This window comes from Streptomyces sp. bgisy027 (assembly GCF_057710365.1).
In genome coordinates, this window is sequence record NZ_JBYIVZ010000074.1 from 1 (window position 1) to 46,970 (window position 46,970).

The window sequence follows — 46,970 nt, forward strand, 5'->3', positions numbered from 1 at the left end:
TAGGCCGTCGCGGCCTTCAACGGGCGTGCCGGGTCCGTCATCAGCTCGGTGTCCATCGGCGTGCCCGACTCGATCAGTCGCCGCCCCTGCGCGAGATCCCTCGGCCGGCCCACCGCCAACAGGGCGACGAGGCGGTCGCCGCGCAGCCAGCAGACCGACCACGCCGGGCCCGACGGGTCGCCGCGCCACAGGGTCGTGTCGGCGGCGGCGTGATGACCGGCGTACTGCACGAAACGGCCGAACTGCTCGGACCAGAAGTACGGCACCGGGTCGTAGACCGCCGGGCTCTGGCCGAGGATGTCGGCGGCGACCGTGCGCGGGCCCTGGAGGGCGTTGTCCCAGTGGTGGACCAGCAACCGCTCGCCGTAGCGCCCGGAGGGGAAGGACGCGCAGTCGCCGACCGCGTAGACGTCCGGCACCGAGGTGCGCAGCCGCTCGTCGGCGACGACCTCGCCGTGCGCACCGAGCTCGATGCCCGAGCCGGCCAGCCAGGCCGTGGCGGGCCGGGCCCCGATGCCGACCACGACCGCGCCCGCGGGCACCCGCGAGCCGTCGTCGAGGATCACCGCGCCGGGCTCGACGGCCGCCACGCGCGTGTGCGTGCGCAGGACCGCCCCGCTCTCCGCGTACCAGGCGGTCATCGGCGCGGCCACCTCCGCGGGCAGTGCCCCCGCCAGCGGCCGGTCGGCGGCCTCCACGACCGTCACCGCGCACCCCGCCTCGCGCGCGGCCGTCGCGAACTCCGCGCCGATCCAGCCCGCGCCGACCACCACGATGTCGTGCTGCCGGGCGAGCACCGGGCGCAGCCGCTCGGCGTCGTCCAGGGTGCGCAGCAGATGCACGCCGGGCACGCCCTCCACGCCCGGCAGCCGGATCGGTTCGGCGCCGGTGGCCAGCACGAGGACGTCGTACGGGACGGGCCCGGCCTCGGTGTCCAGTTCGCGGTCGGCGACGCGGACGCCCAGCACCTCGCGCCCCAGGCGCAGGTCGATGCCGAGCGACTCGAAGTCGACGTCGAAGGCGGATCCCTCGGCCTTGCCGAGCAGCACCGCCTTGGACAGGGGCGGCCGGTCGTACGGCTGGTGGGGCTCGGCGCCGATCAGCGTGACGGTTCCGGTGAAGCCCTGTTCGCGCAGGGCCACCGCCGTCTGCACACCGGCCATGCCGGCGCCGGCGACGACCACTGACCGCTGCGACTGCGTCGTCTGCTCGCTCACCTGATCACCATAGACAACTGACAATTCGTCAGTCAGGAGTCGTGCTCAGTGACCTGCTCCACAACGCTGGTGCCGCTGCCGGTCTGCGACTCCCACTCCCAGGTCTCCTCCAGCCGCACCCGCCCGTCGGCGAGCTCGACCACGGTCGACACGCAGTGCCCCGAGGACGTCGCCCCGTCCCGCTTCAGCTGCACGTACCGGAAGTCCAGCCGGTCGCCGTCCCGGGTGCCCACGAGATGCCCGCGCACGACGTCCCCGCCGGCGTACTCGGCCCAGATCTCGCCGTCCTTCTCGTGGTACGCGAACCGGGTGCGGGTACCCACCTGACCTGGTGCCTGGTCGGCGACGGGCGCCAGGACGAGACCGTCGAGCGAGCGGGCCATGGGCACGGGCTCCCTTACTGAGACAGACACGGGCGGGCTAGGGTGGCCAACGTAGAGCACTCGCGGGAGCCCGGACGCACCGGGCTGAGAGGGAGGCTGGCGGCCTCCGACCGTACGAACCTGATCCGGGTCATGCCGGCGAAGGGAGGGGCTGGACGCCCATGTCGCGTACGCGAACGTCAGACGTCCTCGTCATCGGGGGCGGAATCATCGGCCTGGTCACGGCGTGGCGGGCCGCGCAGCGCGGGTTCGCCACGGCGGTGGTGGACCCGGAGCCGGGCGGCGGGGCCGCCCAGGTGGCCGCGGGAATGCTGGCCGCCGTCACGGAACTGCACTACGGCGAGCAGACCCTGCTCGGCCTGAACCTCGCCTCGGCCCGCCGCTACCCGGACTTCGCGGCCGAGCTCACCGACGTCACCGGCCACGACCTCGGCTACCGCCGGTGCGGCACCCTCGCCGTCGCGCTGGACGCCGACGACCGCGCCCATCTGCGCGAACTGCACGCCCTGCAGCGCCAGTCCGGGCTGGACTCCGAGTGGTTGTCCGGGCGCGAGTGCCGGCGCCTGGAGCCGATGCTCGCGCCGGGCGTGCGCGGCGGACTGCGGGTGGACGGCGACCACCAGATCGACCCGCGGCGGCTGACCGGGGCGCTGCTCGCCGCGTGCGAGCGGGCCGGTGTGGTCCTCCACCGCGCCTGGGCCGAGCGCGTCGACGTCGTACGGGACCGGGCCACCGGAGTCACCACGACGGACGGCACCGCTCTGACCGCGGACCAGGTGGTCCTCGCCGCCGGCAGCCTCAGCGGGCGGCTCGCGGGCGTCCCCGACGCCGCGGTGCCGCCCGTGCGGCCGGTGAAGGGGCAGGTGCTGCGGCTGACCGTGCCGCAGCGGTACGCGCCGTTCCTGAGCCGGACCGTGCGGGCCGTGGTGCGCGGCAGCCAGGTCTACCTGGTGCCGCGCGAGAACGGCGAGCTGGTCGTGGGCGCGACGAGCGAGGAGCTGGGCTGGGACACGACGGTGACCGCGGGCGGCGTCTATGAGCTGCTGCGCGACGCCCACGAGTTGGTGCCGGGCATCACCGAACTGCCGCTCACCGAGACGCGGGCGGGTCTGCGCCCCGGCTCCCCCGACAACGCGCCGCTGCTCGGCCCGACCGAACTGGCCGGGCTGTCGCTGGCCACCGGGCACTACCGCAACGGCGTGCTGCTCACGCCCGTCACCGGGGACGCCCTGGCGCACGTCCTGGCCACCGGTGAACTGCCGGAGGAGGCACGCGCGTTCACGCCGAGGCGCTTCAGTCCCGCCGCACTCACGGAGCAGCCCGCATGAGCGTCCAGGTCACCATCTCGGTCAACGGCGAGCGCCGGCACATCGAGCCGGGCACGGCTCTCGACACGCTCGTCTCGTCCGTCACCACGGCGCCCTCCGGAGTGGCCGCCGCCCTCAACGAAACCGTCGTCCCGCGCGCGCAGTGGCCGTCGACGCCCCTCTCCGAGGGCGACCGCGTCGAGGTCCTCACCGCCGTCCAAGGAGGCTGAACCATGGCCGACGATCCCTTTGTCATCGGCGGTACGTCCTTCGCGTCCCGCCTGATCATGGGCACCGGCGGCGCGCCCAGCCCGGACGTCCTGGAGCGGGCTCTCGTGGCGTCCGGGACGGAGCTGACGACCGTCGCGATGCGGCGGGTCGACGCCTCGGTGCACGGCTCGGTGCTGTCCGTGCTGGAGAGGCTCGGGATCCGGGTGCTGCCGAACACCGCGGGGTGCTTCACCGCCGGAGAGGCCGTGCTGACGGCCCGCCTCGCGCGCGAGGCGCTCGGCACGGATCTGATCAAGCTGGAGGTCATCGCCGACGAGCGGACGCTGCTGCCGGATCCGATCGAGCTGCTGGACGCGGCGGAGACGCTGGTGGACGACGGTTTCACGGTGCTGCCGTACACGAACGACGACCCGGTGCTGGCGCGCAGGCTCCAGGACGCCGGCTGCGCCGCGATCATGCCGCTCGGCTCCCCGATCGGGTCGGGGCTCGGCATCCGCAACCCGCACAACTTCCAGCTGATCGTGGAGCACGCGCAGGTGCCGGTGATCCTGGACGCGGGCGCCGGTACGGCGTCGGACGCGGCGCTCGCGATGGAGCTGGGGTGCGCGGGCGTGATGCTCGCCTCGGCCGTGACGCGGGCGCAGGAGCCGGTGCTGATGGCCGACGCGATGCGGCACGCGGTGGAGGCGGGGCGGCTGGCGTACCGGGCGGGCCGGATCCCGCGCCGTCACTTCGCCGAGGCGTCCTCTCCGCTGGCGGGGATGGCACGGCTGGATCCGGAACGCCCCGCGTTCTGAACGCGTGTTCGACGAAGTCATCCGGCCAGTGAGGCATCCGTCACAGGTCGGCTCCAGTCCCGCTCCGATCACGTCCGAACGGGCGGGACTGTCAGCGTCGGCTCGTACACTCGCCTGCGTGGATACGACCCTTCAGGACCCCTTGGTCGGGCAGGTGCTCGACGGCCGGTATCGCGTGGACGCGCGGATCGCGGTCGGCGGGATGGCCACGGTCTACCGGGCCCTGGACACCCGTCTGGACCGCGTGCTCGCGCTCAAGGTGATGCACCCCGCGCTGGCGGTCGACGGGGTGTTCGTCGAGCGGTTCATCCGGGAGGCGAAGTCCGTCGCCCGGCTCGCGCACCCCAATGTCGTGCAGGTCTTCGACCAGGGCACCGACGGGTCGTACGTCTATCTCGCCATGGAGTACGTCGCGGGCTGCACCCTGCGCGACGTCCTGCGTGACCGCGGGGCGCTCCAGCCCCGGGCCGCCCTCGACATCCTGGAGCCGGTGCTCGCCGCGCTCGGCGCCGCGCACCGCGCCGGGTTCGTGCACCGGGACATGAAGCCCGAGAACGTCCTGATAGGGGACGACGGACGGGTCAAGGTCGCCGACTTCGGCCTCGTGCGGTCCGTGGACACCGTGACCAGCACCACCGGCGCCGTGCTCGGCACCGTCTCCTATCTCGCGCCCGAGCAGATAGAGCAGCCCGGCACCGCGGACGCCCGGGTCGACGTGTACGCCTGCGGTGTCGTCCTGTACGAGATGCTCACCGGCGAGAAGCCGCACGACGGGGACTCCCCCGCCGTGGTGCTCTACAAGCACCTGCACGAGGACGTCCCGCCGCCGTCGGCGGTCGTCCCGGGGCTGGCGTACGAGCTCGACGAGCTGGTCGCGTCGGCCACCGCGCGCTCCCCGCGGATCCGGCCGTACGACGCCGTGGCCCTGCTCGCGCAGGCCCGCGAGACGCGTGCCCGGCTCAGCGCGGACCAGCTGGACGCGATGCCGCCGCAGGCACTCTCGGCGGAGCACAGCAACTCCGACGACCGTACGAGCGTCATCCCGCGCGGACTCGACATCCAGCGCCCGCTGCCGGTGAACGGGGACGAGCCCCGGGCCGACTTCAACCGGACCAGCCGGCTGGAGAGCCCGCCGCCTCCGCCGCCCGCGCACCGATCGCGCACCTCGCGCCGGCCGCGCGGCCCGATGATGATCGTCGCCGCGGTGCTGCTGGTCCTCGGCCTCGGCGTCGGCGTCTGGTACATCAACTCCGGCCAGTTCACCCAGGTCCCGCCGCTGCTGTCCAAGACCGAGGCACAGGCCCGGGACCGGCTGGAGGAGGCCGGGCTCGACGTCGGCAAGGTGGAGCGCGCCTACAGCGACACCGTCAAGCGCGGCACCGTCATCAGCACGGACCCGGACACCGGCACCCGCATACGGCACAACGACTCCGTGAAGCTGGTCATCTCGGCGGGCCCGGAGACGGTGAAGGTGCCCGACATCGAGGGCTATCCGCTGGCCAAGGCGAGGACCGAGCTCAAGGAGAGCGGCCTCCAACCGGGCATGGTGAAGCGGGAGTTCAGCGACGACGTCACCAGGGGCTCCGTGCTCTCCTCGGACCCCGGGACCGGCACCGAGGTCCGCTCCGGCTCGGCGATCACGCTGATCGTCAGCAAGGGCAGCCCGGTGGACGTCCCGGACGTCACGGGCGAGGACCCGGCCGACGCCAGGGCCGAGCTGGAGGAGGCCGGCCTGAAGGTGAAGATCGCCTCCGCGCGGGTCAACTCCGAGTTCGACGCGGGCCAGGTCGCACAGCAGTCACCCGCGGAGGGCAAGCAGGCCGCCGAGGGCGACACCGTGACGCTGACGCTGTCCAAGGGCCCCGAGATGATCGAGGTCCCGGACGTGGTCGGCGACAGCGTCGACGACGCCAAGGCGGCGCTTGAGGGGGCCGGCTTCGAGGTCGACGAGGACCGCGGTCTGCTCGGCCTGTTCGGCGACACGGTCAAGAAGCAGTCGGTCCAGGGCGGCGAGACGGCACCCAAGGGGTCGACGATCACGATCACCATCAGGTGACGGACGCTGCGCTGGGCCTGCGCCGAGCGCCGATGGACGTGCCACCTCATGCCGTCGGGCGACTGCGGTCCGGTGGGAGTTGCTCGCGCAGTTCCCCGCGCCCCTGGGTGGGTGCAGTCACCCGACCGCGGAAAGCGCCCCACCCCCATGCGACCCTTGACCGGTGATAACTCAGCGCAACCCCGTCGGCGGGCACGTCCCCGTGGCCGGTGGCCTCGCCTCCGTCGGGCTCGGCTACGCCCGCGACCTCAGGGCCGAGACCGTCCAGGTCTTCGTCGCCAACCCGCGCGGCTGGGCCACCCCCGCCGGGAACCCGCGGCAGGACGAGGAGTTCCGTGCGGTGTGCGAGGCCGAGTCGATCCCGGCGTATGTGCACGCGCCGTACCTGATCAACTTCGGCTCGCACACCGAGGCGACCGTCGAGAAGTCGGTGGAGTCGCTGCGGCACTCGCTGCGGCGCGGTCGGGAGATCGGCGCGCTGGGCGTGGTCGTGCACACGGGCAGCGCGACCGGCGGCCGGGAGCGCCCGGTGGCCCTGAGGCAGGTACGCGAGCACATGCTGCCGCTGCTGGACGAGCTGACCCACGACGACGACCCGTTCCTGCTGCTGGAGTCGACGGCGGGCCAGGGCTTCTCGCTCTGCTCCCGGACCTGGGACTTCGGGCCGTACTTCGAGGCGCTGGACGCCCATCCGAAGCTGGGCGTGTGCCTGGACACCTGCCACATCTTCGCCGCCGGCCACGACCTGACCGGCCCGTCCGGCATGCACCAGACCCTGGACCTCCTGGTGGACACCGTCGGCGAGGGCCGGCTGAAGCTGATCCACGCCAATGACTCCAAGGACGTCGTCGGCGCCCACAAGGACCGGCACGCGAACATCGGCGCAGGTCACATCGGTGAGGACCCGTTCCGGGCGCTGATGACGCACCCGGCCACCGAGGGCGTACCGCTGATCATCGAGACGCCCGGCGGGAAGGAAGGGCACGCGGCGGACGTGGAGCGGCTGAAAAAACTTCGCGATTCGTAGCCCGTCACGGAATACCCCAGGGGGGTATATGGTTCCTGCTCGGTGCAGGAACCGTGACCTGACATTGGGGCAGTGATGCGGCACGAAGCACACAGGGCACACGATCACCATCAGCAGGCGGTCGCCGCCGGCAGCTGGGCGATGGCCGCCCAGGCGACCCTGCACTGCCTCACCGGCTGCGCCATCGGCGAGGTGCTGGGCATGGTGATCGGCACCGCGTTCGGCTGGGGCAACGTGCCGACGCTGATCCTGGCGATCGTCCTGGCCTTCTTCTTCGGCTACGCGCTCACCCTGCGCGGTGTGCTCAGGGCGGGCCTGAGCCCGGGGGCGGCGCTCAAGGTCGCGCTGGCGGCGGACACCCTGTCCATCGCCGTGATGGAGCTGGTCGACAACGGCGTGATCGTGCTGTGGCCGGGCGCCATGGACGCCGGGCTCGCCGACCCGCTGTTCTGGTCGGTGCTGGCGATCGCGCTGGCCGTCGCCTTCGCCCTGACCACGCCGGCCAACAAGTGGATGATCGGCCGCGGCAAGGGCCACGCGGTGGTCCACCAGTTCCACTGAACCCCGGCGCGGGGACCAGGAGTCAGAGCTCGGGGCCGTCCCCGGGCTCTTCCTGGTACGAGTAGCGCTGCTCCCGCCAGGGGTCGCCGATGTTGTGATAGCCGCGTTCCTCCCAGAAGCCGCGGCGATCGGCGGTCATGTACTCCACGCCCCGGACCCACTTGGGTCCCTTCCAGGCGTACAGATGGGGGACGACCAGACGGAGCGGGAAACCGTGCTCCGCCGTGAGCAGTTCGCCGTCCTTGTGGGTGGCGAAGATGGTGCGCTCGGAGGCGAAGTCGGCGAGGCGGAGGTTGGAGCTGAAGCCGTACTCGGCCCACACCATCACATGAGTGACCGCGGGCGCGGGCGGGGCGAGCTCCAGGATCGTCCGTGCCGGGATGCCGCCCCACTCCGCACCGAGCATGCTGAACTTCGTGACGCAGTGCAGATCGGCCACGACGGTGGTGTACGGCAGGCCCGCGAACTCCTCATGGGTCCAGCAGCGCTTCTCGCCGTCGGCGGTGGCCCCGAACACCCTGAACTCCCAGCGTTCGGGCCGGAACTTCGGGACCGGACCGTAGTGCGTGACCGGCCAGCCGCGCTGCATCCGCTGCCCCGGCGGAAGCTCGGAGTGTGCTGCTGCTCCAGTTTCGCGCTCCACCGGCTGACCCATGACTCCATCCTGACAGACCCGAAGGGGTGCACCTGACCCCACCCTCCGTAAATCAGTTCAAACCGGACTAAGCATGCACTTACTTACTAAGTGAAGACTTACTGGACGATCTTTCCCGCCGGTGCAATCATGCGGCGCAACCTGCCAGTTCCCCCGCTTGGAAGGAGCCTCTGCGATGCAGGGCGACCCCGAGGTCCTCGAATTCCTGAACGAGCAGCTGACCGGCGAGCTCACCGCGATCAACCAGTACTGGCTGCACTACCGGATCCAGGACAACAAAGGCTGGACCAAGCTCGCCAAGTACACGCGTGAAGAGTCCATCGATGAGATGAAGCACGCGGACAAGCTCACCGAGCGCATCCTCATGCTGGACGGCCTGCCCAACTACCAGCGGCTGTTCCACGTCCGGGTCGGCCAGACGGTGACCGAGATGTTCCAGGCCGACCGGCAGGTCGAGGTGGAGGCGATCGACCGCCTCAAGCGCGGCATCGAGGTGATGCGCAGCAAGGGCGACATCACGTCGGCGAACATCTTCGAGTCGATCCTCGAGGACGAGGAGCACCACATCGACTATCTGGACACCCAGCTCGAACTGATCGAGAAGCTCGGAGAGGCGCTCTACCTCGCGCAGCAGATCGAGCAGCCCGGCTAGGCCGCGTCCGCCAGGTCGGTGAGAATCGGCTGACCCTGGTCGGCCAGCTCACGACGAGGGCACGCGCCCCGTCCCAGGATCGCCTGAATGCGGCGTACACAGGACCCGCAGTCCGTGCCGGCCTTGCAGGCCGAGGCTATCTGGCGGGGAGTGCAGGCGCCGTCCTCCGCGTGCTTCTTGACCTGCTGCTCGGTGACACCGAAGCAACTGCAGACGTACACGCGGTTCACCTCCCGGCGGGATCGATGTGCCATCCCCTTGATCGGTGAGGCTAACCTAACCTTACCCGGCTCACGGGAACCGCAAAAGTGCTGCGGGGCGCGGATCGAATGTGATCCGCGCCCCACTCATGTCCCCGTAACAGGCGACCCCGTCACTGGTCCCGGTACATCTCCGCGACGAGGAAGGCCAGGTCAAGCGACTGGCTGCGGTTCAGCCGGGGGTCGCAGGCCGTCTCGTAGCGCTGGTGCAGGTCGTCGACGAAGATCTCGTCGCCGCCGCCCACGCACTCCGTGACGTCGTCGCCGGTGAGCTCCACGTGGATGCCGCCGGGGTGGGTGCCGAGGCCCTTGTGGACCTCGAAGAAGCCCTTGACCTCGTCGAGCACGTCGTCGAAGCGGCGGGTCTTGTGACCGGAGGCCGCCTCGAAGGTGTTGCCGTGCATCGGGTCGGTCACCCAGGCCACCGTGGCGCCGGACGCCGTGACCTTCTCGACCAGCTCGGGGAGCTTGTCGCGGACCTTGTCCGCGCCCATGCGGACGATGAAGGTCAGCCGGCCCGGCTCACGCTCGGGGTCCAGCCGGTCGATGTACTGCAGCGCGTCCTCGGCCGTCGTCGTCGGGCCGAGCTTGACGCCGATCGGGTTGCGGATCTTCGAGGCGAACTCGATGTGCGCGTGGTCCAGCTGCCGGGTGCGCTCACCGATCCACACCATGTGGCCGGAGACGTCGTACAGCTGCCCCGTGCGGGAGTCGACCCTGGTCAGCGCGGACTCGTAGTCGAGCAGCAGCGCCTCGTGCGAGGCGTAGAACTCGACCGTCCGGAACTCCTCCGGGTCGGCCCCGCAGGCGTGCATGAAGTTCAGCGCCTGGTCGATCTCGCGGGCCAGCTGCTCGTAGCGCTGGCCGGACGGGGACGACCTCACGAAGTCCTGGTTCCAGGCGTGCACCTGGCGCAGGTCGGCGTAGCCGCCGGTGGTGAAGGCGCGCACCAGGTTGAGCGTGGAGGCGGAGGCGTTGTACATCCGCTTCAGGCGCTCGGGGTCCGGGACGCGGGCGGCCTCGTTGAAGTCGAAGCCGTTGACCGAGTCGCCGCGGTAGGTGGGCAGCGTGACGCCGTCGCGGGTCTCGGTGCCCTTGGAGCGCGGCTTGGAGTACTGGCCGGCGATGCGGCCGACCTTCACGACCGGCACCGAGGCGGCGTACGTCAGCACGGCGCCCATCTGGAGGAGGGTCTTGAGCTTGTTGCGGATGTGGTCGGCGGACACCGCGTCGAAGGCCTCGGCGCAGTCGCCGCCCTGGAGGAGGAACGCCTCTCCCTTGGCGACGGCCGCCATCCGGGCGCGCAGCTGGTCGCACTCGCCCGCGAAGACGAGCGGCGGATACGACTCGAGGTCCGCGATCACTGCGCGCAGAGCCTCGGTGTCGGGGTACTCGGGCTGCTGCGCCGCGGGCAGGTCTCGCCAGGTGTTGCCAGCGCTAGCGCTGGTCTTAGCGTTCACGGTCACGCCTCAACATTACGGGGTCGTGTCGGGGGTCCAGCCCCATGCCCAGCAATTGAGACACCGCGTACACGACTCGGACATGAGGTACTGTGCCTGGCATGTTCGCGCACTCGACCCAGAACTGGTGGTGGACCGCTCATCCGGCGGCCCACTGACTGCGCGTACGAAAGACTTCGCGAAGGCCGCCCGAGGGGCGGCCTTCGGTGTTTCCCGGGCCGCTCCTCTCCGCCGAACCCACTGATCCACGGAGAAGGAGCCCGGACCCATGAATCTGCTCGGCTTGCTGGACGATCCCCGCCCGTTCGCCCTGCTGCGCCGCCGCGCGCCCGGCCGCGCCGTCGAGGAGGGCGAGACGGTCGAGGTCCTGATCGGTCCGGTGTCCACCTGCGACCGCCTCGCCGACCTCCCCGACGAGGGCCTGGCGCTGGTCCCCTTCCGGCAGATCCGCGAGCGCGGTTTCGACGTCCGCGACGACGGCACGCCCCTTGCGGTGCTCACCCCCGAGGAGTCGTACGGCATTCCGCTCGCCGAGGCGCTGGAGCAGCTCCCGTCGCACGACGTGCGCGTCGAGGGCGGCGGCTTCGACGTGGCCGACGAGGAGTACTCGAAGATCGTCGGGCGGGTGCTGCGGGACGAGATCGGGCGGGGCGAGGGCGCCAACTTCGTGATCCGGCGGACGTACGAGGGTGAGATCCCGGGGTTCGGACGCGCCGACGCGCTCGCGCTGTTCCGGCGGCTGCTGGAGGGCGAGCGGGGGGCGTACTGGACGTTCGTCGTGCACACCGGGGAGCGGACACTGGTGGGCGCCAGCCCTGAGGTGCACGTGCGGATGTCCGGCGGCACGGTCGTCATGAACCCGATCAGCGGGACGTACCGCTACCCCGCCGAGGGCCCGACGCCGGAGCACCTGCTCGACTTCCTCGCCGACGGCAAGGAGATCGAGGAGCTGTCGATGGTCGTCGACGAGGAGCTCAAGATGATGTGCACGGTCGGCGACATGGGCGGGGTCGTCGTCGGGCCCCGGCTGAAGGAGATGGCGCATCTCGCGCACACCGAGTACGAGCTGCGCGGGAAGTCCTCGCTGGATGTGCGCGAGGTCCTGAAGGAGACCATGTTCGCGGCCACCGTGACCGGATCGCCCGTGCAGAACGCGTGCCGGGTCATCGAGCGGCACGAGGTCGGCGGGCGCGGGTACTACGCGGGGGCGCTGGCCCTGATCGGCCGGGACTCCGGCGGCGCCCAGACCCTCGACTCCCCCATCCTCATCCGCACCGCCGACATCGACGCCGACGGCGGGCTGCGGGTGCCGGTCGGCGCGACCCTCGTGCGCGGCTCGGATCCGGCGAGCGAGGTCGCCGAGACGCACGCGAAGGCGGCGGGTGTGCTGGCGGCCCTGGGCGTACGGCCGGGTCGGCCGCGGGAGGAGCACACGCGCGTGTGTCTCGCCGACGATCCACGCGTGCGTGCCGCGCTCGACGGGCGCCGGGCCTCGCTCGCGCCCTTCTGGCTGCGGATGCAGGATCGGTCCGAGGAGCTGTCCGGGCATGCCCTGGTCGTCGACGGCGAGGACACCTTCACGGCGATGCTCGGCCATGTGCTGCGCTCCAGCGGCCTGGAGGTGACCGTGCGGCGCTACGACGAGCCGGGGCTGCGGGAGGCCGCGCTCGCGCACGAGGGGCCGGTCGTGCTGGGCCCCGGGCCCGGTGACCCCTCCGACCTGGACGACGCGAAGATGCGCTTCCTGCGGGAGCTCGCGGCCGAGGTCATCGGCGCGAACCGGCACGGCGTGGTCGGCGTCTGCCTCGGCCATGAGCTGATCGCCGCCGAGCTGGGGCTGGACATCGTGCGCAAGGAAGTGCCGTACCAGGGCGCGCAGACGACGATCGACCTGTTCGGGCGGCCGGAGACGGTCGGCTTCTACAACAGCTTCGTGGCGCACTGCGACGACGAGGTGCACGCGGAGCTCGCCGAGCACGGCATCGAGGTCAGCCGGGCCGGCAACGGCGAGGTGCACGCCGTGCGCGGGCCCGGCTTCGCCGGGGTGCAGTTCCACCCGGAGTCGGTCCTGACGCTGAACGGCGCCGCCGTCGTCCGTGATCTGGTGGGTCAGCTGCGGGGCACGAGCACGTTCTCCGAGCGGCGGGCGGCCTTGTAGTCGAGGACGTTCCGCAGGGTGGTCTCGACGATCTGGCTGACGGCGTCCTCGGTGTAGTACGCCTGGTGCGAGGTGACCAGGACGTTCGGGAAGGTGACGAGCCGGGCCAGGGTGTCGTCCTCGATGGCCTGGAGCGACTTGTCGAGGAAGAAGAGCCCGGCCTCCGCCTCGTAGACGTCGAGGCCGACACCGGTGAAGCGGCCCTCGCGCAGTTCGGCGACGAGGGCCGCGGTGTCGATGAGGCCGCCGCGGCTGGAGTTGATCAGGATCGCGTCGTCCTTCATCGCCTTCAGGGCATCGGCGTCGATCAGCCGACTGGTCTCCGGCATCAGCGGCACATGCAGGCTGACCAGGTCGGACTCGGCGAGAAGGCGTTCCTTGGCGACGTAGCGCATGCCGAGCTGCATACAGGCGGGGTTCTCGGCGACGTCCCAGCCGAGCAGGTTCATGCCGAAGCCGTGGGCGATGCGGGCGAAGGCCTCGCCGATCTTTCCGGTGCCGAGGACGCCGGCGGTGCGGCCGTGCATGTCGCGGCCCATCAGGCCGTCGAGGCGGAAGTCGAAGTCACGCGTGCGCGTGGAGGCGCGCACGATACGGCGGTTGACCGCCATGGCGAGGGTCCAGGCGAACTCGGCCACGGAGTAGGGCGAGTAGGAGGAGACCCGCGAGACGGTCATGGCGAGGCGCTCGGCGACCTTGAGGTCGATGTTGTTGAAGCCGGTGGAGCGCTGGGCCACCATCCGGGTGCCGCCGGCCGCGAGGGTCTGCAGGACGTGGTTGCCGAGGTCGCAGTTGACGCTGGTGCAGACGACCTCGTAGCCGGCCGCGATGGGCGCGGTGTCCTCGTTGAGGAAGACGTCCAGGCAGCGGACCTCGTGGTGACCCCGGAAGGCCTGCTCGATCAGGGGTTTCTCGTCAGCCTGCACACCGAAGGCGAGAATCTCCAAGGCTGCTCCCGTCGCACTGGGCCGTGGGCCATGGGCCGAATATACGGCCCATGGCCCAGCGCCGCCGGGCGGAAGCGGTCGGCTCGGCGGATCAGCCGAAGAAGACCCCGACCTCTTCGTACAGCTTCGGATCCACCGTCTTGAGCTTGGCGGTGGCGTGCGCGATCGGGACGCGGACGATGTCCGTGCCGCGCAGGGCGACCATCTTGCCGAAGTCGCCGTCGCGGACGGCCTCGATGGCGTGCAGTCCGAAGCGGGTGGCCAGCCAGCGGTCGAAGGCGCTCGGGGTGCCGCCGCGCTGGATGTGCCCGAGGACCGTCGTACGGGCCTCCTTGCCCGTCCGCCTCTCGATCTCCTTGGCCAGCCACTCGCCGACCCCGGACAGCCGGACGTGTCCGAAGGAGTCCAGCGACTCGTCCTTGAGCACCATGTCGCCGTCCTTGGGCATGGCGCCCTCGGCGACGACCACGATCGGGGCGTACGACGCCTTGAAGCGCGAGGTGATCCACGCGCAGACCTTGTCGACGTCGAAGCGCTGTTCCGGGATGAGGATGACGTTGGCGCCGCCGGCCAGGCCGGAGTGGATGGCGATCCAGCCGGCGTGACGTCCCATCACCTCGCAGACGAGGACGCGCATATGGGACTCGGCGGTGGTGTGCAGCCGGTCGATGGCCTCCGTCGCGATGCCGACGGCGGTGTCGAAGCCGAAGGTGTAGTCGGTGGCGGACAGGTCGTTGTCGATGGTCTTCGGCACGCCGACGCAGGGCACGCCGTAGTCGTCGCAGAGGCGGGTGGCGACGCCGAGGGTGTCCTCGCCGCCGATGGCGATGAGCGCCTCGACCTCCTGCTTGGCGAGGTTCTCCTTGATACGGCGGATGCCGTCCTCCTGCTTGAGGGGGTTGGTGCGCGAGGAGCCGAGGATGGTGCCGCCGCGGGGCAGGATGCCGCGCACGGCGGGGATGTCGAGACGGACGGTGTCGTTCTCGAGCGGACCTCGCCAGCCGTCCCGGAAGCCGACGAAGTCGTAGCCGTACTCCTGCACGCCCTTGCGGACGACGGCCCGGATGACGGCGTTGAGACCGGGGCAGTCGCCGCCTCCGGTCAGTACTCCGACCCGCATGGAAATGTCCCTTCGCCGCGGTTGCCTGGTGAGGCCACGCTAATGGTGAGCCAGGTCACAACGGGATGGGTCGGAACGGCAATTCCGGTGAATGGCCGGGTGGCCGGTTTACACGCCGTCAAGCCGGCGCCGCCGGATCACTCGTCGTCGAGGCCGCGCTCGATCGCGTACCGCACCAGCTCCACCCGGTTGTGCAACTGGAGTTTGCCGAGGGTGTTCTGGACGTGGTTCTGCACCGTGCGATGGGAGATGACCAGGCGTTCGGCGATCTGCTTGTAGCTCAGGCCCTTGGCGACGAGCCGCAGCACCTCGGTCTCGCGGTCGGTGAGCTGCGGGGCACCGGGCTGGTCGGCGTCCTGGGCGGCGGGCGCCGGTTCGGAGGCGAGCCGGCGGTACTCGCCGAGCACCAGACCGGCCAGGCCCGGCGTGAACACCGGGTCCCCCACCGCCGTACGGCGCACCGCGTCGAGGAGTTCCTCGGTCGAGGCCGACTTCAGCAGATAGCCGGTGGCGCCGGACTTCACCGCCTCCAGCACGTCGGCGTGCTCGCCGCTCGCGGACAGGACGAGGACGCGCAGGGCGGGGTTGTGGCCGACGAGTTCCTTGCAGACCTGGACGCCGGGCTTGGCGGGCAGGTTCAGGTCGAGGACCAGGACGTCGGGAGCGGCGGCCTTGGCGCGGCGCACCGCCTGGTCGCCGTCGCCCGCCGTGGCGACCACGTCGAAGCCGGACTCGCTCAGGTCGCGGGCGACCGCGTCGCGCCACATGGGGTGGTCGTCGACCACCATGACCCTGATCGGGCCGCGCTGCTCGCTCGTGGTGTCCGTCATCGCTGCTCCGCCTTCCCCCGTGAAGCGCTGGTGGCCTTGGGTACCTTCAGTTCCACCTCGGTGCCCTGGCCCGGCACCGAGATCAGTTCGGCGCTGCCGCCGAGCTCGCGCAGACGCCCCCGGATCGACAGGGCGACGCCGAGCCGCCCCTCGCCCTCGGCCTGCGCGAGCCGACCCTCCGGGATGCCGGGTCCGTCGTCCCGCACGGTGACGATCACCTCGCCGGGCTCGTCCTCGACGAGGATCCACGCGCGTGCCTGCTCGCCGGCGTGCCTGCGGACGTTGTCCAGGGCGGCTCCGACGGCCGCGGCCAGTTCCCGCGCGGCGGCCGGCGCCAGCGTCACCGGCGCCCCCGGCTCGGCGAGGCTGACCCTCGCGCCGGCGTACGGGGCGAGCAGCACACGCAGGTCGACGGGGCCGTCGGAGTCGTCGGGCTCGTCCACGGCCCGTACGAGGGCGCCGTCGGCGGCGTCCTCCGACACCCGCGACACGGGTACCAGGCCGCCGGAGACCAGGGTGCGCAGCGCCACCTCCTGCTCGCCGGCCAGCCGGCCCAGCTCGGCCGCCTCGCCGCCGATGACGGCGCCGCGCCGCTGCACCATGGCGAGCACCTGGAGCACGCCGTCGTGGATGTCCCGGGCGAGTCGCTCCCGCTCCCGGGTCGCCGCCTCGATCTCCAGGGCGCGGGCCAGGGTGCGCTCGGAGGCGCGGGCGACCTCGACGACGTAGCCGATGGCGATGGAGGCGATCCAGACGAGCAGCACCATGTGGACGGTGTCGCGGGTCGGTACGCCGGAGCGGTGGATCAGGTTGGCGGCGGCCACCAGCGTGGAGGCGAACGCGGCCCAGCGCCAGCCGCCCTTGATGGCGAACGCCAGCACGGCGCCCGCCGTCCATATCGACGGCAGGGTCGGGGCGCCGGCCTCGATCCGCTCGGGCGACTCGGCGATCCGCGTGAGGAGGATGCCGGTCAGGGCCATGGTGAGGTCCGCGGCGAGGAAGCGCTTGGTGCAGCTCGCGGCGTTCGCGACCCTCGGCAGGGTGGCCAGCGTCCACACGGCCAGGACGGCGAAGTAGGCGATGGCCACCCAGGGGCGGGCGACCTCGTCGTAGGCGCTGACGAACAGTCCGACGGCGTAGACCATCGTCAGTACCCGGTATCCGGTGAGCGCGCGCCACAGCGGCTGCTCGACGGACATCCGCATGACCCGCTCGCGCCTGGCCATGCCCCCACCCCCTTGTCGTCGGAACGCCCCGGCCAAGACTGCCCTGTCCCGGCCCGGACCGCTCCGCCTCGTCCGCCCGCTTCTCCTGCCGACCCGCTACTTCTCCTGCTGGGCCTTCTTCGCCTGTTCCTTCTCGGCCTTCGCCGCGTCCGCGATCTGCCGCTTGGCGGCGGTCGCGTACATGTCGACGTACTCCTGGCCGGAGAGCTTCATGATCTCGTACATGACCTCGTCGGTCACCGCGCGGAGCACGAAGCGGTCGTGCTCCATGCCCTGGTACCGGCTGAAGTCGAGGGGCTCGCCGATCCGGATGCCGGGCCGCATGAGCTTGGGCACGACCTTGCCCGGCGGCTGGATCTTCTCCGTGTCGATCATGGCGACCGGGATGACCGGCGCGCCGGTGGCGAGCGCCACGCGCGCGAGGCCGCCGGGCTTGCCCCGGTAGAGCCGGCCGTCGGGCGAGCGCGTGCCCTCGGGGTAGATGCCGAACAGCTCGCCGCGCTCCAGGACCTCTATGCCGCTCTTGACGGCGGCCTCACCCGCGCCGCGCGCCCCGGAGCGGTCCACGGGCAGCTGGCCGACGCCCTTGAAGAAGGCGGCCGTCAATCGGCCCTTGACGCCGGGGGTGGTGAAGTATTCGGCCTTCGCGATGAAGGTCACCTTGCGGTCCAGGACCGCGGGCAGGAAGAACGAGTCGGAGAACGACAGGTGATTGCTCGCCAGGATCGCGGCGCCCTCGGCGGGAATGTTCTCCAGCCCTTCCACCCATGGCCGGAAGGCGACCTTCAACGGTCCCCCGATGGCCACCTTCATCGTGCCGTACAACAACCGAGTGCCTCCTGTGTCTGTCGATCAGACCTTAACCCGGAGCGCCGTCAATGAGCCCGACGGCCCTGGTCGGTGTCAGTGCGGTCGCGTACGGTGAAGCACACCTGGCTCTATCGGCACGCGGCTGCGCCGCGTGGGTTGATGTCATCGCTGTCGTCCATGTCGTCCTTCTCACGAACAGGAGACCGTAAGGTGCCGGTCCTTCCTGGAGCCGAGCCGTACCGCCGAGACGGCGGGGAGGTCGGGGTCCTCCTCTGCCACGGCTTCACCGGTTCCCCGCAGTCGCTGCGCCCCTGGGCGGAGTACCTCGCCGAGCGCGGGCTCACCGTCTCGCTGCCGCTGCTGCCGGGGCACGGCACCCGCTGGGAGGACATGCGGCTCACCGGCTGGCAGGACTGGTACGCCGAGGTGGACCGCGAGCTGCGCGTCCTGCGCGACCGCTGCGCGCGGGTCTTCGTGGCCGGTCTGTCCATGGGCGGCGCCCTGGCCCTGCGGCTCGCCGCGAAGCACGGGGAGGACGTGGCCGGGGTCGTGGTCGTCAACCCGGCGAACAAGGTGCACGGCCTGTTCGCGTACACCCTTCCGGTCTCCCGGCATCTCGTCCGCACGGTGCCGGGGATCGCCAGTGACATCGCCAAGGAGGGCTCCGCCGAGCTCGGGTACGACCGGGTGCCGCTGCACTCGGCGCACTCCCTGCGGAACTTCTTCCGGCTGGTCGACGGCGAGTTGCCCCAGGTCACCCAGCCGCTGCTGGTGCTGCGCAGCAGGCAGGACCACACCGTGCCCGCCGTGGACACGGCCCGGATCCTGAGCCGGGTGTCCTCCACGGACGTAACGGAGATCGTGCTGGAACAGAGCTATCACGTGGCGACGTTGGACCATGATGCGGACCGGATCTTCGAGGAGAGCCTCGGATTCATCGACCGGCTCGCGACCGGCGTCGGCAAGGAAGGGACGACCACACGTGGCTGAGCACGACTCCGATCGCGAGAGGCGTGAGGACAGCGATCCCGAGGAGCAGCACGTTCCGTTCGACGAGGACGCCGCCTGGGCCGCGATCGTCGCCGGGTTCGGCGAGGAGCCGAAGGACCCGCCGGGCTCGAAGCCCTTCAAGTCGGTCGAGGACCTGGCACTGCTGGAGACCGAGGCGAACGGCGAGACGAGCGGTGCCCCGGCCCCGGAGCCCAAGGGCGAAGAGGGCGACAAGGGCGAGGCCGTCCGGCCGGCCGACGAGCCCGGCCAGGAGAAGCCGGCCGGGCCGCTGGGCAGCTCGGTGTCCTTCGCGCCCGGCGTCGGACCGCGCGACTACAGCGTGGCCGAGCCGTCCGAGGACGACTTCGAGCCCGACGACGAGGGCCACTTCGTGCCGCCGGAGCCGCCGCCGCTGCCCGCCGCCGACGCGACGGCGAAGTTCGCCTGGCTCGCGGTGGTCGGCGGGCCGGTCCTGCTGCTGCTCGCCGTGCTGTTCGGGTGGGAGATGACGTGGTGGCTGGCCACCCTCGGCATCGGCGGGTTCCTGGGCGGGTTCGCCACCCTGGTGATGCGGATGAAGACCGATGACGAGGGCGACGACGACCCCGGCCGGGGTGCCGTCGTCTGACCTACTGCGCTGCGGGGACTCTGAGGGCGGCCAGGACCGGAAGGTGGTCCGTGGCCGCCCTCAGGTCTGTCGGCGTCACCCCCGGCCGGCCGGCCGGGACGCCGCAGCCGAGCACCTCGACACCCTTGGTGGCGAAGATCGCGTCGATGCGCTGGTGCGGGTCGGCCGGAGTCGAGGAGTACTCACCGCCCCAGGGCGCGGTGGCCCAGCAGTCCTGCAGGCTCTCGGCGAGCAGGCGGAAGGTGCGGCCGGTGGGGCGGTCGTTGAGGTCGCCGCCGGCGATGGCGTGCTCCGTGCCCAGGCCGGCGAGGCGGTCCAGGAGCATGCCGCCCTGCTGGAGGCGCTCGTCCTTCCGCAGCGAGAGATGGCAGCTGAGCACGCCGAGGCGAGCGCCGCCGAAGCGGACCACGGCCGTGGCGAAGCCGCGCCGGTGGAGTCCGGGGGTGAGCGGGAGGAGCACGTCCTGCGTCCGCTCCACGGTCGCCCTCAGGTTGCACAGGATCGCCGGGCCCGCGGCGGTGGCGCCGCCCGTGAGGACGACGAGGTCCGAGGCGCGGGCCAGGCGGGCGAGCTTCTTTCGCCAGCGGAAGAAGCGGGGGGCTTCCTGGATCAGGACCAGGTCGGGGGCGCAGGCACGGATGACGCGGGCGAGGGCGTCGGTGTCGTCACGCAGGGAGCGGATGTTGTAGCTGAGGACGCGGATGACTGCGGAGCCGTCGGGTTCGGTTCGGGATTCGGGCAGCAGCGCCATGTGGATCAATGTACGCCCCCCGACTCGGGGCGCGAGGCTTGTGCGCGACTGCCGGTTCGTCGTGGCCGGTCGCGCCACGTGACGGAGTCACACATCGATACAGCCCCGCGCCCCTGGGTCGGCACGGTGGGCGCACCTCGAAAGGCGACCGCTACATGATCGGGTCCGGCTCCCGGGCCAGGTCGGCCGCGCCCACCAGGCCCGCGTCGTTGCCGAGTTGGGCGGCGATGACGTCGGCGACCGGGCGCCAGTTGCCGCCCACCAGCCAGCGCTTGTAGGACTTGCGGATGGGGTCCAGGACCAGTTCGCCCTCGTCCGAGAGGCCGCCGCCGACGATGAAGGCGGACGGGTCGAACAGGGAGGCCAGGTCGGCGAGGCCGGCGCCGGCCCAGCGGGCGAGCTCACGGTAGGAGTCGACGGCGACCGGGTCGCCCTGGCGGGCGGCCATGGAGATGTGCTTGCCCTCGATGCCGTCGGGGCTGCCGTCGCCCAGGGCGAGCAGGATCTCGGCGTTCTCCGGGGTGGCGTTGGCGCGCTGCTTGGCGTACCTGACCAGGGCGCGGCCGGAGGCGTACTGCTCCCAGCAGCCCTGCGAGCCGCAGCCGCACAGCAGCCCGTCCGGGACCATCCGGATGTGGCCGAACTCGGCGGCGACGCCGTAGTGCCCGCGGCGCAGCTTGTTGCCGATGATGATGCCGCCGCCGAGACCGGTGCCCAGCGTGATGCAGATGACGTTGCGGTGGCCCTTGCCGGCGCCGAACTTGTACTCGCCCCATGCGGCCGCGTTGGCGTCGTTCTCCACGACGACCGGGAGGCCGACGCGGGCCTCGACCTTCTCCTTCAGCGGCTCGTTGCGCCAGTCGATGTTCGGCGCGAAGTAGACCTCGGAGCGCTGGCGGTTGACGTAACCGGCCGCACCGATGCCCACACCCACGATCTCGTGCCCGGCCCGTGCTCCCTCGACGGCGGAGGCAATGGCGTCCACGATCCCGTCGGGCGTGCCCGGGGTCGGCACCTTGTGGGTCGAGAGGATGTTGCCTTCCTCGTCGACCACACCGGCCGCGATCTTGGTACCGCCGATGTCGACGCCGATGGTGAGTCCCATGAATCCCTCAGTTTCGGTCGAGCCCCGCTACGGCCAACCGTACCCGAGGCCCTCCCCTCGGGTGCCCGGCGTCCGTCCGGCGGACCGGGCGCAATGAGGGAGTCGTGCGCCGTCAGTCCAGATCGATGCGCTGGCCGGGGCCGGTGCCCTCGCCGGGGTCGCGCTTGTCGTCGTCGAGTTCGTCCAGTTCCTGGGTGTCCTTCGGACGGCTCGTCCAGCGCTGTTCCTGGTTCTGGACGGCGGAGCGGTAGGCGGCGAGCAGTTCGTTGCCGGCCGCTGCCAGGTGGTCGAAGACGTCCGGGTTGCGGTCGATGACGGGCTCGACGGCGGCCTTGGCCTGCTCCACGACCTGCTTGACCACCTGCTGGGCGGCGGGTCCGGCGACCGCGCCGAGCAGCGGCGACTGGATGGTCGAGAGCTTGTCCGCGACGGCGTCGACGAGCTTGCGCAGTTCCTCGGCGGCGGAGCCGGGCGGCACTCCGTGCTCGGCGCGGCGGCGGGCCTTCTCCGCCTCGAGGTCCTCGGCACATGCCGTCGCCCAGGCGTCGGCGTCGGTGGCCCGTGCCTCGTCGACGGCCTCGGGCTCGGTGGCGTCGGACGGGGGGAGCTCTTCGCTCATGACGGACTCCTGACTACGGTTCGTCCCTACGACGTTACCCGAACGGGCGTACCTGGTTCACCGGGACCGCGGCCAGAGGTCCGGATCCGGCGCGAACCGGATCCGCAGCTCGCCGTCGCGCAGCGCGGCCCCGTCCACGGCGCACCGGCGCAGGGCGGACGGCAGCGGCACGATGCGCCGGAACTGCCCGGCGGTGACGACGAGTTCGTCGCCGCGCCGGATGAGGTCGAGCTCGTCGCGGGCGGCGCCCGGCAGCGGGATGTGCCAGACCAGGACGCCGTCCTCGGCGAGCCGGTCGGTGACGGGCCACCCGACGGTGGAGGACGTGCCGTTGACGGCGGGCGTCGTGAGCGCGGCGAGGTCGTCGGCGCCGCGGGGGTCGTGTCCGAGGTGGGCGACGCGGTGGACGTCGTACGCCTCCTCCCAGTCCTCCAAAGTCTTGCGCTGCTGGGCGACGGGGCCGGCCAGCCAGCTGCCGGCCGCGGCCTCCGCCTCCGGCAGGACCCGGTTGGCGATCAGCAGTTCGGGGCGCAGGCCGCGCAGGGCGAGGGCGAGGCCGGCTGCGCGCACGGCGTCGCCGCCGCCGGGGCCGGGTTCGGCGACCAGCCGTACGACGGTGTCGCGGTCGGCGAGGACGGCCTCCACGGCGGCGAGCTCGACGTCCCAGCGGGCGGTGGTCTCGTACAGCCACTCCGCGGGCATCGGCACGCCGGCCAGCCGGCCGAGGACGGGCCGCAGCGCCCGGGCCGCCTGCCGCTCCGGCGGGAGGAGGCGGCGCAGGTAGCGGCGCAGTTCCTCGGGGAGGGAGAGCAGGGCGAGGGCGTGCGGGGTCGCGGGCAGGTCGACGACGAGCAGGTCGTGGGCCTCGGTGAGGGCGGCGTCCCGCAGCGCCCGCAGCAGCGCGAGTTCCTCCGCGCCGGGGAGGGGGGTGACCTCCTCCGGGTCGAGCCGGGAGGCGCCGAGGAGGTCGAGAGCGGTGGTGGCGCGTTCCTGGAAGGCGGCGAGGTCGTCCCGGAATCCGGTGGCGGCGTCGGGGCGCCAGGCGGTGAGCGTCTCGGCGACCCGGGTCGGGGTCGCGCCCGTGGCCACGCCGAGAGCCGCACCCAGGGTGTCGGTGCGGTCCGCGCTGAGGACGAGGGTGCGGGTGCCCTCACCGGCGGCGGCGAGCGCGGTGGCGGCGGCGACTGTCGTACGACCGCTGCCGCCCGGGCCTGTGATCAGGATGGTGCGCATGGGGGTGAACCGTAACGGACGCCGGGTTCAGCCCTGTTGCGCGGTGCCCGGCGTTGCGGCCGGAGCGGGGGCGGGTCACGCAGCCCGGCGCCGGCGGGGTGCTGCCTGCGCCCACCCGGAACAGGGCTGCGACGCCCTCAGGGGCGCGGGGCTCTGCGCGACCGGCCACGACAAAGCCGCACCCGGCAAGCTGCCGCCACCCCCACGGCCAGTGGCCGCTACCTGCCCGACTCGACCCGCTTCTTCAGCCCCGCCAGCGCACGGTCGATGATGACCTTCTCGGCCTTGCGCTTGATCATCCCCAGCATCGGGATCTTGACGTCGACCGTCAGCTGGTAGGTGACCTCGGTGGAGCCGGCGCCGGCCGGCTTGAGGATGTACGAGCCGTCGAGGGAGCGCAGCATCTGGGACTTCACCAGCGTCCAGGACACCTCGTTCTCGCCGGTCCAGGTGTACCCGAGGACCTGGTCGTCCTTGATCGCGCCGGCGTCCATGACGAGGCGGACCTGCTCGGCCCGGCCCTCGGCGTCGGCCTTGAGGACCTCCGCCTCCTTCACCTCGCCGGTCCAGTCCGGGTAGCGGGCGAAGTCGGCGATCACCCCCATCACGTCGGCCGGTGCCGCCTCGATCGTGATGCTCGAGCTGGTGTGTTCCGCCATCGCCGTGGCTCCTCCAGATGCGGGCCGGTAGGGAAGTCGTGGTGCGCACGCGTGCGCAGCGTGAAGGCTACCGCGCGCCTCACCGGCCGACTCCACCCCCACCTGCGCGATTGTCGCGAAAGCGCCCACCGCACCCGAATTCGCTCACCATTCCAGTGCCCATGGCGTGCCGGACGCCGCGAAGTGCCCCACGTTCACGCACTCCGTGGCCCCGATCCGCATCCGCGGCACCAGCGGCTGGTGGACGTGTCCGAAGAGGGAGTAGCGCGGGCGGGTGCGGCGGATCGCCGCCAGCAGCGCCTTGCTCCCGCGCTCGAACCGGCGGGCCACCGTGTCGTACACGAGTTCCGGGACCTCCGGCGGAATGTGCGTGCACAGCACGTCCACCTCGCCGACGGCCTCGATCTTGGCCGCGTACTCCTCGTCGCTGATCTCGTACGGCGTGCGCATCGGGGTGCGCAGTCCGCCGCCCACGAAGCCGAAGGTCCAGCCGCCGATCTCGACGCGCTGCCCGTCCAGCACCGTCGTGCCGGGCCCGGCGTACTCCGGCCACAGGGGCGGCATGTCGACATTGCCGTAGGTGGCGTACGTCGGTGTGGGGAACGCCGCGAACAGCTCGGCGTACTGCTTGCGCACCGCCTTCTCGATCGCCGCGCGCCGGTCGGCGCCGATCCCGGCCCACAGCCGCGCCCCGAACTCCCGCGCCTCCTCGAAGCGCCGGGCGGTACGCAGTTCCACGATGCGGTCGGCGTTCTCCACCCCGAACAGGTCGGGGAAGATGCCTCGCGAGTGGTCCGCGTAGTCCAGGAACAGCACCAGGTCACCCAGGCAGATCAGGGCGTCCGCGCCCGTGCCGGCCCGGGCCAGGTCACGGGCGTTGCCGTGCACATCGCTGACCACATGAACGCGGGTCCTGCGGTTTCGGGGCGGTGTCGGTGCCATGGCGATCAAGGGTAGGCGTGTGCGGCATACGTGAACAGTGGCAGCCGAACCGGCGGTTACTGGCCAGTCGTCAGAGCGCTCGACTACTGTGCGCGCAGAAACACCAATCCGTGTGACGCAGCGAACATCTCGCCGGGACCCCCTGTCGAAGAAGCCATACCGGCGGGTAACGTCCGGTCGGTCCAGTCGTGCTCTGGATTTCAACTTGTGAATCCCTGAGCACTTGCCCGAGCCGTGGACCGGACCGTCGCATCACACAACGTCGTGGCGCCGGCGCCCTATGAGGAGCAGCAGTCTTGCGCGAGTTCAGCCTTCCGGCTTTGTACGAGGTCCCTGCGGACGGGAACCTGACCGACATCGTCCGCAGAAACGCCGCGCAGCACCCGGACGTGGCCGTCATCGCCCGCAAGGTGGCAGGTGCCTGGCAGGACGTCTCGGCCACCACGTTCCTCGCGGAGGTGCGCGCGGCCGCGAAGGGGCTCATCGCCGCCGGCGTCCAGCCGGGCGACCGGGTGGGCCTGATGTCCCGCACCCGCTACGAGTGGACGCTGCTCGACTTCGCGATCTGGTCGGCCGGCGCGGTCACCGTGCCGGTGTACGAGACCAGCTCACCGGAGCAGGTGCAGTGGATCCTCGGCGACTCGGGCGCGACCGCCATGATCACGGAGCTGGACGGTCACACCGCCGCCGTCGAGTCGGTGCGCGACCGGCTGCCCGCGCTGAAGCACGTGTGGCAGATCGAGGGCGGCGGCGTCGAGGAGCTGGGCCGGCTCGGCCAGGACATCAGCGACGCGACGGTCGAGGAGCGCAGCTCGCTGGCGAAGGCCGACGACCCGGCGACGATCGTGTACACCTCCGGCACCACCGGCCGCCCCAAGGGCTGCGTGCTGACCCACCGCAGCTTCTTCGCGGAGTGCGGCAACATCGTCGAGCGGCTGCGCCCGCTGTTCCGCACCGGCGAGTGCTCGGTCCTGCTGTTCCTGCCGCTGGCGCACGTCTTCGGGCGCCTGGTGCAGGTCGCGCCGATGATGGCACCGATCAAGCTGGGCACCGTCCCGGACATCAAGAACCTCACCGACGAGCTGGCCTCGTTCCGACCGACGCTGATCCTGGGCGTCCCGCGCGTCTTCGAGAAGGTCTACAACTCGGCGCGCGCCAAGGCCCAGGCCGACGGCAAGGGCAAGATCTTCGACAAGGCCGCGGACACGGCGATCGCCTACAGCCAGGCACTGGACACGCCGTCCGGCCCGCCCGTCGGCCTGAAGATCAAGCACAAGGTCTTCGACAAGCTGGTCTACGGCAAGCTGCGCGCGGTCCTCGGCGGCCGGGGCGAGTACGCCATCTCCGGCGGCGCCCCGCTGGGCGAGCGGCTCGGCCACTTCTTCCGCGGCATCGGCTTCACGGTCCTGGAGGGCTACGGCCTCACCGAGTCGTGCGCTGCGACCGCGTTCAACCCCTGGGACCGGCAGAAGATCGGCACGGTCGGCCAGCCGCTGCCGGGTTCCGTGGTGCGCATCGCGGACGACGGGGAGGTGCTGCTGCACGGCGAGCACCTGTTCAAGGAGTACTGGAACAACCCGGGCGCGACCGAGGAGGCGCTGGCCGACGGCTGGTTCCACACCGGTGACATCGGCACCCTGGACGAGGACGGCTACCTCCGCATCACCGGCCGCAAGAAGGAGATCATCGTCACCGCGGGCGGCAAGAACGTCGCCCCGGCCGTGATCGAGGACCGCATCCGGGCGCACGCCCTGGTCGCGGAGTGCATGGTGGTCGGCGACGGCCGGCCGTTCGTGGGCGCGCTCGTCACCATCGACGAGGAGTTCCTGGAGCGCTGGTGCGCCGACCACGGCAAGCCCGCCGGCTCCACCGCGGCGTCCCTGCGCGAGGACGCCGACCTGCTGGCCGCGATCCAGTCGGCGATCGACGACGGCAACGCCGCGGTGTCGAAGGCGGAGTCGGTGCGCAAGTTCCGCATCCTGCCCGCCCAGTTCACGGAGGACTCGGGCCATCTGACGCCGTCGCTGAAGCTGAAGCGCAACGTCGTGGCGAAGGACTACTCGGACGAGATCGAGGCGATCTACCAGAAGTAGTCCCCCCGGCACACGAGTTCACGGCGCGGATCCTTCACGAGGGCCCGCGCCTTCGTGCGTGCGCCCTCCGGTCAGCTGCCGGGAACGCCCGTCACAGCAGCGCTTCGAGTTTCTCCGCCAGCAGGTCCCAGCGCCACTTCTCCTCGACCCACTCCCGGCCCCGCTCCCCCATTCTGCGGCGCAGTTCGGCGTCGCCGAGAAGGGCGAGGACGCGCTCGGCGGTGTCCGCGGCGGAAGCGCCCCGCACGACCCAGCCCGTCTCCCCGTCGAGCACGGCGTCGGGCGCCCCGCCCGAGTCACCCGCCACGACCGGGAGTCCCGTGGCCGAGGCCTCCAGGTAGACGATCCCGAGGCCCTCGACGTCCAGGCCGCCCCGCCGGGTCCGGCACGGCATCGCGAAGACGTCACCGGCGCCGTAGTGCGCGGGCAGCTCCGCCCAGGGCACCGGGCCGGTGAAGTGGACCGAGCCGGCCACGCCCGTGTCGTGGGCCAGCCTGCGCAGGTCCTTCTCGTACGGCCCGCCGCCGACGATCAGCAGCACGGCCTCCGGCTCGGCGGCCAGGATCCGCGGCAGGGCCCGGATCAGGGTGTCCTGCCCCTTGCGCCGCACCAGCCGGGACACGCACACCACGACCGGCCGGTCCGTCAGCCCGAGCCGCGCGCGCACCTCGTCGCCGCCCGACCCGGGATGGAAGGTCTTCTCGTCGACCCCCGGCGGCAGCTGGACCATCCGGGAGGCCGCCCCGGGTGTCAGGGCGGTCGCGATCCGCGAGCGCGTGTACTCGCCGAGGTAGGTGATCGTGTCGGTCGCCTCCCCGATCCGCCCGAGCAGCTGCCGGGCCGCGGGCAGCTGGGCCCATCCGGCCTCATGGCCGTGGGTCGTGGCCACCAGCCGCCGGGCGCCCGCCCTCCGCAGCGCCGGCGCCATCAGGCCGAGCGGTGCCGCGGCCCCGAACCACACCGACGTGCACCCGTGCTCGCGCAGCAGCCCGACCGCCCGCCGGGTCGCCCCCGGCGTCGGCAGCAGCATCGTCGTACGGTCCCGTACGACCGTGAAGGGCTGCTCGGCGTCGAAGGCGGCCGTGGCCTCGGCACCCTCGTGGCCCCGCTTCCAGGTCGAGGCGTAGACGACGAGGCGCTCCGGGTCGAGCCGCAGCGCCATGTTGTGCAGGAACGCCTGGATACCGCCGGGGCGGGGCGGGAAGTCGTTCGTCACGATCAGGGTCTTGTGCATCGCCGCCGACCTTACCGAAGGGCCCGTTCACAGCCGGGCCCGGCCACGTCGGTGGCCCGCGCACAGCCGGAGGGGACATCATGTTCCATTCAAGGCGGGCACCGAACGGCAGGGGATTTCGTGGAGACGACGGGCACGCGGCGGTCCCTTGCGTGGCTTCTGGGCGTCTGGGGCCTGACCAGGGTCGTCCTGCTGCTCTTCGTGTTCAAGGTGTACGTCTTCCCCGGCCCCGACGTCACCAGCGACGTCTCGGTCATCTACCAGGGCTGGTACGACGTGCTGCGCACCGGCACCTTCCCGCTGGACGACGTCACCTGGCAGTACCCGCCCGCCGGCGCCCTCGCCGTACTCTCCCCCGCGCTGGTCTTCTGGCTGGACTACCCGTCGGCGTTCTTCGTCCTGGCGTTCACCGCCGACCTGGCGGTCCTGCTGCTCCTGCTGAACGCGGGCCTGCGCCCGGGCCTGACCCCGCGCGGCGCCGCGGTGTGGGTGGCGGGCGTACCGCTGCTCGGACCGACCGTGTACGCGCGCTACGACGTGATGGTCACCGCCGTCGCCGTGGCCGCGCTGCTCGCGGGCGCCCGCCGTCCGCGGCTGATGGGGGCCCTGACGGCCTTCGGGGCGATGCTGAAGGTGTGGCCGGTGCTGCTGCTCCTCGCGGCCCGCAGCCGCGCCGCCTGGGCCTGGGCCGCGGTGACCGCCGGTGCGCTGGCGGCGGTGTTCGCGCTCGCCATGCCGGGCGCCTTCGCCTTCCTGACCTTCCAGCGCGACCGCGGCACCGAGGTGGAGTCGCTGGGCGCGCTGGTCTTCCATGTGGCCCGGCAGTACGGCTGGAGCGGCGAGGTGCTGCTGAACTACGGCTCGGTGGAGTTCCTCGGCCCGTACGTCGACGTCGTCAGCACGGCCGCCCTGGGCTTGAGCGGCCTGGCCTTCGGCTGGCTGCTGCTGTGGCGGCTGCGGGCGCGGCGGTTCGAGGCGCACACGCTCGCCGAGGCGGCCTTCGTGGCGGTGCTGATGTTCACGACGACGAGCCGGGTGATCAGCCCGCAGTACATGGTGTGGCTGGTCGGCCTGGCGGCCGTGTGCCTGTGCTTCCGGGAGAGCCGGATGCGGCTCCCGGTCGCCCTGGTCCTCGCGGCGTGCCTGGCCACGGTCCTGGAGTTCCCGCTCTGGTTCTCGCACGTCGTCGCCAGCGACGGCCTCGGCGTCACGCTGCTGTTCCTGCGCAACGGCCTGCTGGTCCTCGCCACCGTCCTCGCGGCCCGCGTGCTCTGGCGCTCGACGGTGACCCGCCCCGCCGCCGTCGCCGTACCCGCGCAGCCCACCCGGCCGAGGGAAACGTCCCTGCCCTCCTGAGCCCCGGCCCGCCGCCTCAGCCCAGCTGTGCCCGCAGATACTCGCCCCACTGGGCCGTGAAGTCCTCCAGCGAGGTCCCGAGCACGTCCTTCATCGCGCCCTCGACCGCCCCGGCCCGCCGCTCGTGGCCGCCCACGGCACGGTAGAACTCGGCGAGTCTGACCTCGCCCCAGCGGTCGGCGATCATGCGGCAGGCCATCCAGCCGCCCTCGTACGCCTGGGCCAGCTCGGTCGCGTCACCGGCGAAGCCGAAGTCCGCGTCCAGCGGGAGGCTTCCGGGCACCCGGCCCTCGGCCACCGCGCGCCGCAGCTCGGGGGCCGCCTGGGCAGGGGAGCGGCCGCTGCCGAGGTAGCCGACCCAGTCGGCGTAGCCCTCGGAGAGCCACAGCGGGGTGGCGGGAGTGGTGTGGGTGCGGGTGGCCACGTGTGTCGTCTCGTGGGTGAGGACGACCTGCTTGCCGGTGTCGCCGAGAACGCCGTACGCGTCGGGGTTGAGGATGATCCGGTCGGCGGGGGCGCCGGCCGGGGCGCCGGTCTCACCGGTGGTGACCGCGGCGATCCCGCGGTAGGAGGACGCGGGCGCGCCGAGCAGCCCCGCCATGTCGGAGAGCGACCCCGGTACGAGGACGACGACGTGCCGGGCCCACTCCGTGCCCCACGCCTGGGCGACCGCCGGCACCGCGTGGTCGGCCAGCGACGCGTAGGACCGCAGCCGGGCGGCGGACTGCCCGACGCCCAGGACGAGGCTGTCCTGCCCGTGTACGGCTCCGACCTCGCCCTGGTCCCACAGCTGCTCGGCGGAGCCCTTGGCGGGCTTGTCCGACTCGACGTACCAGCGCCCCCCGGCGTCCAGGTCCAGGCGCAGGGTGCGGCCGGCCCGGACGGGAGCGCGGTCGTAGCCGCGGACGCGGTAGCGGAGCTCGGCGTCGGCGACGGCGGTGTCGCCGGTGCGGCGCAGCCCGGTCAGGCGGTAGGACCAGTCGGCGAGGGGCATCGCCCGCAGATTGCCGAACCAGCCGCGGGCACCCGTGCGCAGATAGGCGGCCTCGTCACGGTCGAGGACGGCGGTGGCCCGCCGGTCCAGGAGGCTCTGCACCTCGGCGCGGGCGCTGTCGGTGGCGGGCCCTCCGCCGCAGCCCACCAGCCCGATCAGCAGCAGGCAGACGGCGACGACGACTCGTGCTCCCGACGCCCGCCTTCGACCAGCCACTTCCCGATCGTACGGCGGCGGGGGCGCCGACGTCAGACCCTGGTGACCGTCGCCCCGGGGATCATGCCCACCGGGTCGTAGCGCACGGGCGCGCCCGGGTAGGGCGCGTGGATCACCTGGCCGTTGCCCATGTACATCCCGACATGGCTGGCGTCGGAGCGGTAGGTGACGACGTCGCCGGGCCGGGCCTCGGAGAGCGGGACCTGCCGGCCGGCGTACCGCTGGCCCTGCGAGGTGCGCGGCAGGGAGACGCCGGCCTGGGCGTAGGACCACTGGATCAGGCCCGAGCAGTCGAAGCCGGAGGGTCCGTTGGCGCCCCAGATGTACGGCCTGCCCAGCGCCGACCGGGCGGCGGCGACGGCGTCCGCGGCACGGCCCGAGGCCGGGCCGGAACTGCCGAAGTCGGGCAGGTCCGTCCGGCCGCTGCGCGAGGCCCGGTCGTAGGCGGCGCGATCGCTCGCCGTCAGGGAGTTGAGGAGCGTGCGGGCCTCGGCGAGCTTGCGCTCGACGGTCCGCTTGTGACCGGCGACGGCCTTGCGGCTCTTCTCCAGCTCGACGAGCTTCCCGGTGGCCTCGGCGCGCTCCTGGGCGAGTTCGCGCATGGCGTCCTGGAGCTCTTTCAGTTCACCGGCCTGGTGGGCGCTGATGCGGGCGAGCGCGGCGGCCTTGTCGAGGTAGTCCTCGGGGTCGTCGGAGAGCAGCAGGGCGAGGGAGGGGTCGAGGCCGCCGGAGCGGTACTGGGCGCCGGCCAGCGAACCGAGCACGTCCCGCTTGGAGTTGATGTGCTCCTGCTGCCGGGCGATCCGGTCCTGGGCCCGGCCCACCTGCTCACGGAGCGCGTCGGCACGCTCGTCGGCCTTGTTGTAGGCCTCGGTGGCCTTCTCGGCCTCCTCGTAGAGGCGGTCCACCTTGGCCCGGGTGTCGTCCTGTGGCGCGGCCGTGGCCGGAGTGACCCCGAGGGCCGCGGCGGCGGCCGACATGACGCAGAGCGCTGCGTTGGCGCCCCGGTCGAACCCGGGCGATGCAAGGCGACGATGGGACCCCATGGGAAGCCGCTCTCCTCTCATGTGCCGGACGCCACCGGTCTCCCCCGGCGCCGGGGGAAACGCGGCGGACATTGACGCCCTCTCCGGCCCGAAGGCAGGAGATTCTGGTCCGCACCGACTCGCTGATGCCACCTCGGGTTCCTGTTTCACAGGCCGCCGCCATCCCATGAGGGCTGGTCCTACGTGGCCTCCGCAGGCGTGACTTTCCGCCCGTCCGGCGGTAGGTCCGCCAACTTCCGTCGACGAACGCGGTGATGCTAGCCATGCGAGCGGATCGCGACCAACGACCCGTTGCGGGCACACAAAGTGACGCCCCGCCTCTGACGCAGGTCATCGGCGGGGCGTGGGGTCAGGCGGGGGTGCCGCAATTCGCTCGTTCGGGCGGCACCCTGTGTTGATCTTGCGGGCGTCGAGCCGGGATCAGATCCGGACGCCGAACTGGAACGGCATGTTGTTGATCGACTCGTAGCGCACGACCGTGCCGGTGCGCGGGGCGTGCAGGATCTGGCCGTTGCCCGCGTAGAAGCCGACGTGGTGCCGGTCGCCGTAGAAGATGACCAGGTCGCCGACCTTGAGGTCGGACTGGCTGTAGATCTGCGTGCCGGCGGTCGCCTGGGCCTGCGAGGTGCGCGGGATGGAGACGCCGGCCTGGGCGAAGGCCCAGGAGGTCAGGCCCGAGCAGTCGAAGGAGGACGGGCCGGAGGCGCCGTAGACGTAGGGCGAGCCGATGACGCTCTGGGCGGCCTGGAAGGCGGCCATCGCGCGGCCGGAGGCGGCGCCGGTGTTGCCGAGGTTCACCCGCTCGGCGGACGAGCGGCTGGCGCGCTCCTCCTCGGCGGCCATGGCGGCCTTCTCCGCGGCCGTCAGGGTGTTGAGAAGCTTCTGGGCCTCGGCGAGCTTGGCCTGAACCTGCCTCTTCTTCTTGCCCAGTTCGGTGCGGGTGGAGGAGAGGTCCTTGAGCTTCTCGGCGGCCTCGGCGCGCTGCTGGGCGAGCTCGCGCTGCTTCTCCTGGACCTTCTTCAGCGACTCGACCTGCTGAGCGCTGAGCTGGTCCATCGTGGACGCCTTGTCCAGGTAGTCGTCCGGGTCGGACGACAGGAACAGCTGGACGGAGGAGTCGATGCTGCCGGTGCGGTACTGGGCGGCGGCGGCCAGGCCCATGGAGTCGCGCAGCTCGTTCAGGTCTTCCTGACCGCGGGCCACGTTGTCCTGGATGGTGGAGATCTCCTTCTGGAGCTTCCCCTGCTTCTCCTTGGCCCCGTTGTACTCCTCGGTGGCGTGCTCCGCCTCCTCGTAGAGCTTGTCGACCTTGGCCTTGACCTCGTCCTTGCTCGGCTTCTCGCTTGGGGCGGCGTTGGCCGCCTGCGAACTGATGGCCACGGCTGCAGCCGCCGCGGTGGTGAGCACGGTCACGCGCGCTCGGCTCGGCTGCTTCGGTCGACGGTGGGACGCCACTGAGGTGAAACCCTTCTTGTGAGTGATCACCCGCTCGGAGGTTCGACGCCAGACCCTAGTGACCCTCCTGTGATCAGATCAAATCCTCACAAGAAAAATCTCGTCACACACTGCATTCTTTACACACAACTCACATGGTGTGATGCGCGATTGACACTACGTTGCGCGACGGTCCACCCAATTCGGGCATTACCCCTGCACGTTGCGCGATTCAGGACAGTCGCTTCAGAAGCACCGCAGAAGCCACCGGGCGCGCGCCGGCGCGCGCCACGCCGTCGGCGACCTCGCGGTCGGTGGAGGCGACGATGACCGGACGACCGGGCGGCTCGGCGCGCACCAGCTGGCGGATCAGTTCGTCGGCGGTCACGCCGGGCTTGGAGAACAGCACCCGCACGCCGCGTGGCGGCGCGAGCAGCACCGGCGCGGCCAGCTCGGCCCCGTCGAAGACACAGGTCACCTCGGCGCCGGTCTGTGCGGCGAGCTGCGAGAGCTGGCCCAGCAGCCGCAGCCGCTGCTTCTCCAGCGGCATCTGGGGATAGCCGGTCTTGGTGACGTTGTAGCCGTCGACCACCAAGTGGGCCTGCGGCAGGGCGAGAAGCTGGTCGAGGATCGCGGGGTCGTTCTCGGACAGGGCCCGCGCGGCGATGTCCTTCGGGGTCATTCGTCCGGGTTCGACCGCGTCCACGGTCTCGGCGGGGCGCACCGAGACCGGCGGCAACGCCAGCTCCCGGCGCAGTCCTTGGGTGGCGTCCAGCAGGGTGTCCAGAAGCAGCCGGACGCGCATGTCCTCGACACTGCGCCCCTCGCGTGCCGCTCTGCGCGTGCCCTCCAGGGCGGCCTCGGCCTCCCCGAGCCGCGCCTTGAGCCGCCGGGTCTCGCTCTCGGCCGCGGAGACCTGCGCCTGCCCCTCGGCCCGCACGGTCTCGATCTCGCCCTGCACCTTGCGCAGGGCGGCCTCGCCGCGCTTGACGTCACTGAGGGCGGAGCGCAGCTTCCGGTGAAGTGATTCGGCTTCCTTCTTGGCCGCGTCCAGCTCGGTGCGCAGCCGCTCGGCCTCGTCCCGGGTGTGCTCCCGGGCGTGGGCCAGCTCCTCGCGCAGCCGCTCCAGCTCGGCGCGGGTCTCTTCGTCGGCGCGCTCGGCGTCGGCCCGCTGGGCCTCCTCGCCGGCCGCCGTGACCAGCTTGACCCAGCCGGTGGGCCGCAGAACATAGGCCGCGGCCGCCACGTCGAGCGGATCCGCGGCCGGAGGCGCCGAACCTGAGTCGAGAGCGCCGGTGAGCTCCGGCTGGACCTCTCTGAGCTTCTCGCCGATGCGCTGGCGGAACAGCGGATCGGTCTCCAGCGCGGCGGCCATCGCGTTGCCGGCGAACTTGGCCCGCCGGTTCGGCGCGAATCTGGCGTACTGGCGAAGCTGCGCGGGCAGTTCGCCGACGGTCAGCCCGCCGAAGCCGTCGGAGACGATCTGGACGACCTTGCGCCGCACGCCGTCGGGCAGCGGACGGTCGAGCACCTCGGCGGCGCCGTCGCCCGGCCCCCCGCCTTGTGTCTCCACCATCCGTCACACCTCGATATCCGTGCGGGGCCGTCCCCGATCGTCAGGAGCCGGCGCCCGGCCTGTCCACGAGTTCCACCTTGTCCACCGCGTTGCACCAGCGGCAGCGCACCGACTCGATCGTCTCACTGAGCACCTCGCGCTCCTCGACCTTCGGCTCGCCGGCCAGATCGAGGTGCAGGTACTCCACGACCTTGGACGAACGCGTCACGTCGAAGCGGGTGAGGTTGCCACAGAGGGTGCAACGCCACCGCGTCGTGTCGGTCGGCAGGGGAACCGTCATCGTGACTGCGCTCTTTTCTCTAGGCCTTCTATTGTCGGCCACGCGCCGCACTGCGGTGCGTGTGGCTCGTAACCCTACGGCCTGGCGGGTACTCGCCGCCCGTCCGTCCGCGGCGGCGAGGCGGTCTGTGCGACTGCGTCCGGTTACGTCATGCTCTGTGTTCATGATCGGCAACTGGAGCGTGGCGCATTTCCGGGCTCGGTTCGGCAGGGCCGCGGGACGCTCGGCCCTCGCGTCGCCGGCGCCGGTGACGCACGGGCTGATCACCCTGTGCTGCCTGCTCTTCCTGCTGAGCCCGGCGGCGGGACTCAATCCGGCCTACGGCGCCGGCGAGGAGCTGATCGCCGCGCAGCAGGCCTATTTCCATCGCTGGGGCGTGGTGCCCGCGGAGCTGTTCGAGGGCGCGCCCCGGGCCGTCCTCACTCCCGCGACGGCCCTGTTCGTGCACGGCAGCTGGGTGCACCTGCTCGGCAACATGCTCTTCCTCTACGTCTTCGGCGCGATGACCGAGGGGCGGATGGGCCGCGTCCAGTTCACACTGTTCTACCTCGGCTGCGGCTATCTGGCCCTGCTGGGCTACGCCGCCGCCAACGACGACTCCACCCAGTCCCTGGTCGGCGCGTCCGGGGCGATCTCGGCCGTCCTCGGCGCGTTCCTCTTCCTCTTCCCCGGAGCGCGGGTGACAAGCCTGCTGCCGTTCCTGCTCTTCCTGCCGCTGCGCTTCCCGGCCTGGGTCGTGCTGCCCTTCTGGGCGGCCCTGCAGTGGGTGGCGGCGGGGCGGGCGACGCAGGGGCCCGGGGTGGCGTATCTGGCGCACCTGGTGGGGTTCGGGCTGGGCTTCGGCTACGCGTGGGCCCGGTTCGGGCGGCCTACTAGAGTGAAAGCCGCCCCAGCTCCGGCCCCCGAGGGAGAGAACCAGCCGTGATCACCGCGATCGTCCTGATCAAGACCAGCGTGGACCGGATCCCCGAGATCGCGGAGCGGATCGCTTCGCTGGAGAACGTGACCGAGGTCTTCTCCGTCACCGGCACCTACGACCTGATCGCCATGGTCCGGGTGAAGGAGCACGAGGAGCTCGCCGAGGTCATCCCGGGCCGGATCAGCAAGATCCCCGGCGTCGAGGGCACGGACACGCACGTGGCGTTCCGCACCTACTCCCAGCACGACATCGAGGCCGCCTTCGCCATCGGCCTGGACAGCTGACACCAGGGGCCGCCGCTCAGGACGAGGAGCTTCATCCCGGGCTCGTCCTGAACGCCGGGCGCGGTGGGCGGGACCGCCCGCACGGCCCTCTCGCACGGGACCGCGGCCCTCACCGCCGTCGTGGCGATCCCGCTCGCCGTCGCCGCGACCAGCTTCGCCCTCACCTACCAGCCGAGGGCGCCCGAGGTGCCGCCCAGGGTGGAGCCGGACAGCGGCTCCCCCACGCCGACGCCGAGCGACGAGGTCGTCTCCCGGCCGCCGGTGACCGACAGCCCCGCGAGTGACGACGGTGACGACGCCTCCGACGAAGACCTCGGTGAAGACCGCTGAGCGCTCCGCCGGGCAGCGGCGCCGGGTCGTCGGTCGACCGCGGGTTCGTGGTGGCTGGCCGCACAGTTCCCCGCGCCCCTGCGGGACGCGGCTGACACGCCCCGGCTCCGGGCGCCGGCGGCCTCCACACGGGTCCGGGGCACGCTCGACCGGCTCTCCGGCGAGATCCGCTGGGCGAAGGTCGCCGTCGCGCGGGCGGGCGGCGAGACGGAGGCCGCGTTCTTCGTGGCGTTCCACCCCGTGCGCCAACAGGCCGCGGTGATCGAGGAGTTCCGCATCCTGCTCGCCGTCTCCGGCGTCGCCCCCATGATCCCGCCGGGCGTCCGGCTACCGGCTCACGCGGAGGTGTCCGGCACGCAACGGCCGTCCTCGGTGCGGTAGTTCCACTTCGCGCCGTTGGTCACGAGCTCCTTCACGGCGTTCACGAACCGCTCGACGTGCTCGTCCGGCGTACCGGCACCGAAGCTGACGCGGATGGCGTTGAGGGACTTCTCGCCGGGTGCCGCCTCCGGGGCGCCGCACTCGCCCTGGGCCTGCGGGTCGCTGCCGAGCAGGGTGCGGACCAGCGGGTGGGCGCAGAACAGGCCGTCCCGGACGCCGATGCCGTACTCGGCGGAGAGGGCGGCGGCGAAGTGGGAGCTGTTCCAGCCCGCGACGACGAAGGAGAGCACGCCGACGCGGGCGGCGTCGTCGCCGAAGAGGGAGAGGACCCGGACCTCGGGCACCTCCGCGAGGCCGGCCCGCACCTTCTCGATCAGGTACTGCTCACGGGCGACGAGCTCGTCGAAACCGGCCTCGGTGAGCGCCTTGCAGGCGGAGGCGATGGAGTAGGCGCCGATGACGTTCGGGGAGCCCGCCTCGTGCCGGGCGGCGCTGTCGTGCCACTCGACGTCGACCCCGCCGTCCTCACGCCGGGACACCTTGCGGCTGGCGCCACCGCCCGCGAGGTACGGCTCCGCCGCGCGCAGCCAGTCGGAGCGGCCGGCCAGGACACCGGAGCCGAAGGGGGCGTACAGCTTGTGGCCGGAGAAGGCGATCCAGTCGACGTCCAGGTCACGGACGCTGACCGCGTGGTGCGGGGCCAGCTGGGCGGCGTCCAGGACGATCCGGGCGCCGTGGGCGTGCGCGGCGGCGGCGAGCTCGCGCACCGGCCACAGCTCGCCGGTGACGTTCGAGGCGCCGGTGACGCAGACCAGGGCCGGGCCGTGGCCCCCGTCGATCGACACGGCGCGGTCGGCGAGGGCGCGCTCCAGGTTCTCGACGGCCTCGCGGTGGGTGCGCGGGGCGTTGAGGTAGGTGACGCGGGCGTCGCGCCAGGGCAGCAGGGAGGCGTGGTGCTCGGTCTCGAAGACGAAGACCTGGCAGTCGGCGGGGAGGGCGGCGGCGAGGAGGTTCAGCGAGTCGGTGGTGGACCGGGTGAAGACGACCTGGTCGTCGTCGCGGCAGTCGAGGAACTCGCCGACCGTCCGGCGGGCGTTCTCGAACAGGTCGGTGGAGAGCTGGGAGAGGTAGCCGGCCCCGCGGTGGACGCTGCCGTAGTACGGCGCGTAGGCGGCCACGTCGTCCCAGACGCGCTGCAGGGCGGGGGCGCTGGCGGCGTAGTCCAGCGCGGCGTAGGTGACTTCGCCGCCGGTGACGAGCGGGACGGTGACATCCCGTCCCAGAACGGGCAGCGGGGAACAAAGGGTCTGGACGGAGGCAGCGGTGGAGACAGACATGACGGAACTCCCGTGAGAGCAAAGAAGAAAGTGAAGGTGGGTGCGCGGAGGCGGGGCTCGGCGGCCCTATCGCATTCGCTTGCTCACGGAAGACTCCCTCGAACGACCAGGACCCCTGGTTTCGAGAGGGGCCCGCGCTTGCCGTAGACCTCGCTGCCTACGGCCTGGTCTTCACCCGGGGCACCCCGCCACGGACGGAGGGTTGCCGGACAGTCGGCCGGGGCCTCATGACTGTCACTCATGACCTGGTACAGGAACGTACGCGAGATGATCGTCGTCCCGCAACCCGTGTCCGGATCGCGGGACGACGTCACGCACTCACTGGGCGTTGCTCGCGGCGACCCACCGCTCCAGCGTCCGCTTCGCGGACCCCGAGTCGATGGACTCCGCCGCCTTCGCCATACCGGCCCGGATCTGCTCCGTCAGCGGCCCGTCGCCGGGCTCCAGCGCCACCAGCGCCGCCGCCGAGTTCAGCAGTACGGCGTCCCGCACCGGCCCCGTCTCGCCGTCCAGCAGGCGCCGGGCGACCTCGGCGTTGTAGGACGCGTCGGCGCCGCGCAGCGCCTCCACGGGCACGAGTTCGATGCCGACGTCGCGCGGGTCGAAGGCCTCCTCGGTCACCTTGCCGTCGCGTACCACCCACACCCGCGAGGTGGCGGTGGTCGTCAGCTCGTCGAGGCCGTCGTCGCCGCGGAACACCAGCGAGGAGTTGCCGCGTTCGGCGAAGACGCCCGCGACGATCGGCGCCATGCGCGGATCGGCGACGCCGACCGCCTGGGCCCGCACCTTGGCGGGATTGGTCAGCGGACCGAGCACGTTGAAGGTCGTCCGGATGCCCAACTGCCCGCGCGCCGCGGCCACATGGCGCAGCGACGGGTGGAACTTCACCGCGAAGCAGAAGGTGATCCCGGCCTGCTCGGCGACCTGTGCCACCCGGTTGACGGGCAGCTCCAGATTGACGCCGAGCTTCTCCAGCACGTCCGAGGCGCCCGACGCCGACGACGCGGCCCGGTTGCCGTGCTTGACGACCTTCGCGCCGGTGCCCGCGATGACGATCGCCGACATCGTGGAGATGTTGACGGTCTTCGCGCCGTCGCCGCCCGTGCCGACGATGTCGACGGTCGGCCCCGGCACCTCGATCACGTTCGCGTGCTCGTACATCGTCCGGACCAGTCCGGTGATCTCCTGCACCGTCTCGCCCTTGGCCCGCAGCGCCACCACGAACCCGGCGATCTGCGCGTCCGTCGCCTCGCCGCGCATGATCAGGTCCATCGCCCACGCGGTGTCGTCGGCGGACAGGTCCCGGCCGTCCAGCAGGCCGTTCAGCAGCAGGGGCCAGGAGCGGCCCGCCGCGGTGTCGCCTCCAGCGGGGGTCACAGCGCTCATAAGCCGCTCCAGGTTCAGGCGTCCCGCACTACGGGACGCGAGTCTCAACGAGTCCACCCTATCCAGCCCCGGGACGCGGAGAAGGGCCCCGTCCGAAGATCGGACGGGGCCCTTCTGCCGTGGCGTGGCGTGCGCAGCGATCAGTGGTGGCCGTGGCCGCTCGTGATCTCCTTGTACTCCTCGACGGTCGGCTTGGGGATCTGGCCGTCCTCGCCGTAGTAGGACCTGCTGAGCTTGGCGCGCAGCTTCTCGGAGCCCTTCACCTTGCGCTCGACGCCGTTCTCGTCGACCGCCGGGCCGATCCGGGCCGGCTCGTACTGCTCGTGCGCGGTGAGCGTGTACAGCGCGTCCTGGCTGAGCGGCTCGTGGACCTCGATGAACTCACCGTGCGGCAGGCGCTTGATGATGCCCGACTCGCGGCCGTGCAGCACCTTGTCCTTGTCCCGGCGCTGGAGGCCGAGGCAGATGCGCTTGGTGACGATGAACGCGAGGACCGGTCCGGCGAAGAAGCTGATCCGTACGAACCAGGTGACGGCGTTGATCGACAGGTGGAAGTGGGTGGCCCACAGGTCGTTGCCACCGCCGACCAGACCGATCATGTACACCGTGATCCAGGCGACGCCGAACGCCGTACGCGTCGGGGCGTTGCGCGGGCGGTCCAGGATGTGGTGCTCGCGCTTGTCGCCGGTGACCCAGGACTCGATGAACGGGTAGAGCGCGATCGCCCCCAGGACCAGGCCGAAGAGCACCAGCGGGATGAACACGCCGAGGACCAGCGTGTGACCCCAGAAGTTGACCTCCCAGCCCGGCATGTACCGGACCAGACCCTCGGCGAAGCCCATGTACCAGTCGGGCTGGGCGCCCGTGGAGACCATGTCCGGCCGGTAGGGACCGATGGCCCAGACCGGGTTGATCTGCGCGACCGCCGCGATCACCGCGATGACACCGAAGACCAGGAAGAAGAAGCCTCCGGCCTTGGCCATGTAGACCGGCAGCAGCGGCATGCCGACGACGTTCTTGTTGCTCTTCCCGGGACCCGCGAACTGCGTGTGCTTGTGGTAGAAGACCAGGATCAGGTGGCCGACCACCAGACCGAGCATGATGCCCGGCAGCAGCAGGATGTGGATCGAGTAGAAGCGGGCGACGAAGTCGACGCCCGGGAACTCGCCGCCGAAGAGGAAGAACGAGATGTACGTGCCGACGATCGGCATGGACAGGATCGCGCCCTCGGTGAAGCGGACACCGGTTCCGGAGAGCAGGTCGTCCGGGAGCGAGTAGCCGGTGAAACCGGTGAACATGCCCAGGACGAACAGCAGGAAGCCGAACAGCCAGTTGATCTCACGCGGCTTGCGGAACGCGCCCGTGAAGAACACGCGCATCATGTGCACGAACATGCCCGCGAGGAAGATCAGCGCGGCCCAGTGGTGGATCTGCCGGATGAGCAGACCACCGCGCACGTCGAAGGAGATGTGCAGCGTGGAGCTGAACGCCTCCGACATGAGCTGTCCCTGGAGCGGGACGTAGGAGCCGTGGTACTCCACCTCGTTCATCGACGGGTGGAAGAACAGCGTCAGGTACACACCCGTGAGGATGATGATGATGAAGCTGTAGAGGCAGACCTCACCCAGCATGAACGACCAGTGGTCGGGGAAGATCTTGCGCATGTTGGCCTTGGCCAGGGAGTAGATCCCCAGCCGGCCGTCGGCCCAGTCGGCGACGCGCTCGCCGGCCGGTGCCTTCCCGCGAGAGCGGGACTCGGTGGTCTCTGTAGTGCTCATCCGCGCTCCCAGAATGCAGGACCGACGGGCTCCGTGAAGTCGCCGAGCGCCTCAAGGTAACCCTCGTCGTTCACCCCGATGCGCAGCTGCGGCAAGGGGTGACCGGCCGGGCCGAAGATGACCTTGGCACCGTCGGCGAGGTCGAAGGTGGACTGGTGGCAGGGGCAGAGCGCGTGGTGCGTCTGCTGCTCGTACAGGGAGATCGGGCAACCGACGTGGGTGCAGATCTTCGAGTACGCGACGATGCCCTGGTAGGACCAGTCGAGTTCCTGCTTGTCCTTGATGTCGTCCGGCTGGAGCCGGACGATCATCAGAGCCGCCTTGGCGATCTCGTTCTGGAAGTCGTGGTCGTGCTCCTCCAGGCCCTCCGGCTTGGCGAAGGTGAGGGAGCCGACCGCGACGTCCGCGGGACGCAGCGGCTCGTTGGTGTTCATGTTCACGAGCAGCTTGCCCTTGGACCACAGGGTGTGGCGCAGCTTGGTCCCGGGCAGCGGGCCGAGGTCACGCAGCAGGACGACGCCGGAGAGCGGGAACAGGGCGAGCGCACCGAACATCGTGTTGCGGATCAGCTTGCGCCGACCCAGCGCCGACTCCTTGGCGCCCTGCTTGAAGTCGGCCATGACCTTGGCCTTGACCTCGGGCTCCGCGGCGATCGGGTGCCGCTCGTCCGCGACCTCCTCGTCGGACATCAGGGTGCGGGCCCAGTGGACCGCGCCCGCGCCGATGCAGAAGAGCGCCGCGCCGAGGGTCAGACCCAGCGCGAAGTTTAGCGCGTTGAGGTGACCGATCGGGAAGACGAAGATCGACTTGTCGTGCGGGATCGCCACGTAGGAGGCGATGAAGCCCACGGTGGCGAGCATCGAGACCGTGAACAGCAGGGCGACCGTGCGCTCGGACCGCTTGGCGGCCCGCTCGTCGATGTCCTGGATCCGGTGCTCGTGGGGCGGCAGGCCGGGGTCGGCGAAGGGGTGCTTCTCGTCCGCTACCGCCACGGTGGCGTCCTGCTCAGCGGGCAGGTTCTCTTCTGGAATGTCTTGGCTACTCATGACTTCTTGGCCTTTGCGGTCCGAGCGGCGACCCAGATGGCGACCGCGATCAGGGCACCGAGACCGAAGATCCAGGAGAAGAGACCCTCGCTGACCGGCCCGAGGCCGCCCAGCTCCAGGCCGCCCGGATTGACCGTCTCGTCACTGTTGACCGCGTGGAGGTACGCGATGATGTCCTTCTTGTTCTGCTCCGACAGCGTGGTGTCGGGGAAGGACGGCATGTTCTGCGGGCCGGTCTGCATGGCCTCGTAGATGTGCTTGGGGTCGACACCCTCGAGGCTCGGGGCGTACTTGCCCTTCGTCAGCGCGCCGCCCTTGCCGGTGAAGTTGTGGCACTGGGCGCAGTTGTTGCGGAAGAGCTCACCGCCCTTGGCGATGTCCGCACCTTCCGGTCCGTACTGCTCCTCGGTGGGGACGGACGGACCCGCACCCAGAGAGGCGATGAACGCGGCGAGCTGGTCGATCTCGGCCTGCGAGTAGATGTTCTTCTTCGCCGGGACCTGGGCGCCCTGGGAGGTGGCGGCCGGCATACGGCCCGTCGACACCTGGAAGTCGACGGCGGCAGCGCCGACGCCCACCAGGCTCGGGCCGTCGGAGGTGCCCTCACCATTGGTTCCGTGGCAGCTGGCGCAGCCGACGGTGTAGAGCTTCTTGCCCTCCTCGATGGTGAGGGACTGGGCGGTTTCCTCGGCCTGCGCCTTGTCCGCGGGAGCGAACACGGCGTACAGCCCCCCCGTGCACGCCAGCGCGAGGAGTAGGACGACGACTGCCGCCAGCGGATGGCGTCGTCGTGCGGAGAGCTTTTTCACGGATTACCCCGGTGTCAGGATCTTCTGCGTCGATGCTTCTGTTAGGTGCGTTGTGGAACGCGCGCGGGATCGGGCCCGGCTACTTGATCATGTAGATCGTGGCGAAGAGGCCGATCCAGACGACATCGACGAAGTGCCAGTAGTAGGACACGACGATCGCGGCGGTCGCCTGCTCGTGCGTGAACCTCCGGGCCGCATAGGTACGGCCGAGGACCAGCAGGAAGGCGATGAGTCCGCCCGTCACATGCAGTCCGTGGAAGCCGGTGGTCAGGTAGAAGACCGAGCCGTACGGGTCGGACGAGAGCGAGATGCCCTCGTGCCGGACCAGCTCGGTGTACTCGTACACCTGACCGCCGATGAAGATCGCACCCATGATGAAGGTGACGATGAACCAGCCCCGGAGCTTCTTCACGTCACCGCGCTCGGCGGCGAAGACGCCGAGCTGGCAGGTGAGGGAGGAGAGCACCAGGATCGTGGTGTTCGTCGCCGAGAACGGGAAGTTCAAGGCCTCGGCCTTCTCACTCCAGAACTCGGGTCCCGTCACCGATCGCAGGGTGAAGTACATCGCGAAGAGGGCCGCGAAGAACATCAGCTCGGAACTCAGCCAGATGATGGTTCCGACGCTGGTGAGGTTCGGCCGGTTGACCGACGGGTGCGCGTGCCCGGTTTCTACTGTCGTTGCTGTCGCCACGACCGACATTATGTCGGTCGCTTATCCCGCCCTCACTCCGGGGGGTGCCGTTCGGAGTGTCTTGGCCGTTCGTACCGGTGTTGACGTGGTGTTCAAGGGAGTAGCATCCGCCGCATCGGGTCTTTCCGTACGACACTTACGTCTCGGAGGAAGCATGCAGCCGACCGCCACGGTGCTGGTCTACAGCGACGACTCCAACACCCGCGAGCAGGTGCGGCTGGCGACCGGGCGAAGGCCCGCTCCGGACGTCCCCGTGGTCGAGTTCGTGGAGTGCGCGACCCCCGCAGCAGTCGTCAGGGAGCTGGACAGGGGCGGGATCGACGTCTGCGTCCTGGACGGCGAGGCCGTGCCGATGGGCGGCATGGGGGTCTGCCGGCAGATCAAGGACGAGGTGTTCAACTGCCCGCCGGTGCTGCTGCTCATCGGGCGGCCGCAGGACGCGTGGCTGGCCACGTGGAGCCGTGCCGAGGCGGCTGTGACGCTGCCTGTGGAGCCTGTGGAGTTCGCGGAGGCGTTGGCGGGCCTGCTGCGCACGAAGAGGCTGCAGAGCGCGTAGGGGGCTGCCGGGCGCCGAAGGATTCGGGGGCGCGGCTCCGTGGGCGGCTGCGGGTCCGCTGCGGCCGGTCGCGCCCGCGTGGCGGAGCCGCATGTCGATACCGCCCCGCGCCCCTTGAGGGCCCCGGCCGTCCTGCCTAGACGCTCTGCGGCCGCAGCCGTGCGCGTTCCGCGGGGCTCGGGCCGTCCGGTGTGCCGGCCACCAGGGCGCTGCCGTTGCGCCATTTCTTCCAGTCCAGGTTCCAGTCGCCGAAGCCGTTGCCGAACGGCTCCATCGTGTTGCCGTACGAGTTCACGACCTTGACGATGTCGCCCTCGCGGACGTTGTCGAAGAACCACTCGGCGTTGGCGGTGCTCATGCCGGTGCAGCCGTGGCTGACGTTGGCGTAACCCTGGGAGCCGACCGACCAGGGGGCTGCGTGCACGTATTCGCCGCTCCAGGTCACCCTGGTGGCGTAGTAGACCGGCAGGTCGTAGGACTCGGAGGAGCCCTCGGCTATGCCGATGCTGGTTCCGCGCATCCGTACGAAGTACTCCTTGCCCAGGACCACCTTGACGCCGTTGCGGGTCTCGAAGCCGGGCTTGCCCGTCGTCACGGGTATGGACCGCACCTCCTCGCCGTTGCGGTAGAGCGTCAGCTGGTGGGTGGAGGCGTCCGTGACGGCTATGACCTGGTCGCCGATGGTGACCTTCAGGGGCTTGCCCTTGCCGCCCCGGAGACGGTCGCTGATCCTGACGCCCTCCAGGTCGCTGCGGGCCTGGACGGTGGCGCCGGCGGGCCAGTACTCCTTGGGCCGGTAGTGGAGCTTCTTGTCGTCCACCCAGTGCCAGTTGCCCTCCACCGCGGGGACGGAGTCGACCCGCAGGGCCCGCTCGACTATGGCCCGCTGGTTCTTGTCCTTGACGGGCCGGCTCAGTTCGGCGGTGATGGGCTGGCCGACGCCGTACTTGCCCGCCTTGGGCCCGAACGTCACCGTCAGGTGCTTCTTGCTGGCCGGCTTGCTGGTGTCGAAGGTGAGGACCTTGCGGCCGGGGGCGCCGTCCTCGTCCTCGGTGCTCACGCGGACCGTGTAGCGGGCGTCGGCGGCCAGCGGGGAGGTGCTGTGCCACCTGGTGCCGTCGGCGGAGAGTTCGCCCGTCACATAGCGCCCTGCGGCGTCCTTGGCGGTGACGTCGGTGATCCGTCCGTCGGAGTCCTCCGCGGTGATCTCCAGGGGCTTGTCGGGGTCGGCCTTCTCGCCGTCGCCCGAGGGGCCGTTGAAGGCGATCTGGTCGGCCGCGTCGTACGGCTCCGCGGACAGCGGATTGCCGTCGTTGCTGCATGCGGCGGCGCTCGCGCCGAGTGCTGTCAGCAGGAGCGTGCAGCCTATGACGGTGCTCTTGCTCGGTGTTTTGCTCATGGCCTCACGCTAGGAAGCGGCGTCGGCGGCGGCGCGCCGGAGGACACGTACGGGTGACATGCGTTGCGGCAGAAGAAGGAGCCCGGACCCTCCTGGCGGAGTGTCCGGGCTCCTGTGAGCTCAGCTTGTGCTACTGGGTGCGGTTCTCACCGCGGTAGTACTCGAAGACCCAGCCCCAGAGACCGACGAGGATCAGCGGGGCCGAGAAGTACAGCAGCCACCAGCCGACCGCGATCGCCAGGAAGGCGAGCGCGCCGCCGATCCCGAGGGAGAGCGGCTGCCAGCTGTGCGGGCTGAAGAACCCGACCTCACCGGCGTCGTCCGCGACGTCCGCTTCCTTGTTGTCCTGCGCACCCGCGTCGACCCGCCGGGCGGTGAAGCCCAGGTAGAAGCCGATCATGATGCACAGACCGAAGGCCAGGAAGAGGGCCGTGGTACCGGCCGGCTCCTTCGACCAGACGCCATAGACAACCGCCATGGCGAGGACGAAGACGCTCAGCCACATGAACATCCTGCCCTGGATCTTCACTTGCCGGCCTCCTTGCCACCAGCCAGAGCCTTGTCACCGTGAGGCGCGTTCTCGAGCTGGTCGAGGGCCGCGATCTCAGGGTGATGCAGGTCGAACGCCGGGGATTCGGAACGGATCCGCGGCAGAGTGAGGAAGTTGTGCCGCGGCGGCGGGCAGGACGTCGCCCACTCCAGCGAGCGGCCGTAGCCCCACGGGTCGTCGACTTCGATCTTCTTGCCGTACTTGGCGGTCTTCCACACGTTGTAGAAGAACGGCAGCAGCGACGCGCCGAGCACGAACGAGCTGATCGTCGAGATCGTGTTCAGGGCGGTGAAGCCGTCCTGCGCCAGGTAGTCGGCGTAACGACGCGGCATGCCCTCGGCGCCCAGCCAGTGCTGGACCAGGAAGGTGCCGTGGAAGCCGACGAACAGCGTCCAGAAGGTCATCTTGCCGAGCCGCTCGTCGAGCATCTTGCCCGTGAACTTCGGCCACCAGAAGTGGAAGCCGGAGAACATCGCGAACACGACGGTGCCGAAGACGACGTAGTGGAAGTGCGCCACCACGAAGTACGAGTCGGACACGTGGAAGTCCATCGGCGGCGAGGCCAGGATGACACCCGTCAGACCACCGAAGGTGAAGGTGATGAGGAAGCCGACGGCCCAGAGCATCGGTGTCTCGAAGGACAACGAGCCC

Annotated in this window: 48 protein-coding genes and 2 riboswitches; of the genes, 17 read left to right on the forward strand and 31 right to left on the reverse strand. The window is 71.0% G+C overall.

The features are described 5' to 3' along the window. Together AC3ETA_RS43580 and AC3ETA_RS43585 are read right to left on the reverse strand one after the other, a co-directional pair. Window positions 1–1,163: NAD(P)/FAD-dependent oxidoreductase (locus tag AC3ETA_RS43580; protein ID WP_432198493.1), on the reverse strand; the 1,163-nt coding region annotated here is incomplete at its 3' end. Between the two features lie 86 nt (window positions 1,164–1,249). Next, the gene (locus AC3ETA_RS43585) at window positions 1,250–1,600 is read right to left on the reverse strand and encodes an avidin-fold protein (protein WP_432198454.1); all 351 of its coding nucleotides are present in this window, start codon (window positions 1,598–1,600) and stop codon (window positions 1,250–1,252) included. Between the two features lie 52 nt (window positions 1,601–1,652). Beyond that, a riboswitch (TPP riboswitch) is annotated at window positions 1,653–1,764 on the forward strand. On the opposite strand from AC3ETA_RS43585, the gene thiO reads away from it, so the two are divergent. The 6 genes from thiO (at window position 1,762) to AC3ETA_RS43615 (ending at window position 7,579) form a co-directional block, all read left to right on the forward strand. Further along, the gene (thiO, locus tag AC3ETA_RS43590; RefSeq protein WP_432198455.1) at window positions 1,762–2,928 is read left to right on the forward strand and encodes a glycine oxidase ThiO; all 1,167 of its coding nucleotides are present in this window, start codon (window positions 1,762–1,764) and stop codon (window positions 2,926–2,928) included. It overlaps the preceding riboswitch by 3 nt. Next, the gene (gene thiS, locus AC3ETA_RS43595; protein WP_432198456.1) at window positions 2,925–3,137 is read left to right on the forward strand and encodes a sulfur carrier protein ThiS; all 213 of its coding nucleotides are present in this window, start codon (window positions 2,925–2,927) and stop codon (window positions 3,135–3,137) included. Before thiO ends, thiS begins: the two co-directional genes overlap by 4 nt. Window positions 3,138–3,140: 3 nt before the next feature. Next, window positions 3,141–3,935: a thiazole synthase gene (locus AC3ETA_RS43600; RefSeq protein WP_432198457.1), complete on the forward strand. Its 795-nt coding sequence runs from the start codon at window positions 3,141–3,143 to the stop codon at window positions 3,933–3,935. Between the two features lie 118 nt (window positions 3,936–4,053). Then, window positions 4,054–5,991 carry a Stk1 family PASTA domain-containing Ser/Thr kinase gene (gene pknB / locus AC3ETA_RS43605; RefSeq protein ID WP_432198458.1) on the forward strand — a complete coding sequence of 646 codons (1,938 nt, stop codon included), beginning with the start codon at window positions 4,054–4,056 and terminating at the stop codon, window positions 5,989–5,991. A 163-nt stretch (window positions 5,992–6,154) separates the two neighbouring features. Further along, entirely contained in the window at window positions 6,155–7,018 is an 864-nt protein-coding gene (locus AC3ETA_RS43610) for a deoxyribonuclease IV (protein WP_432198459.1), read from the forward strand. A 75-nt stretch (window positions 7,019–7,093) separates the two neighbouring features. Continuing rightward, complete coding sequence (locus tag AC3ETA_RS43615) at window positions 7,094–7,579, forward strand: DUF4396 domain-containing protein (RefSeq protein ID WP_432198460.1); 486 nt, start codon at window positions 7,094–7,096, stop codon at window positions 7,577–7,579. Window positions 7,580–7,601: 22 nt separating this feature from the next. Here the strand turns inward: AC3ETA_RS43615 and AC3ETA_RS43620 are convergent, their stop codons facing one another. Further along, on the reverse strand, window positions 7,602–8,234 hold the full coding sequence (locus tag AC3ETA_RS43620) for a sulfite oxidase-like oxidoreductase (protein WP_107907026.1): 633 nt from the start codon (window positions 8,232–8,234) through the stop codon (window positions 7,602–7,604). A 175-nt stretch (window positions 8,235–8,409) separates the two neighbouring features. Here AC3ETA_RS43620 and bfr point away from each other — a divergent pair, with 175 nt between their 5' ends. Continuing rightward, the gene (gene bfr / locus AC3ETA_RS43625; protein WP_432198461.1) at window positions 8,410–8,886 is read left to right on the forward strand and encodes a bacterioferritin; all 477 of its coding nucleotides are present in this window, start codon (window positions 8,410–8,412) and stop codon (window positions 8,884–8,886) included. On the opposite strand, the gene AC3ETA_RS43630 is transcribed toward bfr, so the two are convergent. Both AC3ETA_RS43630 and AC3ETA_RS43635 read right to left on the reverse strand, forming a co-directional pair. Further along, complete coding sequence (locus AC3ETA_RS43630) at window positions 8,883–9,116, reverse strand: (2Fe-2S)-binding protein (protein ID WP_163017032.1); 234 nt, start codon at window positions 9,114–9,116, stop codon at window positions 8,883–8,885. The genes bfr and AC3ETA_RS43630 overlap by 4 nt on opposite strands. 143 nt (window positions 9,117–9,259) lie before the next feature. Next, on the reverse strand, window positions 9,260–10,612 hold the full coding sequence (locus AC3ETA_RS43635) for a class II 3-deoxy-7-phosphoheptulonate synthase (RefSeq protein WP_432198462.1): 1,353 nt from the start codon (window positions 10,610–10,612) through the stop codon (window positions 9,260–9,262). A 95-nt stretch (window positions 10,613–10,707) separates the two neighbouring features. Here AC3ETA_RS43635 and AC3ETA_RS43640 point away from each other — a divergent pair, with 95 nt between their 5' ends. Both AC3ETA_RS43640 and AC3ETA_RS43645 read left to right on the forward strand, forming a co-directional pair. Continuing rightward, window positions 10,708–10,764: a trp operon leader peptide gene (locus tag AC3ETA_RS43640; RefSeq protein ID WP_071528813.1), complete on the forward strand. Its 57-nt coding sequence runs from the start codon at window positions 10,708–10,710 to the stop codon at window positions 10,762–10,764. 110 nt (window positions 10,765–10,874) lie between these two features. Beyond that, window positions 10,875–12,764: an anthranilate synthase family protein gene (locus AC3ETA_RS43645; RefSeq protein ID WP_432198463.1), complete on the forward strand. Its 1,890-nt coding sequence runs from the start codon at window positions 10,875–10,877 to the stop codon at window positions 12,762–12,764. Here AC3ETA_RS43645 and AC3ETA_RS43650 read toward each other — a convergent pair. The 5 genes from AC3ETA_RS43650 to AC3ETA_RS43670 all read right to left on the reverse strand — a co-directional run bounded on the left by AC3ETA_RS43650 (window position 12,716) and on the right by AC3ETA_RS43670 (window position 17,712). Beyond that, the gene (locus tag AC3ETA_RS43650) at window positions 12,716–13,711 is read right to left on the reverse strand and encodes a 2-hydroxyacid dehydrogenase (protein ID WP_432198464.1); all 996 of its coding nucleotides are present in this window, start codon (window positions 13,709–13,711) and stop codon (window positions 12,716–12,718) included. The genes AC3ETA_RS43645 and AC3ETA_RS43650 overlap by 49 nt on opposite strands. 91 nt (window positions 13,712–13,802) lie before the next feature. Further along, window positions 13,803–14,831: a 6-phosphofructokinase gene (locus AC3ETA_RS43655; protein WP_432198465.1), complete on the reverse strand. Its 1,029-nt coding sequence runs from the start codon at window positions 14,829–14,831 to the stop codon at window positions 13,803–13,805. A 137-nt stretch (window positions 14,832–14,968) separates the two neighbouring features. Continuing rightward, window positions 14,969–15,661 carry a response regulator gene (locus AC3ETA_RS43660; protein ID WP_432198466.1) on the reverse strand — a complete coding sequence of 231 codons (693 nt, stop codon included), beginning with the start codon at window positions 15,659–15,661 and terminating at the stop codon, window positions 14,969–14,971. Beyond that, window positions 15,658–16,887, reverse strand: coding sequence for a MacS family sensor histidine kinase (gene macS, locus AC3ETA_RS43665; RefSeq protein WP_432198467.1), 1,230 nt, complete (start codon window positions 16,885–16,887; stop codon window positions 15,658–15,660). The genes AC3ETA_RS43660 and macS overlap by 4 nt, the downstream gene beginning before the upstream one ends. Before the next feature lie 96 nt (window positions 16,888–16,983). Further along, on the reverse strand, window positions 16,984–17,712 hold the full coding sequence (locus AC3ETA_RS43670; RefSeq protein WP_432198468.1) for a lysophospholipid acyltransferase family protein: 729 nt from the start codon (window positions 17,710–17,712) through the stop codon (window positions 16,984–16,986). 195 nt (window positions 17,713–17,907) lie between these two features. On the opposite strand from AC3ETA_RS43670, the gene AC3ETA_RS43675 reads away from it, so the two are divergent. Together AC3ETA_RS43675 and AC3ETA_RS43680 are read left to right on the forward strand one after the other, a co-directional pair. After that, window positions 17,908–18,687 (forward strand): alpha/beta hydrolase, encoded by a 780-nt coding sequence (locus tag AC3ETA_RS43675; RefSeq protein WP_432198469.1) that lies wholly within the window; start codon window positions 17,908–17,910, stop codon window positions 18,685–18,687. Beyond that, entirely contained in the window at window positions 18,680–19,315 is a 636-nt protein-coding gene (locus tag AC3ETA_RS43680) for a hypothetical protein (RefSeq protein ID WP_432198470.1), read from the forward strand. The genes AC3ETA_RS43675 and AC3ETA_RS43680 overlap by 8 nt, the downstream gene beginning before the upstream one ends. A 1-nt stretch (window position 19,316) precedes the next feature. Here AC3ETA_RS43680 and AC3ETA_RS43685 read toward each other — a convergent pair whose 3' ends face one another. The 6 genes from AC3ETA_RS43685 to AC3ETA_RS43710 form a co-directional block, all read right to left on the reverse strand. Continuing rightward, window positions 19,317–20,066: an endonuclease/exonuclease/phosphatase family protein gene (locus AC3ETA_RS43685; protein WP_432198471.1), complete on the reverse strand. Its 750-nt coding sequence runs from the start codon at window positions 20,064–20,066 to the stop codon at window positions 19,317–19,319. A gap of 151 nt (window positions 20,067–20,217) precedes the next feature. After that, window positions 20,218–21,171, reverse strand: coding sequence for an ROK family glucokinase (locus AC3ETA_RS43690; RefSeq protein WP_030958018.1), 954 nt, complete (start codon window positions 21,169–21,171; stop codon window positions 20,218–20,220). 112 nt (window positions 21,172–21,283) lie between these two features. Continuing rightward, a complete protein-coding gene (locus AC3ETA_RS43695) occupies window positions 21,284–21,790 on the reverse strand; it encodes a DUF5304 domain-containing protein (protein ID WP_432198472.1) in 507 nt (168 codons plus the stop codon). A 57-nt stretch (window positions 21,791–21,847) separates the two neighbouring features. Then, window positions 21,848–23,023: an ArsA family ATPase gene (locus tag AC3ETA_RS43700; protein ID WP_432198473.1), complete on the reverse strand. Its 1,176-nt coding sequence runs from the start codon at window positions 23,021–23,023 to the stop codon at window positions 21,848–21,850. 218 nt (window positions 23,024–23,241) lie between these two features. Further along, a complete protein-coding gene (locus AC3ETA_RS43705; protein ID WP_432198474.1) occupies window positions 23,242–23,682 on the reverse strand; it encodes an SRPBCC family protein in 441 nt (146 codons plus the stop codon). 144 nt (window positions 23,683–23,826) lie between these two features. Beyond that, entirely contained in the window at window positions 23,827–24,624 is a 798-nt protein-coding gene (locus AC3ETA_RS43710; RefSeq protein ID WP_432198475.1) for a metallophosphoesterase family protein, read from the reverse strand. Window positions 24,625–24,920: 296 nt separating this feature from the next. Here AC3ETA_RS43710 and AC3ETA_RS43715 point away from each other — a divergent pair, with 296 nt between their 5' ends. Continuing rightward, complete coding sequence (locus AC3ETA_RS43715; RefSeq protein WP_432198476.1) at window positions 24,921–26,717, forward strand: AMP-dependent synthetase/ligase; 1,797 nt, start codon at window positions 24,921–24,923, stop codon at window positions 26,715–26,717. 91 nt (window positions 26,718–26,808) lie between these two features. On the opposite strand, the gene AC3ETA_RS43720 is transcribed toward AC3ETA_RS43715, so the two are convergent. Further along, a complete protein-coding gene (locus AC3ETA_RS43720) occupies window positions 26,809–27,951 on the reverse strand; it encodes a glycosyltransferase family 4 protein (RefSeq protein WP_432198477.1) in 1,143 nt (380 codons plus the stop codon). Window positions 27,952–28,071: 120 nt separating this feature from the next. On the opposite strand from AC3ETA_RS43720, the gene AC3ETA_RS43725 reads away from it, so the two are divergent. Then, window positions 28,072–29,307, forward strand: a complete 1,236-nt coding sequence (locus AC3ETA_RS43725; RefSeq protein WP_432198478.1) for a glycosyltransferase 87 family protein — start codon at window positions 28,072–28,074, stop codon at window positions 29,305–29,307. A 16-nt stretch (window positions 29,308–29,323) separates the two neighbouring features. Here the strand turns inward: AC3ETA_RS43725 and AC3ETA_RS43730 are convergent, their stop codons facing one another. From AC3ETA_RS43730 to AC3ETA_RS43750, 5 genes are all read right to left on the reverse strand, one after another. Next, window positions 29,324–30,517, reverse strand: coding sequence for a hypothetical protein (locus AC3ETA_RS43730; protein WP_432198479.1), 1,194 nt, complete (start codon window positions 30,515–30,517; stop codon window positions 29,324–29,326). Between the two features lie 32 nt (window positions 30,518–30,549). Further along, window positions 30,550–31,563: a C40 family peptidase gene (locus AC3ETA_RS43735; protein WP_432198480.1), complete on the reverse strand. Its 1,014-nt coding sequence runs from the start codon at window positions 31,561–31,563 to the stop codon at window positions 30,550–30,552. 420 nt (window positions 31,564–31,983) lie between these two features. Further along, window positions 31,984–33,018, reverse strand: a complete 1,035-nt coding sequence (locus AC3ETA_RS43740) for a C40 family peptidase (RefSeq protein ID WP_432198494.1) — start codon at window positions 33,016–33,018, stop codon at window positions 31,984–31,986. Between the two features lie 211 nt (window positions 33,019–33,229). After that, complete coding sequence (locus AC3ETA_RS43745) at window positions 33,230–34,573, reverse strand: NYN domain-containing protein (protein WP_432198481.1); 1,344 nt, start codon at window positions 34,571–34,573, stop codon at window positions 33,230–33,232. Between the two features lie 40 nt (window positions 34,574–34,613). Further along, the gene (locus AC3ETA_RS43750) at window positions 34,614–34,853 is read right to left on the reverse strand and encodes a hypothetical protein (protein WP_030953300.1); all 240 of its coding nucleotides are present in this window, start codon (window positions 34,851–34,853) and stop codon (window positions 34,614–34,616) included. 163 nt (window positions 34,854–35,016) lie between these two features. Here AC3ETA_RS43750 and AC3ETA_RS43755 point away from each other — a divergent pair, with 163 nt between their 5' ends. From AC3ETA_RS43755 to AC3ETA_RS43765, 3 genes are all read left to right on the forward strand, one after another. Next, window positions 35,017–35,778, forward strand: a complete 762-nt coding sequence (locus AC3ETA_RS43755; RefSeq protein WP_432198482.1) for a rhomboid family intramembrane serine protease — start codon at window positions 35,017–35,019, stop codon at window positions 35,776–35,778. Beyond that, window positions 35,775–36,056 (forward strand): Lrp/AsnC family transcriptional regulator, encoded by a 282-nt coding sequence (locus AC3ETA_RS43760; protein WP_269642305.1) that lies wholly within the window; start codon window positions 35,775–35,777, stop codon window positions 36,054–36,056. Before AC3ETA_RS43755 ends, AC3ETA_RS43760 begins: the two co-directional genes overlap by 4 nt. Window positions 36,057–36,119: 63 nt before the next feature. Then, window positions 36,120–36,386, forward strand: a complete 267-nt coding sequence (locus tag AC3ETA_RS43765) for a small secreted hydrophilic protein (RefSeq protein ID WP_432198483.1) — start codon at window positions 36,120–36,122, stop codon at window positions 36,384–36,386. Between the two features lie 335 nt (window positions 36,387–36,721). Here AC3ETA_RS43765 and AC3ETA_RS43770 read toward each other — a convergent pair whose 3' ends face one another. The 6 genes from AC3ETA_RS43770 to ctaE all read right to left on the reverse strand — a co-directional run bounded on the left by AC3ETA_RS43770 (window position 36,722) and on the right by ctaE (window position 43,823). Continuing rightward, window positions 36,722–38,104, reverse strand: coding sequence for an aminotransferase class V-fold PLP-dependent enzyme (locus AC3ETA_RS43770; protein WP_432198484.1), 1,383 nt, complete (start codon window positions 38,102–38,104; stop codon window positions 36,722–36,724). Window positions 38,105–38,233: 129 nt separating this feature from the next. Continuing rightward, a riboswitch (SAM riboswitch) is annotated at window positions 38,234–38,350 on the reverse strand. A gap of 72 nt (window positions 38,351–38,422) precedes the next feature. Continuing rightward, entirely contained in the window at window positions 38,423–39,490 is a 1,068-nt protein-coding gene (gene trpD / locus AC3ETA_RS43775; protein WP_432198485.1) for an anthranilate phosphoribosyltransferase, read from the reverse strand. 140 nt (window positions 39,491–39,630) lie between these two features. Further along, a complete protein-coding gene (gene qcrB / locus AC3ETA_RS43780) occupies window positions 39,631–41,268 on the reverse strand; it encodes a cytochrome bc1 complex cytochrome b subunit (RefSeq protein WP_432198486.1) in 1,638 nt (545 codons plus the stop codon). After that, window positions 41,265–42,314: a cytochrome bc1 complex Rieske iron-sulfur subunit gene (gene qcrA, locus AC3ETA_RS43785; RefSeq protein WP_432198487.1), complete on the reverse strand. Its 1,050-nt coding sequence runs from the start codon at window positions 42,312–42,314 to the stop codon at window positions 41,265–41,267. The genes qcrB and qcrA overlap by 4 nt, the downstream gene beginning before the upstream one ends. Then, window positions 42,311–43,123, reverse strand: coding sequence for a cytochrome bc1 complex diheme cytochrome c subunit (qcrC, locus tag AC3ETA_RS43790; RefSeq protein WP_432198488.1), 813 nt, complete (start codon window positions 43,121–43,123; stop codon window positions 42,311–42,313). The genes qcrA and qcrC overlap by 4 nt, the downstream gene beginning before the upstream one ends. 79 nt (window positions 43,124–43,202) lie before the next feature. Beyond that, complete coding sequence (gene ctaE, locus AC3ETA_RS43795; RefSeq protein ID WP_380851080.1) at window positions 43,203–43,823, reverse strand: aa3-type cytochrome oxidase subunit III; 621 nt, start codon at window positions 43,821–43,823, stop codon at window positions 43,203–43,205. Window positions 43,824–43,968: 145 nt separating this feature from the next. Between ctaE and AC3ETA_RS43800 the strand changes: the two genes are divergently transcribed. Then, the gene (locus AC3ETA_RS43800) at window positions 43,969–44,370 is read left to right on the forward strand and encodes a response regulator (RefSeq protein WP_432198489.1); all 402 of its coding nucleotides are present in this window, start codon (window positions 43,969–43,971) and stop codon (window positions 44,368–44,370) included. A 136-nt stretch (window positions 44,371–44,506) separates the two neighbouring features. Here the strand turns inward: AC3ETA_RS43800 and AC3ETA_RS43805 are convergent, their stop codons facing one another. The 3 genes from AC3ETA_RS43805 to AC3ETA_RS43815 all read right to left on the reverse strand — a co-directional run. Further along, entirely contained in the window at window positions 44,507–45,769 is a 1,263-nt protein-coding gene (locus AC3ETA_RS43805) for a L,D-transpeptidase (protein ID WP_432198490.1), read from the reverse strand. Window positions 45,770–45,899: 130 nt separating this feature from the next. Then, window positions 45,900–46,298 carry a cytochrome c oxidase subunit 4 gene (locus tag AC3ETA_RS43810; RefSeq protein WP_432198491.1) on the reverse strand — a complete coding sequence of 133 codons (399 nt, stop codon included), beginning with the start codon at window positions 46,296–46,298 and terminating at the stop codon, window positions 45,900–45,902. After that, on the reverse strand, window positions 46,295–46,970 hold a 676-nt coding region (locus AC3ETA_RS43815; RefSeq protein ID WP_432198492.1), incomplete at its 5' end, for a cytochrome c oxidase subunit I. The genes AC3ETA_RS43810 and AC3ETA_RS43815, both read right to left, overlap by 4 nt.

Bases quoted from the DNA above. Each gene is read 5' to 3' on its own strand.
- qcrB (WP_432198486.1), bottom strand. From the start codon at position 41,268: ATGAGCACTACAGAGACCACCGAGTCCCGCTCTCGCGGGAAGGCACCG.
- AC3ETA_RS43745 (WP_432198481.1), bottom strand. From the start codon at position 34,573: ATGGTGGAGACACAAGGCGGGGGGCCGGGCGACGGCGCCGCCGAGGTG.
- AC3ETA_RS43600 (WP_432198457.1), top strand. From the start codon at position 3,141: ATGGCCGACGATCCCTTTGTCATCGGCGGTACGTCCTTCGCGTCCCGC.
- AC3ETA_RS43720 (WP_432198477.1), bottom strand. From the start codon at position 27,951: ATGCACAAGACCCTGATCGTGACGAACGACTTCCCGCCCCGCCCCGGC.
- AC3ETA_RS43805 (WP_432198490.1), bottom strand. From the start codon at position 45,769: ATGAGCAAAACACCGAGCAAGAGCACCGTCATAGGCTGCACGCTCCTG.
- AC3ETA_RS43685 (WP_432198471.1), bottom strand. From the start codon at position 20,066: ATGGCGCTGCTGCCCGAATCCCGAACCGAACCCGACGGCTCCGCAGTC.
- AC3ETA_RS43750 (WP_030953300.1), bottom strand. From the start codon at position 34,853: ATGACGGTTCCCCTGCCGACCGACACGACGCGGTGGCGTTGCACCCTC.
- qcrA (WP_432198487.1), bottom strand. From the start codon at position 42,314: ATGAGTAGCCAAGACATTCCAGAAGAGAACCTGCCCGCTGAGCAGGAC.
- AC3ETA_RS43800 (WP_432198489.1), top strand. From the start codon at position 43,969: ATGCAGCCGACCGCCACGGTGCTGGTCTACAGCGACGACTCCAACACC.
- AC3ETA_RS43655 (WP_432198465.1), bottom strand. From the start codon at position 14,831: ATGCGGGTCGGAGTACTGACCGGAGGCGGCGACTGCCCCGGTCTCAAC.
- AC3ETA_RS43585 (WP_432198454.1), bottom strand. From the start codon at position 1,600: ATGGCCCGCTCGCTCGACGGTCTCGTCCTGGCGCCCGTCGCCGACCAG.
- AC3ETA_RS43615 (WP_432198460.1), top strand. From the start codon at position 7,094: ATGCGGCACGAAGCACACAGGGCACACGATCACCATCAGCAGGCGGTC.
- bfr (WP_432198461.1), top strand. From the start codon at position 8,410: ATGCAGGGCGACCCCGAGGTCCTCGAATTCCTGAACGAGCAGCTGACC.
- AC3ETA_RS43660 (WP_432198466.1), bottom strand. From the start codon at position 15,661: ATGACGGACACCACGAGCGAGCAGCGCGGCCCGATCAGGGTCATGGTG.
- macS (WP_432198467.1), bottom strand. From the start codon at position 16,887: ATGGCCAGGCGCGAGCGGGTCATGCGGATGTCCGTCGAGCAGCCGCTG.
- ctaE (WP_380851080.1), bottom strand. From the start codon at position 43,823: ATGTCGGTCGTGGCGACAGCAACGACAGTAGAAACCGGGCACGCGCAC.
- AC3ETA_RS43700 (WP_432198473.1), bottom strand. From the start codon at position 23,023: ATGCGCACCATCCTGATCACAGGCCCGGGCGGCAGCGGTCGTACGACA.
- AC3ETA_RS43705 (WP_432198474.1), bottom strand. From the start codon at position 23,682: ATGGCGGAACACACCAGCTCGAGCATCACGATCGAGGCGGCACCGGCC.
- thiO (WP_432198455.1), top strand. From the start codon at position 1,762: ATGTCGCGTACGCGAACGTCAGACGTCCTCGTCATCGGGGGCGGAATC.
- AC3ETA_RS43755 (WP_432198482.1), top strand. From the start codon at position 35,017: ATGATCGGCAACTGGAGCGTGGCGCATTTCCGGGCTCGGTTCGGCAGG.
- AC3ETA_RS43770 (WP_432198484.1), bottom strand. From the start codon at position 38,104: ATGTCTGTCTCCACCGCTGCCTCCGTCCAGACCCTTTGTTCCCCGCTG.
- AC3ETA_RS43620 (WP_107907026.1), bottom strand. From the start codon at position 8,234: ATGGGTCAGCCGGTGGAGCGCGAAACTGGAGCAGCAGCACACTCCGAG.
- AC3ETA_RS43645 (WP_432198463.1), top strand. From the start codon at position 10,875: ATGAATCTGCTCGGCTTGCTGGACGATCCCCGCCCGTTCGCCCTGCTG.
- AC3ETA_RS43735 (WP_432198480.1), bottom strand. From the start codon at position 31,563: ATGGGGTCCCATCGTCGCCTTGCATCGCCCGGGTTCGACCGGGGCGCC.
- AC3ETA_RS43695 (WP_432198472.1), bottom strand. From the start codon at position 21,790: ATGAGCGAAGAGCTCCCCCCGTCCGACGCCACCGAGCCCGAGGCCGTC.
- thiS (WP_432198456.1), top strand. From the start codon at position 2,925: ATGAGCGTCCAGGTCACCATCTCGGTCAACGGCGAGCGCCGGCACATC.
- AC3ETA_RS43710 (WP_432198475.1), bottom strand. From the start codon at position 24,624: ATGGCACCGACACCGCCCCGAAACCGCAGGACCCGCGTTCATGTGGTC.
- trpD (WP_432198485.1), bottom strand. From the start codon at position 39,490: ATGAGCGCTGTGACCCCCGCTGGAGGCGACACCGCGGCGGGCCGCTCC.
- AC3ETA_RS43690 (WP_030958018.1), bottom strand. From the start codon at position 21,171: ATGGGACTCACCATCGGCGTCGACATCGGCGGTACCAAGATCGCGGCC.